We start from the raw sequence: 56,190 nt of genomic DNA on the forward strand, positions 1-56,190 counted from the left end.
CCTCGTGCCCGCACCATCGCCATCAGCGGCGCGACGCCCGACCCCCCGCCGATCAGCTGGACGGGGGCCGATGTCGGAGGGGCGGCCCCGTCGGGCTCGGGCAACACCGCGTGCACCGCCGAGTCGGGCTCGAACTCGGTCGGCGGCCACACGAACCACCCGCCGATCGGTCCGCGCACCTCGATCGGATCGCCGGGTTCGGCCGCGTCGACCAGGTAGGGCGAGACCTCTCCGTCGTCGAGTCGCTCGACCGTGACCTCGATCTGCGGCACCGGGCCCGCGCCTCCTGCAGCCGGGGCACCGGACGCACCCGAAGCCCGGACGTCACTGAGCGAGTACGACCGCACCGCCGTGTAACCGTCGTCGGCCGTCAGTCGCAGGTCGACGTGCTGGCCGGCCCGAGCCGGACGAAGGCCGGGCACGGCCAGCGTCAGCGAGCGGGCACGCGACGTCTGGGCGACCGACGAGACGATCGTGGCGGGCAACCAGGCGTAGGGGTCACCTGCGGGATGGGGCTCGACGACCCCGTCAGCACCGACGGCGGACTCGCTCACGCGTACCGTTCTTCTTTCCAGGGGTCGCCGTGCGGGTGGTAGCCCATGCTCTCCCAGAATCCGCGGCGGTCTGTCGCCATGGTCTGGATGCCCTGCAGCCACTTCGCGCTCTTCCAGAAATAGAGTCCCGGCACGAAGAGGCGGGCGGGCCCACCGTGCTCGGCGTCCAAGGGTCGCCCCTCGTAGGTGTCGACCACCCAGGCCTTGCCCCCGAGCAACTCGCTCAGCGGCAGGTTGGTCGTGTAACCCCCGTGGCTGGTCGCCATCGCGAACTCGTGGGCGGTGTCGAGACCGTCGAAGAGCGTGTCGAGCGAGACACCGCGCCAGTGCGTGCCGAGCTTCGACCAGCTCGTGACGCAGTGGATGTCGGTCTCGATCGCCTCGTGCGGCAGGGCCTGGAAGTCGGCCCAGCTGAGGGAGCGTTGCCCGGTCTCGGTCGCGACCTGGAGCTCCCACCGCTTGATGTTCGGCGTGGGACCGGCCGACAGGACCGGGAACCCGCTCTCGAGGTACTGCCCCGGGGGCAGTCGCGGGTCGGCCGCGCGCCTCCTGCCGAAGCCGGTAAATCCTGCCATGGTGCGCCTCCTCGGAGAGGATCGGGGGTGGTCCGTGCGTGCGTCAGCCTACGCAGGACAGGCGCTGACGCCGCCCATGAGGCTGCGTCCGCGCTGGGAGAACGTTGACCCCGGCATGGGTGGAGGTCGTACGGTGGATGCAGGTCAATTCGAAAGGACCCCACATGGCTGAGTACACCCTGCCCGATCTGCCCTACGACTACTCCGCTCTGGCGCCGCACATCAGCGCGAAGATCATGGAGCTGCACCACTCCAAGCACCACAACACCTACGTCACCGGCGCGAACACGGCCAACGCCGCCCTCGCCGAGGCCCGCTCGACCGGCGACCTGGCCAACGTCAACAAGCTCGAGAAAGACCTGGCCTTCAACCTCGGCGGCCACGTCAACCACTCGATCTTCTGGACCAACCTCACCCCCGAGACCAGCGAACCCACGGGTGAGCTGCTCGAGGCCATCGGCCGTGACTTCGGCGACCTCGAGAAGTTCAAGGCCCACTTCACCGCCACCGCGCTCGGTGTGCAGGGCTCGGGCTGGTCGGTGCTCGCCTACGACGTGCTCGGTCAGCGCCTCAGCGTCTTCCAGCTCTTCGACCAGCAGGGCAACGTGCCGTTCGGCCTCGTCCCCCTGCTGATGCTCGACGTCTGGGAGCACGCCTACTACCTCGACTACCAGAACGTGCGCGCCGACTACGTCAAGGCCTTCTGGAACATCGTGAACTGGAGCAACGTCGAGGCCCGCCTCGCCGCCGCGACGACCAAGACCGATGGTCTGATCACGCTCTAGTCCCAGCAACCGCACCACGCCGACGGCGCGTCCCCTTCGGGGGCGCGCCGTCGCCTCGTCCCCGGACGGGACGGCTCCTCCCCAGCCCGCCCGCGTTCGTCCTCAAGGATGAAAACCCCCGGGAGGCGCGCGCAGCCCGTCGAGGACGCCTTACGGTCGTCGACATGGACACCATCCCCGACGACCTGCGCACCTGGGTGCCACGCCTCGCGGCACCCGTCGCCGCGGCGGTCTTCGTGCTGTTGTGGACGATCGCCGAAGCCGGCCGAGGTGACCTCGTCGAGAACGTGGTCGTGTTCGCCCTGTTGGGCATCGCCATCGGCCTCTCCGTCTGGATGCCCTGGACGGCCCTCGGCGTGCTCACCGTCGTGCCCGCCCTGCAGCTCGCGGGCTGGGTCGAACCCCCCGCGTCGACGACGTGGCCCACGTACCTCGCCATCGCGTTCGTGTCGTTCTTCGCGGCCTTCGCCCGGTCGGTCGCCGTCCGCCTGGTCGCCCTGGCGGCCGCCGGCCTCGCGTCGGGGCTCGCCGCGATCGCCATGGCAGTCCCCACCCTCGCCCGTCCGTACGTCTGGTCGTCGTGGGTCGGCGGCGGGCAGGGCACGCGCACCGACGTGATCACTCTGGCGGCCTCCCTCTTCGGTGCCGCGGCCGCGGCCTGGGCCGTCGGCATCTTCCTCTCGAGCGTGTTGCGCGTGCGCCGCATCGGGCAGGTGCTCGAGCTCACCGAGACACGCTTCCACGAGACGGACTTCGAGCTGCGCCTCGCCCACGACCGGGCTCGCATCTCACGAGACGTGCACGACGCGCTCGCCCACTCGCTCGCGGTGGTCGTGTCACAGGCACAGGGTGCCCTGGCGCTGTCCGCGACCCGCCCCGAGGTCGTCGACCAGGCACTGCGCACCATCGCCGACGTGGGCCGCACCTCGCTCGTCGACGTCCGGCTCCTGGTCGAGCGCATCCAGCAGGACGCCGACGACACGACGCCGCGCGAGACCATCGCCGACCTCGACCGGTTGGCGACGACGATGCGCGACGTCGGCATGACGGTGACCCTGCGGCATCTCGGCGACCCCGCCGAGTTGTTGCCCTCGCACGAGCTGGCCGTCTTCCGGATCGTGCAAGAGAGCCTGACCAACGCGCTCAAGCACTCGGGATCGTCCAGCACGGTCGACGTCGCGCTGGACTGGCGCGGGCCCGGGCTCGCCCTGCTCGTGACGTCCTCGGGCGACGCCCCGCTCGTGGCCTCGCGCCGCGACACGGGCCGGGGCACCGGCGTCGCGAGCATGTCCGAACGAGCCCGGCTGGCCGGTGGCTGGCTGACGGCCGAACTCGGCGACGACGGAGTCTTCGTCGTCACCGCGTTCCTGCCCGCACCCGAGCCGATCCGTGTGCTGCAGTCCTGGACGGAGCAACCCGCATGACCGACGTCACGACCTCGACGACCCGCCCCGCGCCTCCTGCCCTGGTGAGGGTGATCGTCGTCGACGACCAGCCGCTGTTCGCGTCGGGGCTGCAGATGTTGATCGAGGCGCAGCCCGACCTGGTCTGCGTGGGCACGGCCGTCGACGGGGCCGCCGGTCTGGCGCTCGTCGAGCGCGAGCGGCCCGACGTCGTCCTGATGGACCTCCGCATGCCCGTGATGAACGGCCTCGAGGCGACGACGCGCATCGTCGCGGCGGCCGGCACCGACCCCGACTCGACCCCCCGCGTCGTCGCCCTGACCACCATCCAGCGCGACGAGGCCGTGTTCGGCGCGTTGAAAGCAGGGGCCTACGCGTTCCTGACGAAGGACGCCACGCCCGACGAGGTGTTGACGACCATCCGGGCGGCGGCGGCCGGCGAGCCCGTGCCGACCACGGCGGCCGCACTCGACGTGGTGCACGCGTTCGCCGTGGCGACCCCGTCCCCGACGCGGCGAACCGAACCGCTGGAGGTGCTGTCTCCCCGCGAACGCGAGATCTTCCTCCTCGTGGCGAGGGGCTTGAGCAACGCCGAGATCGCCGAGAGCGCGTGGCTGAGCGAGGCGACGGTGAAGAGTCACGTCCGGGCGGTGCTGCAGAAGCTGGGCATGCGCAACCGGGTGCAGATCGTGGTCTTCGCCTACGAGAACGACCTGATGGGCCCGGCGCCTGCAGACGAGAGGGGCGCACGATGACCGATCAGCGACACGCAGGGCACCACGCCGTCCCGGCCCGACACCGGCGGGCCCAGCGGTTGACGCTCGCGGCTGTCGTCGCGGTGGTCGCCGGTGTCGTCGCGTACGGCATCCCGGCCAACGCGGCCTACGCCCTTCCCGACCTGCCGGCGAAAGACGTGGACGCCTGGACGATGCCCCTCGACCGGTACGTGCCGGTCGGCGAGAGCTCGTCGAGCTACGCCCTGCTCCTCGCCACCCAGCCGTGCATGCTCGAGGCTGGCTACGACGAGTACGCGGTGCCGTGGCGCGACGTCGAGGCCGCCGACCGGGCGGGTGAGCTGTCGACGAACGGCTCGCTGCGCCTGCGGGCCTTCGACCTGGCGACCGCCGAGACCCGCGGCTACCACGCCGCCTCGGTGATCGACGCCGGGGCCGCGGCCTGGTCGACGTGGTCGACGCAGACGTGGACCGCCGAGAAGTCCGACCGCCAGACCACCTGCGTGCGTCGGGCCCGAGAGACCGTTCCGTCCTTGGACGACTACTCCAACCGAGCCCAATCGCTCGTGCGTCTGAACAACGCGGCGTTCGAGGGTGCTCGCCACGACCCCTCGGTGACCGCCACCTGGGCCGACTGGCGCTCCTGCATGCAGGCCGCCCGGGTCGGCGACGTGGCGGACGACCCCTCGGGGATGCCGACCGCCGAGATGGTCGACCGGTTCCAGACGCTCGATTCGAGCACGTCGCCGACCGACGACGAGATCGCCGTCGCGACGGCCGACGCCCGCTGCCGGGAGTCCTCCGGCTACCGCGACGTCCTCTACGAGGCCGAATGGCAGCGGCAGCTCACCGTGCCGCACGACGACGGCGAGATGCTCGCGCAGATCGACACCGAGGCCCTGGCAGCCGACAACGCGGCGATCCAACGCGTGCTGGCCGACCTCACGCCGCCTCGGCCGACGACGTGACGGCGCCGGGCCCTCGTTGAGGGGACTGGAAAACCGGTCGACCAGTATCTAACCTGGGTTCGCAGAGGAAACGTCGGGGGACGGGGGTACGTCCGACGGCCTGATCAGCGGGGGCAACGAGCTGATCAGGCCGTCGCGCCCGGGGGCCACCACGGTCGGCAGCACGAAGGCCCACATGTCACGCAGCCGGTCGAACAGGTCGGCCCGGCCGGTGAGGGCCTGCGACACGATGTGTACGCCGGCGTACGACCCGACGACGAACCGGGCGACGCTTTCGACGTCGGTGTCGACACGGAAGTCCCCGTCGGCCACGGCGCGATCGACGAGACCAGAGATCTGGGCCTGCCAGTCCCGATACGGGTGCTCGACCCGGAGGTCGCGGCTCGGCGACTGCGTGGTCAACCGGATGCCGGCCGTCACGAGCACCTCGGTGGTCAGCTGCGTGGCGAGCGAGGCACACGAGAGCATGAGCGCCTCGGCACCACTGCCCGCCGTCTCGGACACCTGATCGGCGTAGGCCCGAGAGAGCGCGTGTTGCTCGGCGATCACGGCATTGGCGAGGTCGGCCTTCGAGCGGAAGTGGAAGTACAGCGCACCCTTGGTCACCTTCGCGGTCTCGGCGACGAGATCGAGCGAAGCCTCACTGTAGCCGTGCTCGTCGAAGACGACGGCGGCGCCTCGGATGATGGCGGCACGGGTCGCCTGGGCGCGTTTCTGCTGGGGCATCGGGTGGGTTTCTCCTGCGGGTCGCCGCGGCGCCCTGAGAGGCACCGCGCGGCCGCCCCCCGCCGGCCGTTGCACACGTTACCGGGGCCACCTGCACCCCCCTGACAACCTTCGGGGTACGTGTGGCGAAGCGTTTCGGGGTACGACCGACCGGTCCGCCCGCCCCCCAGGTCCGGTCGAGATGTCACGACCTGCCGCTCAGGTTAGAACCCGAGCGGCACGTCGTGACATCTCGACCCGCAGCCGGGTGGGGAGGCGCGGGCGGGGCGACCAGCGCCTCCTCGGGGCCGCCGTCCCCGACGCCGGCCCTGGGCACGCGGCTGGCGTAGAGCACCCCGCCGACCACCGCGACCCCGGCGACGAGCTCGACCAGGTCGGGCACCTCGCCGAACGCCAGCCAGGAGGCCAGCACGCCGACCACGGGCACCAGCATCGAGAACGGGGCGACGGTCGCCGAGGGGTAGACCGAGAGCAGGCGCGTCCAGATGCCGTAGCCGACGACCGAGGCGATCAGCACGAGGTAGAGCAGGCAGAGCACCGACGGCAACGCCTCGAGCGTGAACACCGTGCCGAGGCTCTCGCCGATGCGCTCGGGGCCCTCGACGACGAACGACAGCGCGAGCATCGGCACCGGAGCGACGATCGACATCCACAACGTCAGGTGCATCGGGTTCGGCGGCGCGGCCCGTCGGACGGCCACGTTGCCGACCGCCCAGCCGAGCGCACCGCACAGGGTCAGCACGACGGGCAGCAGCGCGGCGACCTGCGACCGGTGACCCGCGATGACGACGAGACCCACGACGGCGATGCCGATGCCGATCGCCTGCCGACGGGTGATGCGCTCGCGCAGCCAGAACCCGGCGATGACGACGGTGAATGGAGCCGAGGCCTGCAGCACGAGCGAGGCGAGGCCCGAGGGCATGCCGGCCGCGATGCCGAGGTAGAGGAACGCGAATTGCAGCATGCCGAGGGTGGCCCCCACGAGCAGGAGGCGCGGCCACGGGATCGCCGGACGCGGCACCAGCAGCACGGTCGGCACCGCGAGCAACGTGAAGCGGAGGGCCACGAGCAAGAAGGGCGGGAAGTGCTCGAGGGCGATCGCCGTCACGGGGAAGTTGATGCCCCAACAGACGGCGACGACGAGGGCGAGGAGGCGGTCGCGGACGGTCACCGGTCCATCGTGGCGCGGGCGACCGTTCAGGACCAGCGCAGATCGCTGCCTGGTCATTGTAGGCTGCCTTCATGGACGTGACCCACCTCGACCTGCTGCGCGAACTGGCCGACCGAGGCAGCGTCACCGCGGTGGCCGACGCGACCCATCGATCGCCCAGTGCCGTCTCTCAGCAGCTCAAGACCCTGCAGCGTCAGCTCGGGGTGGAACTCGTGCGACGGGTCGGGCGGGGTGTCGAGCTGACCGAGGCCGGTCGGGCACTGGCGCGGGCCTCGATCGGCGTCGCGACGGCGGTGGCCGAGGCCGAGGCCGCGTTCGAGGCCGTCCGGGGCGGCACCGGCGGTGTCGTCCGCGTGTCGATGTTCGCCTCGGCGGCCGAGCTGCTGCTGCCCGGGTTGCTGCATCGGATGCGGTCGCACCCGGGCATCGAGCTCGACGTCGCCGACCGGGACGTCTCGGAAGACGAATTCGCCCCCCTCACGGCGGACTTCGACCTCGTGCTGGCCCACCGGTCGGACGGCGTGCTGCCACCGGGCCGGGGGGCGGTCGCGGTCGTGTCGCTGCTGCGCGAACCACTCGAGGTCGCGCTGTCGCTCGACCACCGCCTCGCCGACCGCCCGCGTGTGACGATCGACGACGTCATCGGCGAGCGCTGGATCGGCGTGCCCGAGGGCTACCCGATCGACCGCGTGCTGGTGTCGATGGCTCTGCAGTCGGGAGTGGCACCCGAGGTCGTCCACCGCACCGTGCACCTGCCCCTGATCGAGAACCTCGTGGCGGCCGGCCACGGGGTCGCCCTCGTCCCGCGCCACACCTCGGCCTCGCGCGCGCCCGGCAGGTTCCACCTGGCGACGCTCGAGAACGTGCGGGCCGGGCGGCACCTCGAGGCCTTGATGCGACCCGATCGAGCCGCTCGCCCGGCCGTCCGCACCGTGGTCGACGAGATCCGGGCCGAGGCCGCCTCGATCCAGGTGCACGACGACCCAGCAGGCCCGACGACGGGCGAGTTCAGCTGAGACGGGCCGGTGCGGACGCCCGGAACCGCCGAACACGCCCGCCTCACGGCCCCTGCCGCCCAGCAGCCGTCAGCGGACGCCCTTCGTCGCGAGGAAGACCACGGGGTCGGTCGCGACGCTGCCCTGCCGCACCTCGAGGTGCAGGTGGCAGCCGGTCGAGCCGCCCGAGGTGCCGACGCCTGCGACGTTCTGACCGGCCTGGACCTGCTGGCCGACCGAGACGTAGATGCCGTTGCGTTCCATGTGGGCGTAGGCGCTGCTGACCCCGCCGCCGTGGTCGACGACGATGAGGTTGCCGTAGCCGCTCGAGGGCCCGGCGTAGCTGACCCGGCCGGCCGAGACCGAGTAGATCGGCGTTCCGCAGGCTGCTCCGAAGTCGGCACCGGCGTGCAGCCGACGGTCGCCGCTGATGGGGTGGATGCGGTAGCCGTAGGCCTGGTACGAGCTGTATGAGCGGATGGCGGCGACCCAGCCGGTGCCGGGGTCGGGCACCGTGACGCCCGGGCCGGGCCCCCCGGTGCCGGGTGCCACGGGGCCCGTGCCCCCACCGACGGCCGGTGCGGGGCGCGCTGCGGCAGCGGCGGCGGCCGCAGCGGCCGCTTGCGCCTGGGCGTAGGCCTGCTCGAGCGTCATGCGGTCGTCCTCGAGCAGGGCGACCTGGGCGGCGAGCGTGGCTTTCTCGTCGTCGACGGCTGCGAGGTCGGCCTCGGCCGTCACACTGGCGGCGGCCGCCTCGTCGAGAGCGGTCTGCGCGTCGGCCGCCAGCCGGTCGCGCTCGGTGAGCGCGACGGCGGCCTGGTCGGCCAACGAGGTGGCGAGGTTGTCGGCAGACTGGGCTCGCTCGCGGAGACGGCCGACGTTCTCGCCGAGCTTGCTCGACAAGCTCAGCCCCTTGAGCACCTCTTGGGCTCCGTCGCCGGCCGCGAGCAGGTCGCCCACCATGCCGCCGCTGCCGGGGCGGGCCATCAGTGCGGCTGCCTGGCCCACGACCCGTCGTGCGGAGTCCGCCGTCTCGCGGGCCTCGGCCCGGCGCGTCTCGAGCTGCTCGTGTCGGGCGGTCGCCTCGTCGACGGCCGCCTGGGCCTCGCCCAGGACGCGTCCGGCCTCGTCGACCGAGGTGCGGGCGGCCTCGGCACGGGCCGACGCGGCGTCGAGCGCCGTCTGCAGGTCGGCGAGCGCCTTCTTCTTGGCGGACTCGTCACCTCGGGCGGAGAGGACGGCCTGCCAGGTGGGGGCGGCGGCGCTCGCGCGGTCGGGGACGAGGAGCGTGGCGAGCAGTGCGAGCGCCAGGACGACGGCGGCTGCCGACGTCCGACGGCGGAGTGGGCTCGAGGCGGGAACGGGGCGGACGGAGTGGTGCATGGCTCTCTGTCTGTCTGGTGCGCAGGACCTGTCTGGTGCGCAGGACGCGTGCTGACGTGCGGGGGCGTCCACGCTCGGGCCTCGGGGACGCCTCATTCTACCAAGCCGGGCCGGGACCGAGCGAGCGCGACCGGTCGGCACCGCACCTCCTCGGCGTGGCCCACGGCCTGGGGACGAGACGTCGACCGGGCGGCCACGGGGCCCTCGAGAGGGGCGTGCGTGGTACGGCCGTGTCCCCCTTTCGGCCCCTGTGCGCCGGGGGGCATCCGTGGTCGACTGTGCGTTCCACCATCGTCGGGGCAGCATCCCCGACTGCGCCGAGAGAGGCGCAGATGGCATCGTCCCGACCGGCCCGGACCACCCTCGGCCTGTTCGTCGCGGCCACCGTCGTCCTGCTGACCGCGTGCTCGACGGGCGACACGCCCCGTCCGACGCCGAGCGACGGGTCGGCCTCCCCCAGCCCGACACCGACGTCCCAGGCGACCCGAGTGACCCCCGAGACGATCCGCACCGCCCCGACCGACGCCGTCTTCCACGGCGGCATCGCCCTGGAGCCGAACTCGCTGGCGGCACGAGCCGAGGCGACGCTGAGCGCCGACGGTGAGACGGCCGCCGCCCGGGCCGCCGCCCTGATCGCGAAGCGTCCCGTCGCCATGTGGATCGGCGACGGCTACGACGACGCCCAGCTCGTCGACGTCGTCACCGACTACCTGGACGCGGCCGAGGAGCAGGGCGCGACGCCCGTGTTCGTGACCTACGCGATCCCCGACCGGGACTGCGGCAACTATTCGGCCGGTGGCCTGTCGGTCGAGCGCTACCCCGCCTGGAACGCGACCATCGCGGCCACCCTCGCCGGGCACCGGGCCGTCGTCATCGTCGAGCCCGACTCGCTGGGCATGCTGAGCCGGTGTCCCCAGCTGGCCGAGACGCGCCTCCCGCTGTTGCGGCAGGCGGTCGCCGACTTCTCGGCGGCGGGCGTGCCCGCCTACCTCGACGGCGGCAACTCGCACTGGGTGCCGCCCGAGGTGATGGCCGAGCGGCTCGAGGCGGCCGGGGTCGACCGGGCGCGCGGCTTCTTCACCAACGTCGCCGGTTTCCATCCCGTGGGAGACGAGCAGCCCTACGCCGAGGAGGTGGCCGCGATGACGGGCGGCAGCCGCTACGTGATCGACGTGTCGCGCAACGGGCGCGGCTGGAAGGGCACCTGGTGCAACCCCGAGGACGTCGGACTCGGCCAGGACCCTCGCGTGGTCTCGGACGACGGCCGCCTCGACGCCTTGCTCTGGGTCAAGACGCCGGGCATCAGCGACGGCACCTGCAACGACGGCCCGCCGGCCGGAGAGTGGTATCCGACCTACGCCGAGATGCTCGTCGACCGTCGCCCCGAGTGGGCCCGCCGCTGAGCCGCGGCCGGGCTCACCGCAGGCGGGCTCGCAGCAACTCGAGGAACTCGTCGGCCATCGCGAGCTGACGCTCGAGCTTGGCGCGGCGCTCGACGGTCTCGTCGATGAACGCGGCCAAGGAGGCGCGGGTGACCCGATCGCGTCCGTCACCCTCGTCGTCCGACCCGCCGTCGAGCGCGTCGACGACCCGCAGCAGCTCGGCCATCTCGTCGAGGCTGAACCCCAGCGGCTTCATCCGCCGGATCACCATGAGTCGCAGGTAGTCGTCGTGCGTGTAGAGCCGGAACCCGCCCTCGCTGCGGCCCGACGGCGTCAGCAGGCCGATCTCGTCGTAGTGGCGGATCGTGCGCAGCGACATCTCGGTGCGTTCGGCGAGTTCGCCGATCTGCATCGTGGCGGTCTCGTCGGGCATGGGGTCTCGTTTCATCTCTACCCTCACGTAAGGGTAGGGTTGCATCGTACGGCAGTGTCGCCGGTCCTCATTCTTCCGCACACCCCAGGAGTCCCCCGTGACCACTGCCCCCGACTCCGACCGCGCGCGCCCTGAACCCGCCGCGCGGTCGGTCCGCCCCGACCGCCCCGCCGACACGGTGTTGTCCGTGTTGCGCAACCCGCGCCTCCTGACCCGCGAAGCGCTGGCCGGCGTCGTCACGACGCTCGCACTCGTGCCCGAGGTCATCTCGTTCTCGGTCATCGCCGGGGTCGATCCGATGGTCAGCCTCGTCGCGTCGATCGTGCTGGCGCTCGTCATGTCGGTGCTCGGCGGGCGCCCGGCCATGGTCACCGCCGCCGCCGGCTCGGTCGCGCTCGTGATCGCGCCGCTGGTGCGCGAGCACGGCACCGACTACGTGCTGCCCACGGTGGTGCTGGCGGGGCTCGTGCAGCTGGCGTTCGGTCTCGCCGGCCTGGCCCGACTGATGCGGTTCATCCCCCGATCGGTGATGATCGGCTTCGTCAACGCGCTCGGCGTGCTGATCTTCGTGGCGCAGGTGCCGCACATCATCGACCAGCCGTGGGTCGTCTACCCGTTGTTCGCCCTGACCATCGCGATCGTCGTGCTGCTGCCGAAGGTGACGAAGGCCGTGCCGGCACCGCTGGTCGCCATCGTCGTCGTCACGGTCATCGCCGTGGCCGCCCGCCTCGACGTGCACACCGTCGGCGACGAGGGACCGATGGGCGGCGGCCTGCCGGGCCTGACGCCCTGGCTCGCCCCGTTCACACTCGAGACGCTGCAGATCATCTGGCCGACGGTGCTCAGCGTCGCCTTCGTCGGGTTGATGGAGACCCTGCTGACCGCGAAGCTCGTCGACGACCTCACCGAGACCCCGTCGCACAAGGGCAAGGAGTCCTGGGCGCTCGGAGTCGCGAACATCGCGGCCGGTTTCTACGGCGGCATCGCCGGCTGCGCCATGATCGGCCAGACGGTCGTCAACGTGAAGATCGGGCGGGCCCGCACCCGGGTGTCGACCATCGCCGCAGGGCTCTTCCTCTTGCTGCTGGTCACCGGGCTGAGCGCCGTGATGTCGGCGATCCCGATGGTCGCACTGGCGGCGGTCATGATGATCGTCGCGATCACGACCGTCGACTGGCACTCGCTCAAGCCGTCGACCCTGCGGCGCATGCCGGTGCCCGAGACACTGGTCATGGTGATCACGGTGGCCGTGGTCGTGGCGACGAACAACCTCGCCCTCGGCGTCGCGGTCGGAGTGCTGCTCGCGATGGTGCTCTTCGCCCGCCGTGTCGCGCACGTCATCACGGTAGAGCGGCACGTGACGCCCGGCACCGGAGCCGACGGGGGTGCCGAGAGCGTCGCCGAGACGGTGCGCTACGACGTCGTCGGCCCGTTGTTCTTCGGCAGCAGCAATGACCTCGTCGAGCACTTCTCCTACGGCGACGACCCGGCGACGGTCGTGGTCGACCTGTCCCGTGCGCAGGTGTGGGACGCGTCGAGCGTCGCCGCCCTCGACTCGGTCGACGAGAAGTTCCGGGCACACGGCGTGACGGCGACGTTCGTCGGGCTGGACGACCGCAGCGAGGCGTTCCACGGCCGCCTCACCGGTCGTCTCGGGTAGCGGGCCGCCCCGGGGACGCGACCCGCGCCTCCTGGTCCTGCCCGCCCGCCCGGCCGTCCGTCTCGATGTGCAAATCGCGACAACTGCGGCCGGGAAAGGGGCTTCCGGCGAAGATGAGCGGCGCGTCGTCGGCCGGTGGTCGGGTTTGGTCCGCGGGATCGACCCCCGTCGGTCGCGAATTGCACGGACGGCCCGATCTGGGCCTGACCGAGAGGCAGCGGGGCGACGTCGAAGCCCCGGAGGCGCAGCTCGGCAGACCAGGACGGCCGACACCCCGGAGGCGCAGCTCGGCAGACCAGGGCGGCCAGACCCCGAAGACGCACCGTGTCACCCAGCAGGGTCAATCCCTTGGAGGCCGCATCTCAGCAGACCAGGGCGGCCAGACCCCGACGCCGTATCGAGACGGGAGCCCCCGGCTCAGCCGTCGATGCGGACGAAGTGGTGCGCCTGGTTCCAGATGGGACGGACGTCGACGAATCCGCCGGGCTTGGGGGCGTCGAGGATCATGCCGTTGCCGGCGTAGATGCCGTCGTGGGCCAGGTTGTCGAAGACGACGAGATCGCCCGGCACCGCCTCGGACGCGGGGATCGTGCGACCCTCGGTGTTCTGCGTGGGCACGTAGTGGGTGAGCTCGATGCCGAACTGCGCGTAGACGAAGGTGATCAGACCCGAGCAGTCGAACTTCGAGGGGTCTTCGCCGCCATGCACGTAGGGGGTGCCGATGTACTGCAGCGCCACCGCCAGCACCTGGTCGCGGTCAAGCTCGGGGTAGAGCGGGTTCGCGAGGTAGTCGGCCGTGGTCGGCCCCTCGTAGGTCGTGTTCGCCGCGGCCTTGCGGTTCTGCAGGTTCTGCGTCACGACGTCGACCATCGAGGTGGCGGAGTAGGCGTCACGGGCCGTCTCGTCGGACTCGTCGGACAACGAGGCCGTGTCGACGGACAAGGTCTGCGATCCGAGCGAGGACCGTGCCGACGCACCCGCGGCGACCGCCTGGGCCTCGTCGCCGGTCGTCGCGAGCAGGGGCAGCACACCGCTGGCGGCGAACCCGACGATCGCCGTGACGATGGAGAGCTTCTTGACGACGGTGCCGACGCTACGGGCCGCACCGACGCGTTCGGCAGGCCCGGCTGAACGACGGCCCGGCGCGGCGGGGCGTGCAGCCGAGGTCGAGGCCCGGCGTGCGCGACGCGACGGTCGAGCAGCGGCCGGTCGAGCGGCGGCCGGTCGAGCGGCAGCCGAGGAGGCGCGGGCAGCGACCGCGGGACGATCGGCGTCGGTCGCGGCGGACTGCTCGAGACCGAGGAGGGGACTGGTGCGGGCCGGGGCGTCGGTGCGACGCGGCCGGACCCGCGGAGCGACCGCGGCCTCGGCGGCATCGACGAGCGCGGGGCACTCGACGAACGACTCGCGGTGCGAGGTCGGCAGGACGTCGCGGCGCGCACGGCGTTCACGACGCTCGAGGGCGAGGCGGGCCGAGCGCTCACCGAGCGGACGGGAGCTGGTCTGGCCTGCGCCTTCTCGACCGGAACCGTCGACGGGACCAGCCGTCGCGCCACCCTGATCTCGAGAGGTCGAGGCGGCGGGCTTCGTCACGCGTGCGGTCCTCTCGTCTGGGCTGATGCGAACACTCGACCCTAGCGCGCATCATCCTCGAGGTGTAGTTGTCGCCGGAAAAAGGTCACGAATCGGTCACGAGATCATGCGGGTGATCGCTCGTCGGGTGACCCGTGACCACCCGGTGTCGACGGGCCCGGCACCCCACGGCGACGCTTGAGCTCACGGCGCAATGCCCGCCGTTCGCGCCACGTCGGCGGAGGGGGCGGGACGGCGGCGGCTTCGGCGGACCGCCTCGCCTGACGCCTCTCGTGCCAGTGCAGCACCTCGGCGTCGACGTCGCGCGTGGGCGTCACCACCGGGGGACCGCCAGAGAGCTGGCGCCTCGCCTCGACGATGCGGGCGTTGAAGTCGTCGAGGTGCGACCGGACGGCGGCCTCGGACCGCAGCCGGTCGAGCTCGGCGTGCAACCCGGTGCTCTCGGCCCGCAGGGAGAGGGCCGGCGGGGCGAGGCCGGTCAGGCCCTCCCTCTCGATCAGGCCACGGAGCCACCAATCGGGATCGACCGTGCCACCCGTCGGCCCGGGCAGGGGTTTGCCGGCCAGCGGCAAGTCGTCGAACTCGCCCCGCGCGATCGCGAGGTCGATCGCCGTCCGGGCCCAGGCCCGCATCTCGGCGGCCGTGCGGGTGTCGCGGGGCGCGTCGTCACCCGGCACGTCGCCGTCGACCCGGTAGCGCGCCGCGTCGACGCGGTGGTCGCGACCCTGCGGTCGTCGTTCGGGTTCTCGGTCCATGCGCCGCGCCTCCTGCGCTCGTGTCGGACGGCGGGCGACGCCCTGCCGTCGCCGTGTGCCGGTTCGTCGCGTCGAGGTTACGCCGCGCCACCGACAGCGGCCGGGCCTAGCCTGGGACCCCCGCCCGTCGACCGAGGAGGCCACATGCGCGATGCCGCCCCACCCGCCCCCGGGACGATCTCGGCGGCGTACGTCCTGTGGATCGTCGTCGTCGCCCTGGGCGTCGTCGGCGCCGTCGTGCTGATGCTGTTCGGCGGACCGGCCCGGGTGTCGACCTCCGGCGGGGCCCTCGCGGACCCTCGCGGCGCCGACATCGCCGGCGGGGTGTTCGCGATCGTGGTCGGCCTGGTCCAACTGGCGGTCGTGCGGTCGATGCGCGACGGGCGGCGCTGGGCACGCACCGTGTTGCTCGTGCTGACCATCCTGCAGGTGCTGGGCGGCGTGAGCGGGGCGAGCGGAGGCGGGGTGCTCGAGTGGGCGTCGGTGATCTGCGCGCTGATCGCCTGCCTGCTGATGCTCCTGCCGACGTCGACGGCCTTCTTCGAGCGGCAGGCCCGCTAGACCCCGCCGGGCCGGACCCGCTGGTTCAGACCTGGCGGCCTCGAGCACGGGCGCGCAGCACGTCGACGACGATCGCGCCGACCACGGCCCCCGCGCCGAGCAGGGCGAGCACGGTGCTCGACCGGACGAACTCCGAACGACGGCCGCGGGGCAGGCGGCCGGCGGCGAGGTCGTGCAGCAGTTGGCCGGAGGCCGCGAGGCAGGCCGACTCGGCCTCGGCGTCGTGCAGCGACCAGTCGGGCACGGACACGTCGCCGATCACGCTGACGTCACCGTCGTCGGCGTCGAACCAGACGTCGATCGGCGCCCGCCTCGGGCCCGTGATCGTCAGCACGCGTGACTGCCAGCCGGCACGACGGATGGCGCCACCCGGAACCTCGTCACCGACCCAGGAGTGGACGACCCGCAGCCGTCCGCTCTCCTCCGCAGCGGCCAGGTCGAGGGCACGCCGCAGCCGGTCGACGAACGGCGGACGCTCGGGTTCGGGCAACGAGATGGTCGGCAGGCCTCGGTACATGCCGACAGTGTGCCCCGCCCGCCTGGACGCCGCCGCACCCGCCGGCGCGCCGGGCATCTCCTCGCACGGCGCCAGGATGTGGTCACAGCGCCACGACTAGTCCTGGCGCTGTGTCCACGTCCTGGCGGCGAGCGCAGGAGGCGCGGGTCGGCCGACTCCCGCCCCTTGCGGTCCGGCGTGGGTACGACCTACCGTGGCCGGGTACCCCGTCGCGAGAGCAGGCACCGGCGCGGCCGACACACCGGCCGGTCGACCGCCCTCGCGGGCACGGGGGCCCACCGCACAGAAGGCAGAGCGTTGCGTCTCATCACCGGTACTGCGCCCCTCGCGCAGCAGTCGCCCTCGCACTGACGCCACTCCCGCCCGCCCCGTGAACCGGGCGCCGCCTCGATCGAGGCGCCGCGCCTCCTGACGGGTCGTTCCCCCGCCGCAGCCGACCTCCGTCGCCGGCGAGGGACGGGTGGTCGTCGTGCTCCGACACCATCCACCGGGAGCCCTCGTGCCCACCACCACACCCTCCATCGTCCTGTCCGACCTCTCGTTCTCCTGGCCCGACGGCTCGGGGGTTATCGACCACCTGTCGACCGCGTTCGGTCGTGGCCGCACCGGCCTCGTCGGCGCGAACGGCGCGGGCAAGTCCACGCTCGTCCGGCTCGTCACGGGCGACCTCGTCCCCACCGGAGGACGTCTCACGACCACCGGCGAGGTCGACCTGCTGCCACAACGGCTGCGGTCCCGCGCCGACGACACCGTGGCCGACCTGCTGGGGGTCGGCCCGCGCCTCCTCGCCTTGCGGGCGATCCTCGCCGGCGACGCGACCGAACGGCAGTTCGAGCTGCTCGCCGACGACTGGGACGTCGAGTCGCGCGCCGCCGCGGCCCTCGCCGACGTCGGGCTGGGCCACCTCGACGGCGGCACCAGCACCGGCACCGGCACCGTCCTCGACCGCCCGGTGTCGACGCTGTCCGGAGGGCAGGCCGTGCTCGTCGCGATCGCCGGGGTCCGGTTGCGGGGTCGGCCGATCGCCGTGTTCGACGAGCCCTCGAACGACCTCGACCGACGATCGCGCGGCCTGCTGCTCGACGTGGTCGACCGCTGGCGGGGGACGCTCGTCGTCATCAGCCACGACCGCGAGCTGCTCGAGCACGTCGACGAGATCGCCGAGCTGCGCGACGGCTCGATGACCGTGTTCGGGGGCACCTGGTCGGCCTACGAGCAGCAGCTCGCGGTGCTGCAGGCCGCGGCCGAGCGCGACGTCCGGGCCGCCGAGCAGGTGTTCAAGGCCGAGCGGAGGCAGCGCATCGAGGCCGAGACGACCATCGCTCGGCGGGCCAAGGCGGGAGCACAGGCCGGTGAGTCGATGCCGAAGATCATGGCGAACCAGCTGCGCGGCCAGGCCGAGGCGACGGCGGGCTCGCTGCGCAAGGCGCACGCGTCGTCCGAGCAGGAGGCGCGGGTCGCGGTCGACACCGCCGAACGACGCCTGCGTCGTGACGACACGATCGTGGTCGACCTGCCGGACCCGGCGGTCCCGGCGTCCCGGCGCCTCGCCGAGCTGACCGTGCGAGGACGCACCGTGGTCGTCCAGGGGGCGGAGCGCCTGGCCGTCGTCGGCGACAACGGGTCGGGCAAGACGACGCTGCTCGAGCAGCTCGTCGGTGCGCCGGACGCGCGGCCGCATCCGCTTCCCGACACGCACGCCGTCGCCCTCACCGGTCGGGTCGCCCACCTCGGGCAAAAGAAGGACTCACTCGACGACGGACTCACGGTGCTCGAGAACGTCCGGCGGGCTGCACGGGACGTTCCTCCGCGCGAGGTGCGTAACCGCCTTGCACGGTTTCTCATCCGGGGAGACGTCGTGGACCGGCTCGCCGGGACGCTCTCGGGCGGCGAACGGTTCCGGGTGGCGCTGGCCGGACTGCTGCTCGGCGACCCGCCGCCCGAACTGCTGGTGCTCGACGAGCCGACGAACGACCTCGACATGGCGAGCACCGACCACCTGCTCCAGGCGCTGCGGGGCTACCGCGGGGCGCTCGTGATCGTCAGCCACGACGAGGCCTTCCTCGAGCGGCTCGGGCTCGACGCCCGGGTCGTGGTCGGCTGAAGCCCGGGCACCAGCCCGCCGCACGGCGCGCCCCGTCACACGCTTGGCACGGCGGCCCGGAGGCAGTTGACTGTGTCCACCCGCCCGGCCCGCACCGCCGGCAGTCCGCAGCACACACGCCCTCGGAGGTTCCGCCTCATGCTCGCCCGTCCCGCCGCACCCGCACCTCTCACCGACCCCGCCCGCCCGGGTGACCGAGGGTCGTCCCGCCTGCGTCACCCGCGCCTCCTCGGTGTCGCCGGCGGCCTCGCCGGTCTCGCCCTGCTCGCCGGTTGTGCCAGCGCTCCCGCCGAGGGAGGCGGCAGCACCGCCGGGGCGTCCGAGAACTGTGCGCGCATGGTGACGAACTCCGGCGGACTCGACGACCGCTCGTTCAACCAGTCGAGCTGGGCCGGGCTGCAGAAGGCCGAGAAGGACGACGGCATCCAGGCCCGTGTGCTCGTGTCGACGACCGAGAACGACCTGGCGCCGAACGTCGCGCAGGCCGTCGACTCGGGCTGCGGCTTCGTGCTGACGGTCGGCTACGAGCTCGCCCCCGCCACCGAGGAGCAGGCGAAGGCCCACCCCGACATCGACTTCGCCATCGTCGACGAGACCGTCGAGGCGCCGAACGTCAAGCCGATCCTGTTCGACACGGCCCAGGCCTCGTACCTCGCCGGATACCTCGCGGCAGGCGTCAGCAAATCGGGCAAGGTCGCCACCTTCGGCGGCGGCAACCAGCCCCCGGTCACCCTGTTCATGGACGGCTTCTCCGACGGCGTCGACGCCTACAACGCCGCGCACGACACGAGCGTGCAGCTGCTCGGTTGGTCGAAGGAGGCGCAGGACGGCTCGTTCACCGGTGACTTCGAGGACGTCAACAAGGGCAAGCAGCTCGCCCAGGCGCTGATCGACCAGGGCGCCGACGTCATCATGCCGGTGGCCGGCCAGGTCGGCGAGGGGGCCGCGTCGGCCGCACTCGCCACGGGCGGCGTCGACGTGATCTGGGTCGACAACGACGGCTACGACACCCTGCCCGCCGAGTACCGGCCGATCGTGTTGACCAGCGTCATCAAGGACACCGAGAAGGCCGTCCAGCAGATCGCCGTGTCGTCGACCGACGGCTCGTTCAGCAACGACCCCTACGTCGGCACGCTCGACAACGGCGGGGTCGACCTCGCACCGTTCCACGACCTGGCGTCGTCGGTCAGCCCCGAGCTGTCCGACGAGCTCGACGCCTTGCGCGGTCAGATCGCCAGTGGAGCCGTCACGGTCACCTCCCCCAGCCAGCCGTAGCCCTGGCCCCGGCCCCGCCACCCCGTCGACCGGGCAGAAGATGCTCCTCCGCGTGAGCCGAGCAACACCTTCTGCCCGCTCGCGGGCCCGGACGGGGAGGCGCGGGTCAGGACGCGACGGAGGTCGCGGCCCGGCCGGCCGCCGTCCGCACCGCGGCGACGACGCGGTCGGTCGTCATGCCGCGCTCGCGCAGGGCGTCCGCCGCGGGGGCGGACAGGCCGAACTCGTCGATGCCGACGATGACTCCGTCGGGGCCGGCGACGCCCTCCCAGCCGAAGCTCGCGGCGGCCTCGACGACGACCCGGGCCGAGACGGCGCGGGGCAGCACCTGCTCGCGGTACTGCTCGGACTCGGCGTCGAACCATTCGCGGCACGGCATCGACACAACGCGCACGGCCAGGTCGTCGATCTGCGCGACGGCCTCGAGCACGAGGGCGACCTCGCTGCCCGTGGCGACGACGACCACGTCGGGCGTGCCCGCGTCGGGCGTGCCGGCGGCGGCCGAGCCGTCAGCCGCGCCGCCGGTCCGTGCCGGTGCGTCCTGCACCACGTAGGCCCCGCGACGCACGCCCGCGCGCACCACGTCGACCGGCGTCGAGGCGACCGGCAGCGGCTGGCGGGCGAGCACGAGACCGGCGGGCCCGTCCTTCTCGAGGATCGCGAGCCAGGCCGCGGCCGTCTCGGCACCGTCGGCGGGACGCACCACCGAGAACCCGGGCATGGCGCGCAGGCTCGCCAGGTGCTCGATCGGCTGGTGCGTCGGCCCGTCGGCGCCGAGGGCGACCGAGTCGTGCGACCAGAGGTACGTGACCGGCAGCTGCATGAGCGCCGCCAGACGGATCGCCGGGCGCTGGTAGTCGCTGAACACCAGGAACGTTCCGGCGAAGAACCGTGAGCCCTCGATCAGCGAGATGCCGTTCATGGCCGAGGCCATCGCCCCTTCGCGCACTCCCCAGTGGACGTTGCGGCCGGCGCGGCCGGTGCCGGGACCCTCGTCGGGGAGGTACGACGCGCCTCCTGCGATCGCCGTGCGGTTGGGCTCGGCGAGGTCGGCGGACCCGCCCCACAACTCGGGCAGCGCCTCGGCGAGCGCCTGGATGACCTTGCCGGACGCGTCGCGGGTGGCGAGCGTGTCGCCCGGCGAGAAGACGGGGAGGCGCGACTCGAGGTCCGCGGGCAGGGCGCGCGACCGTGAGCGCTGCAGCTCGGCGGCGGCCACGGGGTGGGCGGCCTCCCAGGCGTCGGCGGCGACCTGCCAGGCCTCACGGGCGGCCCGGCCCCGCTCGAGCACGGAGCGGGTGTGGGCGAGCACGTCGGCGTCGACCGTGAAGGGCTCGGACTGGACGCCGAGCTCGACCCGGGTGGCCGCCACCTCGTCGGCTCCGAGCGGGGCGCCGTGCGCCGCCGAGGTGTTGCGTGCGTTCGGGGCGGGCCAGGCGATCTGCGACTTGAGCACGACGAGGTGCGGGCGGTCGCCGCGGCGGTCGGTGGCCGAGAGCACCTCGTCGAGGGCCTCGACGTCGACGTCACCGTCCGAGGCGAGGCCGACGTGGTCCACGCGCCAGCCCTGCGCGGCGAAGCGGGCACCGACGTTCTCGCTCGAGGTCAGGCTCGTGTCGCCCTCGATCTGGATGTCGTTGTCGTCGTAGATCACGGTGAGGCCGCCGAGGCGGTGCCGTCCGGCGAGCGCGCCGGCCTCGTACGAGAGCCCCTCCTGCAGGTCGCCGTCCGAGGCGAGCACGAAGACGCGGCGGTCGAAGACGGACTCGCCGGGTGCGGCGTCGGGGTCGTTGACGGCACGCTCGTGCGCGATGGCCATCGCCATGCCGACGGCCGTGGCGAGGCCCTGGCCGAGCGGCCCGGTCGTGGTCTCGACGCCGGGGGTGTGGCCGAGTTCGGGGTGGCCGGGCGTGCGCGACCCGAAGGAGCGGAACGCCTTGAGGTCGTCGAGCGACACGTCGTAGCCGGTGAGGAAGAGCTGCGTGTACAGCAGGACGCTCGCGTGCCCGCAGCTCAGCACGAAGCGGTCGCGGCCGGCCCAGTCGGGCGCCTGCGGGTCGTGCCGCAGGTGCTTCTGGAAGAGGAGGTGCGCGACGGGGGCCAGTGCCGCGGCCGTCCCCGGGTGCCCCGACCCCGCGCGCTCGACGGCATCCAGGGCGAGAAGGCGGGCGGTGGTGACGGCGGCGTGGTCGAGAGACGTCTGGTCGAGAGCATGGGTCACGTGTGGGGGCTCCGGTTCGGGGTGGGGCGGGCGCGGACTCCGACGACCGTAACGGAAGGCATCATGACGTCATGACGAATCAAGACGACTTCGGAGTTGCATGCGTGACCCGAGGGACGTACTCTCGTGAAAGTCATCATGACGACTTGACGACCTGACGACTCGGGTCCGAGCCGGCCCCGGTCGGCGACACCATCTTCAGCAACGGCGCGGAGGCACCAGATGAGCACCACGAGCGGCACGAGCAAGTACGTGGCCGTGCGCGAGCACCTGCTGTCCCGCATCCAGAAGCTCGAGCCCGGGTCGCAGCTGCCCGCCGAGCCCGTGCTCTGCGACGAGTACGGCGTCAGCCGGATCACGCTGCGGCACGCGGTCGACGGCCTCATCGCCGACGGTCACCTGGTCCGCGAGCACGGTCGCGGCACCTTCGTCACCGAGCCGCAGTACCGACTGCACTACCGCGAGCGGTTCGCCGACGAGGTCAAGGGCTTCCACGCGCAGCAGACGGGCGAGGGCTTCGCGGTCAGCACCCGCGTGCTCGACCAGAAGGTCGTCCGGGCCGGCGAGACCGTGGCGAGTCATCTCGACATCAGCTCGGCCGACGAGGTCGTCGAACTCACGCGCCTGCGTTTCGTCAACGGCTCGTTGCACCACCTCGTCGTGACCTGGCTGCCGTACGCGCTGTTCCCCGAGACCTCGAGCGTCGACTTCACCGACGGCTCGCTCTACGGGCACCTCGACCGCGAGCACGGCGTGACGCTCGCCCGACAGGACCTGCTCGTCTCGCTCGACAACGCGAACACCCTCCACGCCGACGAGCTCGACGTGCCGCTCGGCACGACGCTGCTCAAGATCGCGTCCACCGTCTACGACGGGGACGAACGGGCCGTCGCCTACGGCACCAGCCACTTCACCCCGCAGAACAGCGAGATCTTCTTCGGCCTGCACGGCTGACCGACCGGGCGCTCCCCGGCTGCCGGGCCGCGCCTCCTGACCCCACCGATATCCACCACCGACGCCCGTCCCGACGCCGACGTCACCGACCCCCACCAGGAACGACAGTGCTGACCGACCTCCTCACCCCCGAGACCATCCTCTTCGCCGACCGCGTCGACGGCTGGCGCGACGCCGTCGAACGCGTGGCGCAGCCCTTGCTCGACAGCGGCGCGATCAGCGTCCACTACGTCGCGGCCATGACCGACTCGATCGCCGCGGGCGGCACCTACATCGACCTCGGCTTCGGCATCGCGCTCGCGCACAGCCGGCCCGAGAACGGCGTCGAGCGCACCGGGCTGTCGAGCCTGCGCGTCGGCGAGACCGTCCTGTTGAACGACGAGCCGGCCCACCCGATCGACCTCTTCTTCTGCCTCGCCGCGACCGACCCGCAGAGCCATCTCGACACGATGATGGCCCTCGCCACCCTGCTCTCCGACGAGACGCTCCGCGCCGAGCTGCTCGCCTCCTCCACCCCCGCCGACACCCTGGCGGTCCTCACCAAGATCGGACAGAACGCATGAAATTCCTCGCCGTCTGCAGCTCGGGCCTCGGCTCGAGCTTCATGGTCCACATGAACATCGAGAAGGTCCTCAAAGAGCAGGGCATCACCGGGGTCGACGTCGACCACGCCGACCTCGGCTCGGTGGGCCCGGGTGCCGCCGACGTGATCTTCGTCGGTGCCGACCTGGCCGACTCGGTCGGCGGCCTCGGCGACGTCGTGGTGCTCGACAGCATCATCGACCTGGCCGAACTGCGCACCAAGGTGCGCGAGACCGCCGTGCGCAAGGGCGTGACCGTGCCCGACGCCGGGGCCAACTGATGGAGGGCGTGCTCTCCGTCCTGCTGGACGTCTTCCGTCAGCCCGCGATCATCGTCGCGCTGATCTCGCTCGTCGGCCTGCTGCTGCAGCGCAAGGCGTTCAGCGACGTGCTCAAGGGCACCGTGCGCACGCTCGTGGGCTTCCTGGTGCTGGCCGCCGGCGCGGGCGTCGTCGTGGCCTCGCTCGACCCGTTCGGCGCCATGTTCCAGCAGGCGTTCAACGTGCAGGGCGTGGTGCCGAACAACGAGGCGATCGTCGGCCAGGTGCTGCTCGACTACGGCTCGGCCGCCGCACTGATCTTCTTCTTCGGGTTCATCGTCAACGTGCTGCTGGCCGCGACGACGCACTTCAAGTACATCTACCTCTCGGGTCACGTCGCCTTCTACATGGCCGCGATGATCGCCGTGATCCTCGGCGTCGCCGGGTTCCCGGTGTGGGGCGTCGTGCTCTGGGGTGCCCTGCTGCAGGGTCTCGTCACCACGCTGTCGCCGGCCATCGTGCAGCCCTTCATGCGCAAGGTCACCGGCTCGAACGACGTCGCCCTGGGCCACACCGGTGGCGCCGGCGTCGCGCTGAGCGGCCTGGTCGCCACCCTGACCCGCGGCAAGGGCGGGCAGTCGAAGTCGACGGAGGACATCACCTTCCCGAAGGGCCTCGGCTTCTTGCGCGACACCACGGTGATCGTGGCGCTCTCGATGGCCGTGATCTACGTGATCGTCGCCCTGTTCGCCGGGGCCTCGTTCGTCGAGACCGAGCTGAGCGGCGGCCAGAACTACATCGTCTACGTCATCATGCAGGCCGCGACCTTCTCGGCCGGTGTCTTCGTGATCCTCGCCGGCGTGCGCGTCGTCCTGGCCGAGATCGTGCCCGCGTTCAAGGGCATCAGCGAGCGCCTCGTGAAGAACGCGATCCCCGCGCTCGACGTGCCGATCACCTTCACCTTCGCCCCGAACGCCGTGCTGATCGGGTTCCTCGCGAGCTTCGTCGGCGGCATCGTCGGCATGTCGGTGATGATCTTCGCCGGCACCGCCATCGTGATCCCGGGTGTCGTGGCGCACTTCATGACCGGAGCCGCCTCGGGCGTCATCGGCAACGCCGCGGGCGGTCGACGCGGAGCCGTCCTCGGTGCCTTCGCCAACGGTCTCGCGATCACGTTCCTGCCGCTGTTCCTGCTGCCGGTGCTCGGCGACATCGGGCTGTCGAACTCGACCTTCTCCGACTCGGACTACGGCGTGGTCGGCATCCTGTTCGGCCAGATCAGCCTGGCCGGTGGTCAGATCGCCGTGATCGTCGCGATCCTCGCGTCGCTCGTGCTGGTCTACGCGTCGAGCCTGTTCGTGCGGGCGCGCGCCCGTCGTGGCAACGGCGACGGTCGTGACGGTGGCGACGGGTCGGACGACTCCGCCACCGACGCCGGTACGCCTCGCGTCGGCGAGACCGCCTCGGCCCGCTAGGTCGGTCGACCTCCCGGCGACGACGGGCGGGTGCGGCGGGAACGGGCGTCTTCGGACGCCCGCCTCCCCCGGGCCCGCCCGTTCTGCGTGTTCGGGACCGCCCGATGGACGGCCGCGGGCTCAGTGCCTCGCGCCTCCTGACACCTCGAGGTCGAGCAGCCACTCGCGGGCCGCGGCGACGAGTGCGTCCACGCCGTTCGACAGGGTGGGGTCGACGACCGGCGCGTAGAGCGGGGAGTGGTTCGAGGGCAGTCCTCCGACGATGCGGACGAGGTCCGCCGGAGACTGCGCCTCGGCGAACGACGCCGGGTCGGCACCCCCGAGCAGCCAGAAGCTGCACGGCGCACCGGCCGCGGTCGCGAGGATGCCGACGTCTTCGCTGCCCGTCACCGGCCCGGGAGAGATGACCCGCTGCTCGCCGAAACGACGCACCAAGGAGGCGCGGGTGCGGTCCGCCGCGAACGGGTCGTTCACGACGGCCGGGAAGCTCTCGTAGTGCTCGACCGTCGGCGGCTGCGGTGCGCCGGCCGCCGCGGCCTCGCCCTCGACGATGCGCGTGACGGCGGCGATCGCCCGGTCGCGGACGTGCTCGTCGAACGACCGCATGCTGATCAGGATCTCGGCGGTGTCGGGGATCACGTTGTTCTTGGTGCCCGCGTGGATCGAGCCGACGGTGATGACCAGCCGGTCGGCCGCGGACGTCTCGCGGGAGACGACGGACTGCAACCTCAGGACGGTCGCGGCCGCCAGCACGATGGGGTCGACGGTCGTCTCGGGGCGCGACCCGTGGCCCCCGCGCCCGTGGAAGATGATGCGGATGCCGTCCTGCGCGGCGAACGCCGGGCCGGACTGCAGGGCGACGAAACCGGCCGGGAACGGAGCGACGTGCTGACCGAGGACGACATCGGGGGTGGGGACGCGCTCGAACAACCCGTCGGCGACGAGCGCGCGGGCGCCGGCACCGAGTTCTTCGGCGGGCTGGAAGAGTACCTCGAGGGCGCCCGACCAGGCGCCGTCGGCCGCCAGCCGGCGAGCGGCACCGACGAGGCAGGTCACGTGGACGTCGTGGCCGCAGGCGTGCATCACCGGCACGTCGCGACCGTCGGGATCGGTGCCTCGGGCGGTGCTCGCGTAGTCCAGGCCGGTGGCCTCGGCGACGGGCAGACCGTCCATGTCGGCGCGGAGCAGCACGGTCGGACCGTCCCGACGACGGAGGACGCCGACCACCCCCGTGCCCCCGATGCCGGTCTGCACCTCGAAGCCCAGGGCGGTCAGTTCGGCCGCGACGATCGCTGCCGTCGCGTCCTCGTGGAACGACAACTCGGGGTGTCGGTGGAGGTGTCGGTACAACTCGTCGAGCGGGGCCCCCACGGCCGGCGGCCGGGCGTCGCCGAGAGGGGGGCGCGGCTGGTCGGTGCCGGTCGAGGTCATGAGGTGCTCCTCTGGTGGTGCGTGGGTGGTCCGTCGTCCCGACGTTACCCACCACCCCCGACGCCCGCCAGGCCCCCGCCTCGTCGATGAGACGACCACGGTATCGGCCCGCGCCACGCCAGGAGGTGGGCACGACGCCAGGACCAGTGATGGCGCTGTGTCCACTTCCTGGCGTCGTGCCCGCCCGGCGAGGCACCCCCGCCACGCCCGCACGCCGTGTTCTGCTGGACGCATGCCGTTCGACCAGAGCCTCGTCCCGTGGATCATCGCCGCCCTGCTGCTCGTCGCCCTGATCGTCGTCGCCGTCGTGCTGCGCGCCCGGGCGACGCGCGCCCTCGCCGCGGCGAAGGCTGCCGCCGACGAGCAGGCCCGGGCTGCCCGCCAGCAGCACGAGGCCCTCGCCGCCGCCCACGACGACGCCCTCGCGCAGGCCACCGACGACCACGCCCGTGAGCGCGACGCCCTGGCCGAGCAGCGCGAGGCCGCGCTCACCGAGGCGAAGCAGGCCCGGGACCTCGTGGCGGCCGGCCTCAAGTGGGAGGCCACCTCGCGCGACGACCTCGCCGAGGCCTGCCGTCAGCTGGGGGTCGACGCCGTGCTGCTGACCAACGTGGTCTTCGTGCCCGTGGCGACCAGCGCCTCCTCGCGGTTCGTCGCCCAGGTCGACCACGTCCTGCTCAGCGAGACCGGCGTGATGGTGATCGAGAACAAGGGCTGGAACGGCATCGTCTTCGACGGGCTCACGCCGAGCAGCGTCTTCCCGGCGTTCGCGGGCCTGTTCGACGAGACCACGATGACGCCGCCGTTCGCGCTGCAGGTCGTCAAGGACTCCCCCACGGTCCTCACCGTCCGGACTCATCTCGGCCGGGACGCCCCCGCCTCGCAGGTGCGGAGGCAGGCGCAACGGCTCTCCGACCGGGTGCAGGCCGAGACCGGCGTCCGGCTCTGGTTCGACACCTGCGTGTTCTACTCGCACCGCGACGCGACGGTCTTCGCGACCGAGCGCGACGCCACCGACGGAGGCGCGGCGACCGCGATCGTGTCGCACCGGTCCCAGCTCGCGGGCGTCGTCCGCGAACTGACCTCGCGGCCGACGAAGAAGCTGTCCCGCGCCCGGGTCGACGACCTGGCCCGGCTGTTCGCGTCGTACGGGGCCGACGTGCTGCGCTTCGGCGCCCACGCCCAGGAGCCCCGGGAGGCGCCGGTCGCGTCGACCCCGCAGGTCTCCGTCGCGTCGGCGTCCGAGGCCGCGGACGTCCAACTCCCCGACCCGACCGAGTGAGTCCGTCGAGGTCGACGGCGCGGTGCCGGTTCCGCGCACACCGCGCCTCCTGGGTCCTCGGCTTGTGGGGTCGCACCCTGTAGCGTCGTCCTGAAGGCGAAACAAGACGACACCTGTGGTCGAAGGGCGAGGGGATGCGCGTGGGACGTGTGACGGAGGCTGCCGACTCGGTCGGACGAGCCCTCAACACGGCCCTGCGGCGTGTGCCGATCGAGAAGGTGCCGCTGTTCCGGCAGTCGTTCATCGCCCTGTTGATCGCGCTGGCCGCCGTGCTGAGTTCGACGTCGCCGTGGCTCGTCGTCACCGACGCGATCACGATGTGGCTCGGGGTCGCCGTCGCCCTCGCCGCGCTGGTCTTCGCCGCTCTGATGGCCCGTCACGCCGAGCTCCGCCGGTGGGAGATGCTGGTGCCCGCCGCCGACTTCGTCGCCGTGGGGCTGCTGCGCTACGGAACAGGCGACCAGCGGTCGGTCTTCCTGCCCATCGTGCTGCTGGCGGTCATCTGGGTCGCGTCGTGGCCCGGCCGTCGCAACGTGGTGCTGCCCCTGATCGGCACGTGCGTCACCTTGCTCATGCCGTACCTCTTCAGCCCCGACGGGCGCGGGCCGAGCGAGCTGATCCGACTGGCCTTCGCCCTGGTCGTCTACGCGACGGTCGCCGCGTCGGTCAACGAGCTGGCCCGGCAGGCCAAGGCTCGACTCGAGCGGGCTCGGGCCCAGCAGCACGCCGTGGAGCGTGAACTCAACCGTGCGGCCGTGGTGCAGCAATCGCTGCTGCCGCCCGACGCCTCGACGCTGCCCGACGCGTTCTCGGTGTTCGGGGCCTGCGTCCCGGCCCGCGAGGTGGGCGGCGACTTCTTCGACTGGTACCCGACCTCGACCGGCATCGCCGTGACCGTCGGCGACGTGATGGGCAAGGGCGTCGGCGCGGGCATGATTGCGGCCGCGGTGCGCTCGGTGATCCGCAGCAGCGTCGACGACGGCGACCCGGCCGAGGCCTTCCACCGCGCCTCCGTGGGGTTGACGACGAGCGCCTACGACACCGAGACGCAGTTCACGACGTCGTTCCACGCCCGCATCGACACCGGCGGCGGGGTGCTCTGGGCCGATGCCGGGCACGGCCTCGCGTTCATCCGTCGGGCGGCGGGCGGCGTCGAGCGGCTCGACTCGACCGACCTGCCGATCGGCGTGGGCACCGGCTGGCACGGGCATCGATCGCAGCTCGACGAGGGTGACGTGTTCGTCTGCGTGAGCGACGGTGTGCTCGACCTGTTCCCCGTCGAGCTCGAGGCCCTGCACGATCTCGAGCGGCTGCTCGCCGCCACCCCCGAGCCCGCCCGCATCGTCGACGTCGTCGAGGGGCTGGCCCGCGAGCGCGACCGCAGCGACGACGTCACCGTGGTGGCGACGACCCTGGTGCCGGCGTCCGTGCCGGTACGGACCTGACCCGGTCGGCCGTCCGATCCGCGCCCGGGGTTCCCGCCACGAAGTGAACATCGGGGTGTTGACTTCGAGCCACCCGGAGCCGGCCCCGGAAACGCCGGGCCCCGCATCCCCTCCGCACCGAAGGTCGACACGATGACTGCTCCCCTGAACGTCACGACGGCCGACGTCGTGATCCCTACCGAGATCCCGACGGCGACCCCTGGGCTGAAGGGCCTCCTGGCCGTCCCCGAGGGAACAGGGCCGTGGCCCGCCGTCGTCATGGTGCACGAGGCGTTCGGACTGACCGACGAGATGCGGACGCAGGTCGTCCGGCTGGCGTCGGCGGGGTACGTCGTGCTGATGCCCGACCTCTTCACGGCGGGTGGCGCCAGGAGGTGTCTCGTGGCGACGTTCCGGGCGCTGATGTCGGGGTCGGGTCGGGCGTTCGACGACATCGAGTCCGCCCGTCGCCTCGTCGCGGGTCGGGCCGACGTGACGGGTGGCACGGGTGTGATCGGATTCTGCATGGGTGGTGGCTTCGCGCTGATGACGGCGTCCCGGGGCTTCGCCGCGTCCTCCGTGAACTACGGCCAGCTGCCGAAAGAGCTCGACGCCGTGCTGGTCGACGCGTGCCCGATCGTCGCGAGCTTCGGCGGACGGGACAAGTCGTTGAAGGGCGCCGCGGCACGGCTCGAGCAGGCGTTGGTGCGAGCGGACGTGCCGCACGACGTGAAGGAGTACCCGGATGCCGGCCACTCGTTCTTGGACGAGACCCTTCCGGGCCCGGCACCGCTTCGGCCGCTGCTGCGAGTCATGGGCGCCGGGCCGAGCCCGGCCGACGCGGCCGACGCGTGGGGGCGCATCGAGGCGTTCTTCGCCGAGCACCTGACACCGGCCGAGACGCAGTCGCCCGGATCGCGCTGAGCCCGGGAGGCGCGGTGTCGTCCGGACGCGCCCCGCGCCTCCTGCGCTCCCCCGGCTCGCCAGCCCTGCTACCCCCGTGCGCCCACCCCGCGCGCCGGGCCGCTCGACCCCGCGACGTGCAGCACGCACGGCAGCAGCACCTGGGTCAGCTCGGCCTCGGCTGCCGCACCCGCGCCGGCGTCCAGTCGGGCGACGAGCGACTCGACGGCGAGCCGACCCATCTCGACCCCCGGGGCGTCGAGGGTGGTCAGGGTGGGCTCGGTCGCGGCCCCGTTCGCCGTCGACGAGGCCAACGAGACGACCGACACGTCCCCCGGCACGCGGCGACCCGTGGCGGCCAGACCGCTGAGCAGGCCGCCGGTGGCGTCGTCCTTCATGATCAGGACGCCGGTCACGTCGGGCAGTGCCGCCACCAGGTCGTGTGCCGCTCGACGACCACCCGCGGCCGACGGCCCGCACGTGACCAACGCCGTGCGCAGGCCCCGACGCGCCACCGACCGCCGGAACGCCTCCTCGGTGCGGGCCGCCGGGCCGTACCCGACGATCGGGCTGGCCGAGAAGTCCTCGAGCACGAGGCCGATGCTCTGGTGCCCCAGGGACTCGAGGTGGTCGAGCGCCTGTTCCACCGCCTCCTCGAAGTCCATGTCGACGAACGGGACGCGGTCGTTCTGCGAGGTGCGCCCCATCGACACGAAGGGCAGGCCGAGCTCGAGCAGGGCGTCGACGCGGCTGTCGTGCAATTGCACCTCCATCACGAGCACGCCGTCGACGAGGCGACCCGACACGAGGTCGCGGACGTCCTGGTCGGTCTCGCCGCTCGGCCAGAGCACGAGGTGGTAGCCCAGTTCGGAGGCACGGGTGGCGGCGCTCATGAACATGCGCAGCGCGATGCCGCCGAGGCGCTCCTCGAGAGCCGGGAAGAGCAGCGCGACGATGCGGGTGCGCTTGCTGGCGAGCGCGCGGGCGACGACGTTGTTCGTGTAGCCGAGCTCGGTCATCGCGTCGGTGACCCGCTGGTGTGTGGTGGGCGAGACGCTCCTCGAGCCGTTGACGACGAACGACACCGTCGCGATCGACACCCCGGCCCGCGCCGCCACCTCTCGCATGGTCGCCACGGCGCCCTCCCTTCCTGCCGCTCAGGTTAGTGCGGCGCGACCACCCCACCCGACCGCCCGGTCGAGGAGGCGCGACCAGGGCCCCTGCGTGCCCCCGGTCACGGCAAATGTGGTTAACCGCTTTACAAGCTAAGCGGTTAACTGTTACTTTCTCGGCATCGGAGCCGCGACGTCGCGCTCCGCCTCTCGGGCCCGGCCCGGGTGGCCGACGTCGCGGGCCGCCCACCAGTCGCCAAGAGAGAGCTGAGCAATGAAGCCTGCATCGATCCGCACACGGTCCCTGACCGCGACCGCCCTGGTCGCCGTCGTCCCCCTCGTCCTCGCCGGGTGCACCGGTGGCGGTGGTGGAGGCGGGAACACCGGCGGCGAGGTCACCAAGCTGACCGTCGTCGACTACTACGGCGAGAACGACGAGAAGGTCATCACGTCCTTCCTCGACACCTGCGGTACCGAGAACGGCGTCGAGATCGAGCGCACGATGGTGCCCGGCGGCTCGCTCATCTCGCGCGTCCTGCAGCAGGCGTCGTCGCGCACCCTGCCCGACGTGCTCATGCTCGACAACCCCGACCTGGCCCAGATCGCCGAGACCGGGGCCCTCGCCCCCCTGTCCGACTTCGGCCTCGACGCCGACGGGTACGCCGAGGGCGTCGTCCAGTCGGGCACCTACGACGGCAAGCTCTACGGGCTGGCCCCGACGGTCAACACGATCGCGCTGTTCTACGACAAAAGCGTGCTCGCCGACGCGGGCATCGAGCCGCCCACGACGTGGGACGAGCTCGAGAGCGCCGCGAAGGCGCTCACCTCGGGCGACCGCTACGGCATGGCGGTCGACGCGAACGCCACCTACGAGGCGTCCTGGCAGTTCTTGCCGTTCATGTGGTCGAACGGCGGCGACGAGAAGGACATCGCGACCCCCGAGAGCGCCGAGGCCCTGCAGCTCTGGACCGACATGGTCGCCGACGGCTCGATGTCGAAGAGCGTCCTCAACTGGACCCAGGCCGACGTCAACGACCAGTTCATCGCCGGCAAGACCGCGATGATGGTCAACGGTCCGTGGCAGCTCCCCGCCCTCGATGCCGCGGGTGCCGACTACGGCGTCGTGACCATCCCCGTGAAGGACGCCTCCGACACCGCCGTCACCCCGCTCGGCGGCGAGGTGTGGACCGTGCCGCAGACCGGCGACGCGGCCCGCCAGGCCGTCGCCGCGAAGGTCGTCGCCTGCATGAACTCCGACGAGAACCAGCTCGCGATGGCCGAGCAACGCAACACCATCCCGTCGAAGACCTCGGTCGCCGACACGTACGCCGAGCAGCAGCCCGACCAGCAGGCCTTCGTCACGCTCGTCGCCAGCGCCCGCTCGCGCACGGCCGAGCTCGGTGCCGAGTGGCCGACCGCAGCGACCGCGATCTACACGGCCATCCAGGCGGCCCTCACCGGTCAGGCCTCGCCGGAGAAGGCACTCGACGACGCCCAGGCGAGCAACTGACGTGACCACCGCCACCCCCCTCGCCCCCCGGCGGGCCGCCGACGACGACACCGCGGTGTCGCGTCGGCGGCCCGGCCGGGCCGGGCCCGGCTCGCCCCGGCGTCGCACCCTGACCTGGGAGCGGATCTCGCAGCTGCTCTTCGTGGTGCCGGCCGCCGTCTTCCTGCTGTTGTTCTTCGGCTACCCCGTCGTCAAGAACCTCGTCATGAGCTTCCAGGCGTACACGACCACCACGTTCTACACGGGCGAGGCCCCCTGGGTCGGGTTCGCGAACTACGCGAAGGTGCTCGGATCGCAGCTGTTCGGCACCGCGCTGCTCAACACGGCACTGTTCACCATCGGCTCGATCGTCGGCCAGTTCGTCATCGGCCTGCTGTTCGCGTTGTTCTTCCGCCGGGCGTTCCCGCTGAACGGCGTGCTGCGCTCGTTGCTGCTGCTGCCCTGGCTGTTGCCGCTGATCGTCTCGAGCGCGGTCTGGAAGTGGATCCTCGACCAGGACTCCGGCGTGCTCAACCAGTTCCTCGGATCGTTCGGCGTCCCGGCCGTGCCCTGGCTGACCAGCCCGAGCGTCGCCCTGCTGACCGTGGTGCTCGTGAACGTCTGGATCGGCATCCCCTTCAACACGACGATCCTCTACGGCGGGCTGCAGGACATCCCGACCGAGCTCTACGAGGCCGCGTCACTCGACGGTGCCACCGGGTTCAAGGGGTTCCGCCACGTCACCTGGCCCCTGCTGCGGCCGGTGGTCAGCGTCGTGCTCGTGCTCGGCGTCGTCTACACGATCAAGGTGCTCGACATCATCCTCGGCTTGACCAACGGCGGGCCCGCGAACGCGACGCAGACCATCGCGACGCAGTCGTACGCCCTGTCGTTCCAGCAGTTCGACTTCGGCTCGGGTGCCGCGCTCAGCAACGTGCTGATCGTCATCTCGGCCGTGTTCGCCGTCGTGTACCTGCGACTCAACCGGAAGGCCGTCGATGAGTGAGACCGCCCTGCGCGTGCCGAGCACGCGGGCCGTTGCCCGCGGCACCCGGCCGCGTCGCCCCCGGGCCGAGGGCCCGAAGAAGTACGCCCTGACCGCCGTGGGCGTGCTGCTGCTCGCCGTCATGCTGTTTCCCGTCTACTGGATGGTCAACATCTCGCTGCAGCCCGCGGGCTCGGCGATCGAGGCCGAGTGGTTCCCGTTCCAGGCGCAGTTCGGCGGCTACGCCCAGGCCCTCGCCGATCAGGGCCGCAACCTGGTCACGAGCCTCGTGATCGCGCTCGGCAGTGTCGTCCTCAGCCTCGTCATCGCGACCCCCGCCTCCTACGCCCTGGCGCAGTTCAAGGTGAGGGGCGTGAACGCCGTGCTGTTCGCCATCTTGATCTCGCAGATGATCCCGGGCATCGTCGTCGCGAACGCGCTGTACGCGGCGTACAACGACCTCGGTCTGCTGAACTCGATCCCCGGGTTGATCCTCGCCGACTCGACCGCCGGGGTCCCGTTCGCCATCTTGATCATGCGGGCGTTCATGCTGAACATCCCCACCTCGATCATCGAGGCGGCGAAGGTCGACGGCGCCGGCAACTTCCGGGCGTTCCGCAGCATCGTGCTGCCGATCAGCCGCAACGCCATGATCACGGCCGGGCTCTTCACGTTCCTGTTCACCTGGAGCGACTTCCTGATGGCCCTGACCCTGACCACCACGACCGACATCCGGCCGATCACGCTGGGCATCTACCAGTACATCGGCACCTACACCGCCGACTGGTCGACCGTGATGGCCGCCGCCGTGCTCGCCTCGCTGCCGGCCATCGTGCTGCTGCTCGCGGCACAGAAGTTCATCGCCGCCGGTGCCACCGGCGGAGCGGTCAAATGACACACGAGAGGACCACCATGACCACCACACCGTTGCGCGTCACCGTCTGGGGCGAGAACGTCCACGAGAAGGTCGAGCAGCACGTCGCCGACCGGTACCCCGACGGCATGCACGGCGCGATCGCGGCCGGCATCGCCGAGAACCTGCCCGACGCCGTCGTCCGCACCGCCACCATGGACCAGCCCGAGCACGGCCTCACCGAGAGCGTGCTCGAGCAGACCGACGTGCTGACCTGGTGGGGCCACGCCGCCCACGCCGACGTCGACGACGAGATCGTCGAGCGCGTTCACCGTCACGTGCTCGCCGGCATGGGGCTGGTCGTGCTGCACTCGGGCCACTGGTCGAAGATCTTCACCAAGCTGATGGGCACGACGTGCACCCTGCGCTGGCGCAGCGAGCACGATCGCGAACTCGTGTGGACGGTCAACCCGCAGCACCCGATCACCCGGGGCGTGCCCAACCCGATCGTCATCCCCGAACAAGAGATGTACGGCGAGTACTTCGACGTGCCGACGCCCGACGAGCTGATCTTCATCTCGGGCTTCACCGGCGGCGAGGTGTTCCGCAGCGGCATGACCTACCGTCGCGGCTTCGGCAAGATCTTCTTCTTCTCGCCCGGCGACCAGGACTTCCCGGTCTACTTCCACCCGGACGTGCGCCGCGTCGTCTCGAACGGTGCCGAGTGGGCCCGCCCCGAGCGCGAACGCGCGACGCCCACCCTGCTGCGCTACGACCTCGGCGAGTACTTCGACGGCAAGGACTACTCGGGCCCGATCGACGAACCGGTCGAGGCGTGACCGCCGACGTCGGTGCCGCGGGTGCCGCGACCCCCGGCGGCTTCCGCCGACTCGAGAACGCAGGAGGCGCGGTGCGCGTGATCCAGGTCGGCGCCGGTGAGATGGGCCGGGCCTGGCTGCGCACCGTGGCCGAGTCCTCGGACGTCGACCTGGTCGGCATCGTCGACCTCGACCTCGACGCCGCCCGCGCCGGAGCCGCTGCGGCGGGCCTGCCCGACCTGCCCGTCGACCGCGACCTGGCGCAGCTGATCGAGCGCACCTCCCCGGACGCCGTGCTCGACGTGACCGTGCCGGTCGCGCACCACCCCGTCACGATGCAGGCGCTGCGGCTCGGCCTGCCCGTGCTGGGCGAGAAGCCGGCCGCCCAGACGGTCGCCGAGGCCCTGTCGCTGACGGCGGCGGCCGAGGTGACGGGCGAGCTGTTCATGGTGTCGCAGTCGCGCCGGTACAACGACCAGCTCGTCGCGCTGCGCGCTCACGCAGGCCTTCTCGGCGACGTCGGCATGGTCTCGACGTCGTTCGCCCGGGCACCGCACTTCGGCGGGTTCCGCGAGCAGATGGACGACGTGCTGCTGCTCGACATGGCGATCCATGCCTTCGACTCGGCGCGGTACCTGATCGGCCGCGATCCCGTCTCGGTGTGGTGCGACTCGTGGAACCCGTCGTGGTCGTGGTACCGCGGCGACGCGGCCGCGAGCGTCGTGGTCGAGTTCGAGGGCGGCATCCGGTACCGCTACGACGGGTCGTGGTGCAGCCCCGGCGCCGAGACGTCGTGGAACGGCGCCTGGCGCGTCTCGGGCTCGAACGGCACGGCCCTGTGGTCGGGCGACGACGAACCCACCAGCGACCTCGACGGCACCGCCGGCACCCCCGCCGCGCAGGCGAGCGTCGGCGTCGAGATCGCCGGTTCGCTGGCGGCCTTCACGCGGGCGCTGCGGTCCGGCGACCGGCCCGACGGCGAGGTCCACGGCAACGTGATGAGTCTGGTGATGGTCGAGGCGGCGATCGCGTCGACGCGCAGCGGGCAGCGGGTGCTGGTCGACGAGGTGCTCGAGAGGGCGCACCGTGAGGCCGTCGCGGCCGAGCGCGACCCCGAGGTGCGTGCCCGCCTCGAGTCGTGGCGGTCCGTGCGGGGTGCCCTGCAGGAGGCGCGGTGAGCCACCGGGGCGAGCTGCGGTTCGCCCTCGTCGGACACGGGTTCATGGGCGCGGCGCACTCGCAGGCCCTGCGGGTCGCCCCGGCCTTCGTCGACCTGCCGCTGGCTCCGGTGATGGCGACGCTGGTCGGCCGCGACGTGGCCGCCACCCGCGCCGCCGCCGACCGGTGGGGCTGGCGCTCGACCGCGTCGGACTGGCGCGAGGTGCTCGACGACCCCGAGATCGACGTCGTCGACATCTGCTCACCCGGGTCGACCCACGTCGAGATCGCGGTGGCGGCGCTCGAGGCCGGTAAGCACGTGCTCTGCGAGAAGCCGCTGGCCAACACGGTGGCCGAGGCCGAACGCATGGCCGAGGCCGCGGCGAGCGCCGCCGAGCGCGGCGTCTTCGCGATGGTGGGCTTCTCGTACCGCCGGGTGCCCGCGGTGACGCTGGCCCGCGACGTCGTGCGGTCGGGGCGCGTCGGCGAGGTGCGCCAGATCAGGGCGCAGTACCTGCAGGACTGGCTCGTCGACGCCGACGACCCGATGACCTGGCGGCTCGACAAGGCGGTCGCCGGCTCGGGCGCACTCGGCGACATCGGGGCGCACGCGGTCGACGCGGCGCAGTTCGTGACCGGCCTGGGCATGGCCGAGGTCTCGGGCACGCTGCACACATTCGTGACCGAGCGGCCACTGGTCGACGAGTCGGTCGCGACCTCGGGCCTCGGCGGCGTCGCGGGCTCGGAGCGCGGCGCGGTGACCGTCGACGACGCCGCCTGGTTCACGGCCCGGATGGACGGAGGCGCGATCGCGTCCGTCGAGGCGTCGCGGTTCGCGACCGGCCGGAAGAACGCCTTCCGGCTCGAGGTCTCGGGGTCGCGGGGGGCCGTGGCGTTCGATCTCGAGCGTCCCAACGAGCTCGAGCTGCTCGAGGTCGACGGCCCCGAGTCGGGCTTCCGCCGCGTGCTGGTGACCGAGCCGGAGCACCCCTACCTCGGCGCATGGTGGCCCGCGGGTCACGGCCTCGGCTGGGAGCACGCGTTCACCCACCAGCTGAGCGACCTCGTGGTGGCCCTGGCCGCGGGCCGGCAGCCGACGCCGTCGTTCGCCGACGGGCTGCAGGTGCAGCGGGTGCTGGACGCGGTCGAACGGTCGTCGGGGGCCGGGTCGATCTGGACGCCCGTCGGCTGAGCCCGGTGCCGGTGCCGGTGCCGGTGCCGGTGCCGGTGCCGGACCGCACACCGCCACGATGTGAACACGCCGCCACGGTTGAACATGGCGGCGTGTTCATTACGTGGCGGGGTGACGCGAGCAGGTCGGCGCCGCCACCGGCTACCCGCGGCGGCGGCTCGCCACGAGAGCGACGACGAGCCCCGAGATGACGGCGGCACCCACGGCGTTGGTGACGCGGGTGCGGTGTCGGTAGCGGCGGTGCGCGTCGTCGGTGGCCTCGCGGGCGGCGGTGGCCACGGTCTCGGCGACGTCGCGCACGGTCTTCTCGGCCCGGTCGGCGATCACTTCGGCACGGTCGACCAGGTCGTGGGCCGACGACCCGGCCCTGTCCGTGACGTCGCGCACCACGGTCTCGGCGCGGCCCGCGAGGTCGTGCAGGGCGCCGCGGGCGACGGGCGGCACGACGTCGGAGCCGTCGATGAGCTCACGGGCCCGGCGGGCGGCGCGGGTGACGAAGTCGTCGGGGTCGGTGGTGCTGCTCATGGCGGGCTCTCCGTTCGCCCGGGCGCGGGTGCGCGGGGTCCCCGCCATCGTGCTCCCCTCCGAACGGTGCGGGTATGCCCGTCCTGGCATCGTGCGACCCGACCCGACCCGCACCGCCCACGCCGCCGAACGCGCAGACTGGCCTCCGACCCTCTGACGGAACGAGCCCCTCCCATGACCACCACCGTCCTCCTCGCCGGTGCGACCGGCGACCTCGGGCAGCGCATCGCCCACGAACTGCTGGGACACGACTCCGGCGACGTGCGCCTGCGCGTCCTGACCCGCCCCGGCAGCACCGGCGCGACCACGCTGTTCGGTGACGACGACCGGGTCGAGGTGATCCGCGCCTCCTACACGGACGTGCCCGCCCTGACCGAGGCCGCCCGCGGTGCCGACGTCGTCGTGTCGGCCGTGAGCGGCGTCCGCCCGGTGATCGTCGACGCGCAACGCGCGCTGCTGAAGGCAGCCGTCGCGGCGGGCGTGCCGCGGTTCGTGCCGTCGGACTACTCGGCCGACTACCGCAGCATCCCGCCGGGCAGCAACCGCAACTTCGAGCTGCGGCGAGAGTTCGCAGCCGACGTCGACGCGGCTCCGATCCGGGCGACGTCGGTGCTGAACGGCATGTTCACCGACCTGCTGACCGGCGACGCGCCGATGGTCCTGTTCGACCGCAAGCGGGTGCTCTTCTGGTCATCGGCCGACCAGGTGCTCGACTTCACGACGAAGGACGACGTCGCCCACGTCGTCGCCCGGGTCGCGCTCGACCCCGAGGCACCGCGCGTCGTCGAGGTCGCCGGGGACCGGGTCACCGCCCGCCAGGTCGCCCGCACGATGAGCGAGCTGACGGGCCAGGTCTTCAGGCCGCAGTGGGCCGGCACGACCGGCACCCTCTCGGCGATGGCGGCCGTCATGCGTCTGACCTCGAAGGGCGACGACACCTTCCCCGCCTGGCAGGGCATGCAGTACTTCGTCAACATGTTCAGCGGCGACGCGCAGCTGCGGCACGTCGACAACGACCGCTACGGCCCCGAGCGCTGGACGACCGTGCGCGACGTCCTCGCGACGCGCGTCGGTACCGTGGGCCGATGAGCACCGCAGACTGGGAGGACCGTGTCGCCGCCCTCTGGGCCGACCAGACCGTCGACGACGAGGAACGCATCGAGCGCATGACCTCGTTGGCCGCCGATGCGCCGCATCCCGCGGTGGGGTCGTTCGAGGTGGGCGGAGCCTACGACTCCGGCGGCCGTGAGACCGAGGCCCACGTCCACTACGCGGCGGCGACCGAGGCCGGGCTCGACACCGTCGATCCTGCCCGGGCCGCGCAGATGGTCGTGCAACATGCCTCGACCCTGCGCAACCTCGGCCGGGTCGACGAGGCCATCGCCATGCTGCGGGCCGCCCCGACGCACCCGGCCACCGGGGCCGCCCCACGAGTCTTCCTCGCGCTCGCCCTGCACAGCGCCGGTCGCTCCGACGAGGCCCTGCGGGTCGCGATCGAGGCCGTCGAACCGACCCTCCCCCGCTATCACCGCTCGGTCCGGGCCTATGCGGCCGCGTTGACCGAGGCCTGACCCTGCCGAGGCCCGTCCGAGGCACCGACCTGACCGCGAGATGGCCCCGCGCACGCGTCGGCCGTAAGGTTGTCACGACATGCATCCGGGTGAGGGGATCACATGACCGACGCGAAGCTACCGGCGGACCTCTTCGCCGACCTCGACCGTGGCAGCCCCGTCCCGCTGTGGTACCAGATCTCGACGAGGCTCGAGGCGGCGATCCTGGGTGGCCGGCTACCGGCAGGTGCTCGGCTCGAGAACGAGGTCGGCCTGGGTGAACGGCTCGGCCTGTCGCGGCCCACGGTCCGCCGGGCGATCCAGGAACTCGTCGACAAGGGCCTCGTCGTCCGACGGCGTGGCATCGGCACCCAGGTCGTGCACGGGCCCGTGACCCGCAACGTCGAGTTGACCAGCCTGTTCGAAGACCTGGCCGACAGTGGCAAGGCCCCGACGACGAGCGTGCTCGCGCACCAGGTCGTGGCGGCCGACGAGCGGACGGCCCTGGCTCTCGGCATCGACGTCGGCGACGAGGTCAGCCGTGTCCGGCGACTGCGCCTGGCGGACGGGGTCCCCGTCGCGGTGCTCGAGAACTACTTGCCTCTCGACCTCGCCCCGTTCTCGGACGCCGACCTCGCCGGCCAGGGGCTGTACCAGCTGCTGCGCGCCCACGGCGTCACGATCCGAGTGGCGAAGCAGCGCATCGGGGCCCGGGCCGCGCACGCCGACGAGGCGCACCTGCTCGAGATCGAGCCGCGCGGAGCCGTGCTGACGATGACCCGCACGGCCTACGACGCATCCGGACGGGCGGTCGAGGTCGGGCACCACTGCTACCGACCCGATCTCTACTCGTTCTCGATCACCCTCGTCGACAAGTAGGCGCGGGCCGGCGCCGAGTCGTCAACCCACCGTCCCGGCGGCAGACGGGACCCTCAGGTCACCTGTCATGTACTGGGCCACGCCGAAACCGAACGACCAGTCCTGCGGACCGTTCTCGACGTAGCCGATGAAGACGTCTTCTCCGCCCACACCGACGCTCTCGAGACCCGTTGCGATGCGGGCGTAGAGGGCCTGCTTCGCCTCGTCGGTGCGCCCTCTCTGGGTGAAGACCTGGATCATGACGACTCCACCGGTCCGCTCGAAGCCGAGCCCGGCGTCTTGAGCGACGATGCGCCCTGCCGGCAGCTCGCTGATCACCTGGAAGCGGTCGCGAGGTGGGATGCCGTAGACCTCGACGATGGCGTCGTGGACGGCGTCGGCGATGCCGGTGATCTGGTCGGGGGTGCGACCGGGCATGAGGTCGATGCGGACGAGGGGCATGGTGTCCTTCTTTCTGCGGATGTCGTCACGTGGGGTCGGGGTGGATGCCGACGGGTGGTCAGGCGCGCGACGCGGACTCGATCCGTGCGCGGATCTGCTCTCGTTGGTAGCGGCTCACCGCGTCGACCGATTCGTCCTCGGCGAACACGCTCGACACGGCGACGGTGTCGTCGCGGTCGAAGAAGCCGAGCCGGTGCAGGCCACCGAAGAAGCCGTCCCAGTCGACGTCACCGTCCCCGATCTTCAGGTGCTGGTGGACGCGGGCCACGTTGCCGGGCGGGTTGCTGATGTACCTCAGCCCGTGCGAGCGGCGGTGGTCGAACGTGTCGGCGATGTGGACGAGGCCGAGTGATCGCCCGGCGGCGGCCATGATCCCGGCCATGTCGCCGCCGTAGTGGAAGGTGTGGCACGCGACGTAGGCGAGACCGACCTGCTTCGTGTTGAGGCCGCGGATGACCCGGAGGGCTTCGAGACCGTCCTCGACGAAGTCGTCCGGGTGCGGGTCGATGAACACACGGATGCCCTCGCGTTCGAGGACGGGCAGCAACTCTTCCATCGACCAGTAGAACTGGCGCTCGGATTCTTCCGACAACTCGGGTCGACCGCTGAACTCGGTGTTGATCACCCCGACACCGAGGCGTGCGGTGATCTCGATCACGCGCTTCCAGTGCTTGACGGCGGCCCGGCGGGACTCCTCGTCGGGACCGGACCAGCGCAGGACGGGCAGGACGGACGCGATCTCGACCCGCGCCTCTTTACAGGCCGCCGCGAAGGCGTCGACGAGGTCGTCGTCGGCCTTCGGGTGTCGGAAGAACGGGATGAAATCGCGGTGCGGCGTCAGCTGCAGGTGGTCGTAACCCAATTCGGCGACCTTGGCCGGCAACTCGAGCAAGGAGTGGCCGTGGTGCAGCGGGGTCGGGTCGAGGGCGATCTTCACCACCGGTCACTCCCCCGTCACGGCGGTGCCGGGCAGGTCGTAGAAGGACGGCTTGGCCATGGCGTAGTCGACCTCGACTCGGCGGCCGGTCTTCTGCGCCTCGACGCCGGCGGTGGCGACGACGCTCGCCAGGTAGCCGTCCCAGGCGCTCGGACCGTCGATGGTGCCTCGTCGGGCGGCATCGACCCAGCGCTGCACCTGCGTGTCGTAGGCGGCGCCGAAGCGCTCTTTGAACGTGGGGGGCACCGGCACACCGGACCGAGCGGCCGTCGTGAGCTGGAGGCCGGTCTCGCGACCGATCGAGGCGACACCGCTCTCGAAGACGGCGTCGGTGGTGACCTGGTAGCCGAACTGGATGTTGACGTTGATCTCGACGATCGCCATCGTGCCCGACTCGGTCTCGAGGATCACGAACTGCGGTTCGCGGAGGCCCTCGGGGGCGAGGGAGTTGCGGCGGGGTTTCTTGACCTCGACCGCCACGATCGGCTCGCCCGTGACGAAGGGCACGACGTCGATCTCGTGGATGACCGAGTCGAGGATCAGCATCTCTTCGGAGTAGCTCGGCGGGGTCGTGGCGTTGCGGTGAGCGCAGTGCAGGGCGAGCAGGGCGCCGTGGTCACCGGACGCGACGAGCGCGCGCAGGTCTTGGTACCCCTGGTCGAAGCGACGCATGAAACCGACCTGGATGTGCGGCCGGTCCAGTTTCTGCTCGGCCTCGAGCACGCGGAGCGAAGCGGCCTCGTCCGTCGTGAGGGGCTTCTCGCAGAGGATGGCCAGGCCGCGGTCGAGGGCGGGCATGAGCACGGCCTCGTGGAGGAACCCGGGGGTGGCGATGATCACGGCGTCGATCTCGGTGGCGGCGAGCGCCTGGTCGAAGTCGGACGCGGTGATCGCGCCGGGGGCGGTCGCCGCCGCGGCGTCGGCACGAGCGGTGTCGGGGTCGACCACGGCGACGACCGTGGCTCCGCTGATGGTGGACGTGATGCGGGCGACGTGGTCGGCGCCCATCATGCCGGCGCCGACGACGGCGACACGGAGGTCGGGGGTGGTGGTCACGGGGTTTCTCCTTCTGGGCGGGGTCGTCGGGACGTCGACGGTGTTCGTCAGACGAGGCGGGAGCGCGGTGAGCAGCTCATGATGTGCTCGCGCGTGCGGGTGGCGATGCCGAGCGGCAGGTCGATCGACTCGACGGGGAACATGTCCTGCTCGACGATCGCGAAGATCTCGGGGTCGATGCGGCTCACGGCCTCGAGCACGGGTGCCAGTTCGGGCACGCCCTTCGGGGGTTCGACCATGACACCCTGGGCCACCGCGTCGCCGAACGGCACGTCGTTCTTCAGCACGGTGAAGCGGAGGTCGGAGTCGACCTGCTTGAGGTGCAGGTAGCCGATGCGGTCGGGGTGCTGCTCGACGAGGCGCACGGAGTCGCCGCCGTAGTACGCGAAGTGTCCGGTGTCGAGGCACAGGTTCGTGTAGCGGGCATCGGTCTCGGCCAGGAACCGCTCGGTCTCTTGGTGGGTGCCGACGTGGCTGTCGGCATGGGTGTGGAACTGTTGCTTCACGCCGAACTCCTCGAGGAGCGCCTTGCCGAGCTTGTCGTGGCCGGCGCCGAGCTTCGCCCACTGGTCGTCGGTGAGGGTGCGGGCCTCGAGCACCTCGCTCGTGGCGTCGCTGCGCCAGAGGTCGGGGATGACGACGAGGTGCTCGGCACCGAGCGTGGAAGCGAGCCCGGCGACGGCGAGGGCCTGGTCCCAGGCGCGCTGCCACTGGTCGTCGCCCTTGTGGAACCCGGTGAAGACCGTGCCGGCCGAGAGCTTCAGCTCGCGGCGGGCGAGTTCGTCCTCGAGCTGGTGGGGGTCGGTCGGGAGGTAGCCGTAGGGGCCGAGTTCGATCCAGTGGTAGCCGGCCTGTTGCACCTCGTCGAGGAACCGAGGCCACGGGACCTGGCTGGGGTGCTCGGGGAACCAGACGCCCCACGAGTCGGGCGCGGTGCCGACGCGGAGTCCGTGCCCGTCCGGGGCGGTGGGTGTGGCGTCGGGGTCGGTGACGGTGTCGGTCATGGCGGCGGTGCCTTTCGAGAGGGTGGGGTCGGGCGGGGTCAACCGAGCAGGGGACGCTGAGCGGCCTGCTGCCGTCGGTAGTCGGCCAGGGCGGCCGTGGTGCTGTCGAGCGTCGAGACCTGGGCGACCGGGACGTCCCACCACCCCTCGCCGTCCGGGGCGTAGACCAGCGGATCGCTGTTGACGTGGATGAGCGTGCTCGTGGTCGACGCCTTGGCCGTCGCGAGGGCCGCGGAGAGGTCGACCACGGCGTTCGGGGTCGGTTGCACCTCGATGACGTCCAGCCCGTAGCTGCGGGCGTTCATGGCCAGGTCGACGGGGAGCACGTCGGTGCCCTGGAAGTCGAGCGACTCGGGATCGAGCCTGCGGTAGAGGGTGCCGAAGCGCTCGGCGCCGACGGTCTCGGAGAGGTGGCCGATCGAGGCGTAACCGTGGTTCTGGATGAGCACCACGATGATCTTGATGCCCTCGGCGACGGCGGTGACCAGCTCGGTGTGGAGCATCAGGTACGAGCCGTCGCCGACCATGACGATGACGTCGCGGTCGGGGGCACCCCGCTTGACGCCGAGGCCGCCCGCGATCTCGTAGCCCATGCACGAGAAGGCGTACTCGACGTGGTAGCCGAGCGGGTCGCGGACCCGCCACAGCTTGTGCAGGTCACCGGGCAGCGACCCGGCCGCCTGGACGACGACGTCGGTGGGATCGCTGGCGGCCTGGACGGCCCCGATGATCTCGGGCTGCCCGGGGAGGGCGAGCCCCGAGGGCAGGAAGGCCTCGTCGACGAGGGCATCCCACGCCGCCTTCTCGGCGGCGACCCGGGTCGAGTGCCTGGTGGGCACGGTGTGCCCGGCCAGGGCCGTGGTCAGGGCGTCGAGGGTCTCGCGGGCATCGGCGACGACGGGCAGCTGAGACCCGTGCTTGTAGGCGTCGAAAGACGTGACGTTGACGTTGACGAAGCGCACGTCGCCGTCCCGGAAGGCCGTGCGGGAGGCGGTGGTGAAGTCGCTGTACCGGGTGCCGATGCCGATGACGAGGTCCGCCTCGGCGGCGATGCGGTTCGCGGCGGTGGTGCCGGTCGCACCGATGCCGCCCAGGTACTGCGGGTGGTCCCAACCGAGGGAGCCACCCCCGGCCTGAGTGGTCCCGACGGGGATTCCGGTCGCCCGGGCGAAGGCGTCGAGCTGCTGCTCCGCCCCCGAGTACAGGACTCCGCCACCGGCCACGACGACCGGTCGCTTCGCGGCGCGGATGGCGGCGACCGCCCGCTCGAGTGGTCCACGCTCGGGGACGGGACGTCTGACGTGCCACTCGCGGGGCTGCAGGAACTCGTCGGGCACGTCGAGCCATTCGGCCTGGACGTCCTCTGGCAGGGCGATCGTGACGGCGCCGGTCTCGGCCGGATCGGTCAGCACGCGCATCGCGGCGAGCGCGATCGAGAAGAGTTGCTCGGGGCGATCGACCCGGTCGAAGAACCGCGACAACGGCCGGAACGCGTCGGTCACCTGCAGGGACGTGTCGTGAGGCAGTTCGATCTGCTGCAGCACCGGGTCGCTGACCCGGGTCGCGAAGGTGTCGCTCGGCAGCAGCAGGGCCGGCAGGCGGTTGGTCGTCGCCAGCGCGGCGGCGGTGAGCATGTTGGCGGCCCCGGGGCCGACGGAGGCGGTGCTCGCGTAGGTCGCGCGCCTCCGGTGCATGCGGGCGTAGCCCACGGCCTGGTGCACCATGGCCTGCTCGTTCCGGGCCTGGAGGTACGGCATGAGGCCCGGACGGTCGACGTGGTACTGCTTGAGCGCCTGGCCGACACCGGCGACGTTGCCGTGGCCGAAGATGCCGAACATGCCCGGGATCGTGCGCTCTCGCACGTCGCCGTCGACGGTCCACTGGTTCGCGAGGAACTCGACGAGCGCCTGGCCGACGGTGAGTCTCTTCGTCGTCATCGACGCGGTCCTTTCGAGGGGGCGGTGGGGAGGTACGGCAGCCGGGGGTCGGGAGCCTGGGACTCCCAGCCGGCGCGGACCCACCCGTGGGCGGGGTCGTCGGTGATCAGCCAGGCGCGCTCGGCGTCGGGCCCCGCCATGACGTTGAGGTAATAGAGGTCGTAGCCGGGGGCGGCGACCGCCGGCCCGTGGTACCCGAACGGCACGAGGGCGACGTCGCCGGTGCGGACGAGCCGGTTCACGTCGATCTGCCCAGCGGGTGAGCTGTAGGCGGCGAACATGCCGAACGGGTCGGCCTGCTCGGGCGCGTCGACGCCGCGACTGACGGCGGATTCGAAGTAGTAGACCTCTTCGAGGCGGGACTCGATGCCGGGCAACCCCTCGTCGTGCTTGTGCGGGGGGTACGACGACCAGTTCTCGGCGGGCGTCACGACCTCGCAGACGATGAGCTTCTGGGCGTGCAGCCCGGCCGGGGTGCCGAAGTTGTGCACCTGGCGTGTGGATCGACCGGCGCCGCGGATCTCGACGGGGATGTCGTCGCGACGGAGCACCTGCACGTCGAGGACCTGGTCGGCGGGTGCCTCGGCGACCGCGACCCGACCGAGCCCGGTGACCACCGCCTCCGTCCGGACGCCAAGGTAGGCGACGTCGGCCGGCCCCTCGAAGACGGACGCCCGCCCGGCGAGCTCGAGGGTTCCCGACCCCCCTCGGGCGTCGTTCCACTCGACCACGACGTCACCCGCCAGAGGCACCACCATGCGCTCGACCGCACCGGCGGCGAGGGTCAACGAGACACCGTCGCCGAGCTCGCCGATGCGCAGGCCGGTGTGCTGCCAACCGTCGAGGTCGCCGTCGACGACGGTCTGCCAGCCGTCGCGGGTCAGGTCGCCGCGGGGGAAGAACCAGCGGGGGTCGTCGTTCATGTCGTCCACCTCATCATCGAGCGGAGCGGCCCGGGGCCGCGGGGGTAGTGCCTGGGGACAGATCGGGCGGGCGTCAGTTCTGGGGGAAGCCCAGGTCGACGCCGCCGTGGCTGGGGTCGAGCCAGCGTGACGTGATCGCCTTCTCGCGGGTGTAGAACTCGAAGCCTTGCAGGCCGTAGGCCTTGTCCGAACCGAAGATGCTGTCTTTGAAACCGCCGAACGAGTAGTACGCGACGGGTACCGGGATGGGCACGTTGATGCCGATCATGCCGACCTCGATCTCGGCTTGGAAGCGCCGCGCCGCGCCTCCGTCGTTGGTGAAGATCGCCGTGCCGTTGCCGTACGCGCCGGCGTTGATGAGCGCCACACCCTCGTCATACGACGCGACGCGGACGATCGAGAGCACGGGGCCGAAGATCTCTTCGGTGTAGACGCGGCTGGTGAGCGGCACTTTGTCGATCAGGGTGGGCCCGAGCCAGAAGCCGTCGGCCTCGCCGTCGACCTCGACGCCCCGACCGTCGACGACCACGTCGGCTCCGTCTTCGAGGGCGATGTCGATGTAGCTGGCGACCTTGTCGCGGTGCTGCTCGGTGACGAGGGGGCCCATGTCGCAGCTGCGTCGACCGTCGCCGACGGTGAGGCCGGCCATTCGCGCCGTGATCTTCTCGATCAGCTCGTCGGCCACGGGTTCGACCGCGACGACCACGCTGATGGCCATGCAGCGCTCGCCCGCCGAGCCGAATCCGGCGTTGATCGCGCTGTCGGCCACCAGGTCGAGGTCGGCGTCGGGCAGCACGAGCATGTGGTTCTTGGCTCCGCCGAGCGCCTGGACGCGCTTGCCGTGCTTGGCGGCGGTCTCGTAGATGTACTGGGCGATGGGCGTCGAACCGACGAACGAGATGGCCTTGACGTCGGGGTGCTCGAGCAGGCCGTCCACGGCGACCTTGTCGCCGTGGAGGACGGTGAAGACGCCCTCGGGCAGGCCGGCCTCGGCGAAGAGGCGGGCGAGGAACATCGCGCTCGACGGGTCTTTCTCGGAGGGCTTCAACACGACGGTGTTGCCGACCGCGATCGCGATCGGGAAGAACCACATCGGCACCATGGCCGGGAAGTTGAAGGGGCTGATGACGCCGACGACGCCGAGCGGTGCCTTGGTCGAGTACACGTCGACCCCGGTCGAGACCTGCTGTGAGAACTCACCCTTGATCAGGTGGGGGAACCCGGTGGCGAGTTCGACGACCTCGAGGCCGCGGGTGATCTCGCCGAGGGCGTCGCTCAGCACCTTGCCGTGCTCGCTGGTGAGGATCTCGGCCAGTTCACCCTTGCGCTCGTTGAGCAGCTCACGGAAGCGGAACATGATCTGCTGACGCTTCGTGATCGAGAGGTCGCGCCACGCGGGGAACGCCCGCCGCGCCGAGGCGACGGCGGCCTCGATCTCGGAGGCGCCGGCGAGCGAGACGTCCTTCGTCGCGACCCCGAGAGCCGGGTCGTAGACGGGGGCGGTGCGGCCGCTCGTGCCGGGCACCTCGGCGTTGTCGATCCAGTGCGGGACGAGGGGCCGGCCCGTGTCGGTGCTGGTGCTGGTTGCGCTGGTCATCGTCGTGCCGATCCGTTCGTGGTCGAGGGGGTGTGGACGAGGCCGGCGGCGTGGTCCACGGCTGCGGCGACGTCGTCGTCGCCCGGGTAGAGCAGGGTGCGCCCGACGACGAGTCCGCGGACGCCGGGCAGGGCGAGGGCCGCGGCCCAGCGGGCGTAGGTGTCGGCCGGGTCGACGGCGGGATCGCCCCCCAGCAGCAGCGTGGGCAGGGTCGTCGCCGCCATGACGCGTTCCATGTCGTCGACGACGGGCAGTTTGAGCCAGCTGTAGGCGGAGGACTCACCGAGGCCGGACGCGATGGCCACCGACTTGATGACGGCGTCGGCCGTGAGGTCGTTCGTCACGCGCCCGTCGACCCACGAGCTCATGAAGGGCTCGAGCATGATCGGGAGGCGCAGCCTGGCCGACTCCGTCACCGCGCGTGCCGTGGCGGCGAGTGTCGAGGCCGTGCCGGGGTCGTCGAGGGCGACGCGCACGAGCAGTTTCGCGAAGTCGAACCGGGAGTCGGCGATCGATGCGGCCGAGTACGCGGTGAACCGGTCGTCCAGCTCGAACGTGGCGCCCTGCAGTCCGCCGCGGTTCATGCTCCCGACGACGACCTTGCCGTCGAGGGCACCGAGCAGGGCGAGGTCCTCGAGGATGTCGGGGGTTCCGAGCACCCCGTCGACGCCCGGTCGATCGAGGGCGACGACGAGTCGACGGAGGAGGTCGTACCGGTCGGCCATGGCGGTCGGGTCTCGGCGGACACCGAGGGCCCCGCGGGCCGGGTGGTCCGCCGCGATGATGAAGAGGCGCCCGTCGGCACCCAGGGGTGCGGGCCGCGTGCGGGCGGCGAGGATCTCGGCCACCCGGTGCGGTTCGGCGGCCCTGACGGTGCGGAGGCGCTCGAAGTCGAGAACCGGGGCGGGGTGGTCAGACATGGTGTGCCTCCTCGAGGACGGCCTCGACCTCGTCGGTGGTGGGCATGGCGGTGGAGCACTCGAACCGGGTGGCGACGATGCCGCCGGCCGCGTTGGCGAAGCGCAGGGTGCGGTCGAGGGACCATCCCTCGATCAGTCCGTGGCACAGGGCGCCGCCGAACCCGTCGCCCGACCCGAGGCCGTTGATCACCTGGACGAGGTGCGCGGGCACCTCGATCCGTTCGTCTCGCGTCTTGGCGAGGACGCCCTTGGGGCCCTGCTTGACGACGGCCAGCTCGATGCCTCGTTCGAGGAGGGCGTCGGCCGCCCGCTCGGGCTCGGTCTCGCCGATGGCGATCTCGCACTCTTCGCGGTTGCCGACGGCGACGGTGACGTGCTCGAGGGCGCGCCCGACCTCTCGGGTGGCGACCTCGGGGTTCTTCCAGAACATGGGGCGGTAGTCGAGGTCGAGGATCGTCAGGGGCCGACGACCCCGGGCCTGCCAGGCGACGTGATGCGCCTGCCTGCTCGGTTCTTCGCTGAGGCCCGTGACCGTCGCCCAGAAGACCGTGGCCTTCTCGATGGCGGCGAGGTCGAGCGAGCCCGCGGTGATCATCAGGTCGGGTGCCTTCGGCTGCCGGTAGAAGTAGAGCGGGAAGTCGTCGGGCGGGAAGATCTCGCAGAACGTGACGGGGGTGTTGAGCCCGTCGACGGTCGAGACGAGCCGTGTCGAGACGCCGAGCCGGTCGAGCTCTCGGACGATGTAGCGACCGAAGGGGTCGTCACCGGTCCGGGTGACCACCGCGGATCGGCGACCGTGACGGGCGGCGGCGATGGCGACGTTGGTCGCGCTGCCACCGACGGATTTGCTGAAGGTCTCGACCTCTTCGAGCGGGACCCCGGACTGCTGGGGGTAGATGTCGACGCCGACGCGGCCCATGGTGAGGACCTCGTAGGGAGCGGTGTCGTTGTCGTCGGTCATGACGTGGTCGTCCTTTCGGGAGCCTGGCGTCGGGTCGCGGTCACTTCTTGCCGTTCTTGACCACGTAGATGGCACCGGTGCTGAAGTCCTCTTCGAGTTGCTCGAGCGACCGCCCGTTCGTCTCGGGCACCTTCTTCACGGCGAAGAGGAACGATCCGGCGTTGAGCACGGCGAAGATGAAGAAGGTCGTCGAGATGCCGATGCCGGCGACGAGGATGGGGAAGAGCAGGCTGACGGCGAAGTTGGTCAACCAGAGGATGAGCACCGTGAGCCCCATGCCCACGCCCCGCAGCTTGAGGGGGAAGATCTCGCTGAGCATCAGCCAGACGAGGGGCCCGATGGTGCCCTGCATGGTGCCGACGAAGCCGATGACGAAGATCAGGACGACGATCGCTCGGCCGAGCCCTTCGGGGATCAGCAGCGACGACAGGCCGATCAGCAGGTGGAAGATCGTCACGCCGGCGAAGCCGACCATGAGCATGGTGCGCCGTCCGACCTTGTTGATGATGCGGAGGGCGACGAGCATGGCGACGACGGCGATGACGCCCGCCCCGACGTTGGCGATCAGGGCCCCGCTCTGCGAGAAGCCGGACTGCTGCAGCACCTGGGTGCCGTAGTACATGATCGAGTTGATGCCGGTCAGTTGCTGGGCGACGGCCAGACCGATGCCGATGAAGAGGATCTTGCGGAGCCACGGCGCGGCGACGAGGTCGGCCAGACGGACGCTCTTGGCCTCTTTCTCCTCTTCGGCGAGTTCGCGCACCTCGGCCATCTCGGCGACGGCTCGGTCGTCGGCACGGATCTGCTTGAGGACGGCGAGGGCGTCGTCGTCACGCCCCTGCGCGATGAGCCACCGGGGACTCTCGGGGACGCGGAACATGCCGATGAACAAGGCGATCGCGGGCAGCACAGCGACGGAGAGCATGTAGCGCCAGACGTTGTCGTGCTCACCCCACACGCTGCCGATGACGGCGTTGATCGTGAAGGCGGCGAGCTGCCCCGAGACGATCATGAGCTCGTTGCGACTGACGAGCCCGCCGCGTTGCTCGGTGGGCGCGAGTTCGGCGAGGAACACCGGAACGGTGACCGAGGCGCCGCCGACCGCGATGCCGAGGAAGAACCGTGCCCCGGTGAGGAACTCCCACGTGGGAGCGAGCACGCAGGCGAGGGCGGCGAAGAAGAACAGGATCGCCAGGGTGTTGATGGTGGGTTTGCGACCGAAGGCGTCCGAGATGCGGCCGATGAAGAACGCCCCGACCGCGGCGCCGATCAGGATGGCCGAGACCATGATGCCTTCGCTGGCGGGTGTGAGCCCGAGGCTCTCCTCCATCGAGTCGAGCGCGCCGTTGATCACGCCCGTGTCGTAGCCGAAGAGCAGGCCACCGAAGGTGGCGATGACCGCGACGGTGCCCAGGCGCTTGGTGTGAGGGCCCGAGACGAGGGCGGGAAGTGCTACTCGGGGCGAACTGCCCGATGTGTCGGTGACCACGATTCCTCCATTGGTTGTCGTGACAGCTTCCCGCGTCGGTGCGGGTCGTCGCCCAGCCATCGGCGACAGGTCGAGGTTAGCCATGTCTGCATGTCCTGTCAATCAGTCATAACTCAGAAGCAGGCGAGCGATGGAAGAGGCGCGCGTCCCTAGACTCGGAGCATGCCCTTCGACCAGTGGTACGACGACGCCACCCGCGAGGCCGCGACGGCACGGGTCCTCCAGCGCAAGATGACGAACCCCACCGACCGCAACGTCCTGACGGTCGTCGCGGAAGAGTTCAACGTTCCGCGTCGGACCCTCAGCGACTGGGTCGACGAGGCCTCGCCCGAGTCGGCCAAGCCGCAGCGGAAGCCCCGCCCCAAGTTCTCGCAGGTCGTCAAGACCACCAAGGAGGCGCGGGTCGAGTCCCCCGCGGACGAGGACGCGGATGAGGAACCGACTTCCGCCGCGCCTCCCGAGCCCGCCGGCGAAGCCGAGACGGTGCTCGAACGCGAGCCCGACCCCTGGTCGACGGCCGATCCCACCCCTGACCCCGAGCCGACGCCCGAGCCCGAGCCGGAACCGGAACCGGAACCGGAACCCGGACCCGAGCCCGAGCCCGAGCCCGAGCTGCACCCTGCACCCACCCCCGCACGGGCCCGCGCCGACGACCGTGTCGCCGCCCTCGAGGCCGAGGTGGCGGCCCTCCGCGCCGACAACCGGGCGCTCGTCGAGGCGCTGCGCGTCCTGACCGACGACTGACGGGGCGGCCGACCTGCTGTCGGTCGAGATCGATGCCGCGCTGACCCTCGCCGGGGTGCTGCCGCCGCTGCTTTCCCCCGCCTGGCCGAAAGGCGAGTGTCCGGCGACCCGAGCCTGGAAGCTCGCTGGAGGTCGATGACGCGGGTGCTTTGGCACGCGTCCGAATGGTGTGTCCGCACCGCGGCACAGCGATTCCCGGCCACCGACCCGAGTGGCCCTGCCGAGAGAAGGACCACCATGAGCGCAGACGACGAGAAGCAGGCCGACGCCGGATTCGCCGGCAGGTTCCGTGACCAGCTCGGAACCCGGGCGATCGAGCCCTTCGTCAAGGCCGTCCGAACCGAGCTGAGATCGGCCCGCGACGAGATCGCCGGTCGGGCCCGTGACGCGCGATCCGGCGTCGTGATGCTCGCCGTCGGGGCCGTCCTCGCGATCGTGACGCTGATCCTCCTGGCCGGCACCGCCGTCGCCCTGCTGGCGCTGGCCCTCCCGGTGTGGGCCGCCGCGCTGATCACCTTCGCCGTCTTCGCCGTCGTGACCGCGGTACTCGTCGCCGTGGGCCTGAAGGGCGTCACACGTGGCATCCCACCGGTACCCGCCGACACGGTGAGGAACCTCACCTCGTCCACCGACTGACGGTCCACTCCCCCCGCGCCCGCCGCGACCCGACACCTCCCCGATCTCCACACCCCATCGAACCCGACCCCAGAAAGCCCCCATGCCTCGCAACGCTTCTGCCAGCCGCACCACCAGAGAACAACGCACACAGCACGCGGAGACCTACGGCCCGCTCGCGCGCTACGCCTCCGAGGCGTTCGGTGCGTTCCTCCTCGTCGTCGGAGGCGTGGGCACGGCCGTCTTCGCCTCGACGTTCCCGGACGACGGCAACACGCTCGGTGTCGGGTTCCTCGGAGTGGCCCTGGCGTTCGGGTTGAGCGTGATGGCCGGGATCTACGCCGTCGGTCACATCTCGGGCGGCCACTTCAACCCGGCCGTGATGGTCGGCTTCGCCCTCGCCGGTCGGACCCCGTGGGCGAGCGTGCCCGGCTACGTCGTCGCGCAGCTCGTCGGTGCCGCCGCCGGCGCGAGCGTCCTGGCGATCGTCGCCGCGGACGGCCCCGCCGGTTACTTCGCCGCGGCTCGTGACTCGGGCTTCGCGTCGAACGGTTTGGGTGCGTCGTCGCCCGGCGGTTTCGGCCTCGGAGCCGTGCTCGTCACCGAAATCGTGCTGACGGCCGTGTTCGTCGGGGTCATCCTGTCGGTAACCGCCAAGAACGAGTACAAGGCCCTGGCGCCCCTGGCCATCGGGCTGACCCTGACGCTGATCCACCTGATCAGCATCACGGTGAGCAACACGTCGGTGAACCCTGCCCGCTCGTTGGCGGCCGCCCTCTTCGGCGGCCCCGAGGCCCTGGCGCAGGTCTGGGTCTTCTTCGTGGCACCCCTCGTCGGCGCCGCCCTCGCGGGCCTCGCCCACCGCGTCCTGCGTCGTCGCGCCTGAGCCGCCGGGCACGGTGTGAGCATCGTTTTCGACACGACTCCGGACGAGCCGGGGTGCCGACACCGAGATCTTCGACGTGATGCGGACGAGCGCCGACACCGTCCCGGCTCCCTCCGGGTCGACCGTTCGACAGAGGGCTTCGATGCATCGACGGCTAACCCCGGCGGAGGCGGGCCGTCGTCGCCCGCAGGAGGCGCGGGACAGGTCCCCAGCATCGCATCGCGTCATCGACGCTCACCCGTCGTCCGCGACGACATGTCGCTCGACGCTCGGTTGGCGAGATCGCTGTTTCCAGCCCGAGAAGAGATAGGCCAGGCCGAGGCCGGCGTAGACCACGCCAGCAACCATCGATGTGGCCGTCTCGACATGGACCGCGGCGGGTATGAGCAGGCTCAGCCCACTGAGCCCGAAGAACACGGCCAACACGACGCTAGACGCAGGGCCCCCGGTCAGCTGCCACGCAGGTCGTGCCGAACCCACGGGTTCGTCCGGCCCCCTGAACACCCGCGCGCAGAAGAGGCTGGTGCCGACCGACAGCGCCAGGGTGACGACGAGCGTCGCCGTCTCACCGAAAACGAGGGCCACGCTAAGGCCGAGCCCGAATCCGACGATGACGACCGCCAAGACGAGGCCGACCTTGGTCGTCGCCGAGGTGATGCGAAGGGTCATGAGGACTGTCCTGACTACGCGATGACAAAGAACTTGTAGTAATTGCAGTAGTTCGCTGCGCAGTTGTAGAACACTGCCTTGATACGTTTTCTTTGGTAGTGGGCCTGGGTGATCGCCTGGTCTAACGCTGGAGTGATGCCGCAGCCGACGCCCACGAGATAGCTCGTCGGAACGACCCTGCAAAATTGACCGACATTGCCCTTCCTTGCAAACATGTTTTCGACCGTCGCCCTGGACCAGTAGAACGTGGTGGTCTTATACGACGGGTCTGCGATCACCGGGTAAGCCATGCCGGCGTCGTGGCGGACGACCTGCGTCAGTGTCGTCCCAGAAATCTCGAATGAGGTATCGACGGCAGTTCCATCGGCTTGGTAAGCCCACGGCGCGTCGAACCGGCCGAGCTGGGTTCCATCGGCCAGGACGATGATGGCTCCGCCATCGTCCCCCAGAGCAAGACTGCCGCCGGCTGGAAGCACCAACGGATACTCGTAACGAGAAGGGGCGGTTGGGGAATCAATTACAGTGGCGATACGGACAGTTCCATCCTCGCGGACACTCGGCACCGACGACGACCCGTTCTTGTTGTCGATGACCAGCGTGCTCGAGTCGACGACAACGGGGTCGCCCGCTTGTTCATCGAAGGGCAGCCCGATTCTGAGGTCGAGGCCGCTGTCAACACCGATACCTTTAGTCGGATCGGCGGGTAGGTCGACATCGACTGGCCCAGCTGTTCCAGCGAGCCCAGACCCTTGTGCTTCTGTCGAGAGTTGGGCAGGCGAGGCGACCGGTGGGGCAACGGTGGCGACAGCAGAAACTGCCGCTGCCGCTGTGTCGTGGGGGCTTGTCGAGAGGGCGTGCGCAGGCGCAGCCAATAGGCAGGCCCCCAGAGCGATCGTGGCCACGGGCGCCACAAAGCGAATGGACTCGCGTGATGTCATCAGGCTCCAATGTTCATCCAGTTGATATTTCAGGATTCCAATGTAGGCAATGGTTGCCTGATGGGCAAGAGATTTAATGAGAAACATGAGTACGAAGACCTGAGGGCTCCCCGCACGCGCAGTCCGCCGTCGAGGAAAAGTTCGCAGACTCAGGCCATGCCGATAGGACCGAGAACGACGGCGACCCCGGTGCAGACGCCCAGCGCGACGACGAACGTGACCACCAGCGTGCGAGGGTCGTTACCTGCCGGCCGTCTTCACCGGTCCAGTAGGCGAGATCGGCACGACTCACCCGCCTCAGTCGAGCCTGTGGCCTGTGGCCTGTGACACGAATTACGCGACCGTCGCGCTCCGGACCCGGTCGGCGGCGGTGGCCATGTGGTCGCGCATCGCAGCGAGCGCGGCGT

The 56,190-nt window shown here is 71.3% G+C and carries 55 protein-coding genes (2 of these 55 only partly in view); 29 read left to right on the forward strand and 26 right to left on the reverse strand.

The window, feature by feature from the left end:
* Both HRF36_RS06570 and HRF36_RS06575 read right to left on the reverse strand, forming a co-directional pair.
* A protein-coding gene (locus HRF36_RS06570; RefSeq protein WP_371740054.1) for an FAD-binding oxidoreductase crosses the window boundary here: on the reverse strand, positions 1-554 show its 5' portion. It extends 373 nt beyond the left edge of the window; only the first 554 of its 927 coding nucleotides appear in the window; the start codon lies at positions 552-554; its stop codon lies beyond the left edge, outside the window.
* On the reverse strand, positions 551-1,129 hold the full coding sequence (locus HRF36_RS06575; protein WP_173208185.1) for a molybdopterin-dependent oxidoreductase: 579 nt from the start codon (positions 1,127-1,129) through the stop codon (positions 551-553). Before HRF36_RS06575 ends, HRF36_RS06570 begins: the two co-directional genes overlap by 4 nt.
* 164 nt (positions 1,130-1,293) lie before the next feature.
* On the opposite strand from HRF36_RS06575, the gene HRF36_RS06580 reads away from it, so the two are divergent.
* From HRF36_RS06580 to HRF36_RS06595, 4 genes are all read left to right on the forward strand, one after another.
* Complete coding sequence (locus HRF36_RS06580; protein WP_173208187.1) at positions 1,294-1,914, forward strand: superoxide dismutase; 621 nt, start codon at positions 1,294-1,296, stop codon at positions 1,912-1,914.
* 164 nt (positions 1,915-2,078) lie between these two features.
* A complete protein-coding gene (locus tag HRF36_RS06585) occupies positions 2,079-3,338 on the forward strand; it encodes a sensor histidine kinase (protein ID WP_173208189.1) in 1,260 nt (419 codons plus the stop codon).
* Positions 3,335-4,072 carry a response regulator transcription factor gene (locus HRF36_RS06590; protein ID WP_254281155.1) on the forward strand — a complete coding sequence of 246 codons (738 nt, stop codon included), beginning with the start codon at positions 3,335-3,337 and terminating at the stop codon, positions 4,070-4,072. The genes HRF36_RS06585 and HRF36_RS06590 overlap by 4 nt, the downstream gene beginning before the upstream one ends.
* Entirely contained in the window at positions 4,069-5,019 is a 951-nt protein-coding gene (locus tag HRF36_RS06595) for a hypothetical protein (protein ID WP_173208191.1), read from the forward strand. The genes HRF36_RS06590 and HRF36_RS06595 overlap by 4 nt, the downstream gene beginning before the upstream one ends.
* Before the next feature lie 48 nt (positions 5,020-5,067).
* Here HRF36_RS06595 and HRF36_RS06600 read toward each other — a convergent pair whose 3' ends face one another.
* Together HRF36_RS06600 and HRF36_RS06605 are read right to left on the reverse strand one after the other, a co-directional pair.
* On the reverse strand, positions 5,068-5,745 hold the full coding sequence (locus HRF36_RS06600) for a ScbR family autoregulator-binding transcription factor (RefSeq protein ID WP_173208193.1): 678 nt from the start codon (positions 5,743-5,745) through the stop codon (positions 5,068-5,070).
* Positions 5,746-5,929: 184 nt separating this feature from the next.
* On the reverse strand, positions 5,930-6,916 hold the full coding sequence (locus HRF36_RS06605) for an EamA family transporter (protein WP_173208195.1): 987 nt from the start codon (positions 6,914-6,916) through the stop codon (positions 5,930-5,932).
* 71 nt (positions 6,917-6,987) lie between these two features.
* On the opposite strand from HRF36_RS06605, the gene HRF36_RS06610 reads away from it, so the two are divergent.
* On the forward strand, positions 6,988-7,932 hold the full coding sequence (locus HRF36_RS06610; RefSeq protein ID WP_173208198.1) for a LysR family transcriptional regulator: 945 nt from the start codon (positions 6,988-6,990) through the stop codon (positions 7,930-7,932).
* A gap of 69 nt (positions 7,933-8,001) precedes the next feature.
* Here the strand turns inward: HRF36_RS06610 and HRF36_RS06615 are convergent, their stop codons facing one another.
* Complete coding sequence (locus HRF36_RS06615) at positions 8,002-9,294, reverse strand: M23 family metallopeptidase (RefSeq protein WP_173208200.1); 1,293 nt, start codon at positions 9,292-9,294, stop codon at positions 8,002-8,004.
* A 332-nt stretch (positions 9,295-9,626) separates the two neighbouring features.
* On the opposite strand from HRF36_RS06615, the gene HRF36_RS06620 reads away from it, so the two are divergent.
* Positions 9,627-10,697 carry a glycoside hydrolase family 6 protein gene (locus tag HRF36_RS06620; protein ID WP_173208203.1) on the forward strand — a complete coding sequence of 357 codons (1,071 nt, stop codon included), beginning with the start codon at positions 9,627-9,629 and terminating at the stop codon, positions 10,695-10,697.
* A gap of 13 nt (positions 10,698-10,710) precedes the next feature.
* Here HRF36_RS06620 and HRF36_RS06625 read toward each other — a convergent pair whose 3' ends face one another.
* Positions 10,711-11,109, reverse strand: coding sequence for a MerR family transcriptional regulator (locus HRF36_RS06625; protein WP_173208206.1), 399 nt, complete (start codon positions 11,107-11,109; stop codon positions 10,711-10,713).
* A gap of 97 nt (positions 11,110-11,206) precedes the next feature.
* Between HRF36_RS06625 and HRF36_RS06630 the strand changes: the two genes are divergently transcribed.
* A complete protein-coding gene (locus HRF36_RS06630) occupies positions 11,207-12,769 on the forward strand; it encodes a SulP family inorganic anion transporter (protein WP_173208209.1) in 1,563 nt (520 codons plus the stop codon).
* A gap of 417 nt (positions 12,770-13,186) precedes the next feature.
* Here the strand turns inward: HRF36_RS06630 and HRF36_RS16250 are convergent, their stop codons facing one another.
* Positions 13,187-14,362, reverse strand: coding sequence for a C40 family peptidase (locus tag HRF36_RS16250; RefSeq protein WP_173208212.1), 1,176 nt, complete (start codon positions 14,360-14,362; stop codon positions 13,187-13,189).
* A gap of 104 nt (positions 14,363-14,466) precedes the next feature.
* Complete coding sequence (locus HRF36_RS06640) at positions 14,467-15,117, reverse strand: DUF1992 domain-containing protein (protein ID WP_173208215.1); 651 nt, start codon at positions 15,115-15,117, stop codon at positions 14,467-14,469.
* Between the two features lie 144 nt (positions 15,118-15,261).
* On the opposite strand from HRF36_RS06640, the gene HRF36_RS06645 reads away from it, so the two are divergent.
* Positions 15,262-15,678, forward strand: a complete 417-nt coding sequence (locus HRF36_RS06645) for a hypothetical protein (protein WP_173208218.1) — start codon at positions 15,262-15,264, stop codon at positions 15,676-15,678.
* Positions 15,679-15,703: 25 nt separating this feature from the next.
* Here HRF36_RS06645 and HRF36_RS06650 read toward each other — a convergent pair whose 3' ends face one another.
* A complete protein-coding gene (locus HRF36_RS06650; RefSeq protein ID WP_173208221.1) occupies positions 15,704-16,195 on the reverse strand; it encodes a hypothetical protein in 492 nt (163 codons plus the stop codon).
* Between the two features lie 499 nt (positions 16,196-16,694).
* Between HRF36_RS06650 and HRF36_RS06655 the strand changes: the two genes are divergently transcribed.
* Positions 16,695-18,299, forward strand: coding sequence for an ATP-binding cassette domain-containing protein (locus tag HRF36_RS06655; protein ID WP_173208224.1), 1,605 nt, complete (start codon positions 16,695-16,697; stop codon positions 18,297-18,299).
* A gap of 138 nt (positions 18,300-18,437) precedes the next feature.
* Positions 18,438-19,574 carry a BMP family protein gene (locus tag HRF36_RS06660; RefSeq protein WP_173208227.1) on the forward strand — a complete coding sequence of 379 codons (1,137 nt, stop codon included), beginning with the start codon at positions 18,438-18,440 and terminating at the stop codon, positions 19,572-19,574.
* Positions 19,575-19,680: 106 nt separating this feature from the next.
* Here the strand turns inward: HRF36_RS06660 and HRF36_RS16255 are convergent, their stop codons facing one another.
* The gene (locus tag HRF36_RS16255; protein ID WP_173208230.1) at positions 19,681-21,795 is read right to left on the reverse strand and encodes a transketolase; all 2,115 of its coding nucleotides are present in this window, start codon (positions 21,793-21,795) and stop codon (positions 19,681-19,683) included.
* Positions 21,796-22,017: 222 nt separating this feature from the next.
* On the opposite strand from HRF36_RS16255, the gene HRF36_RS06670 reads away from it, so the two are divergent.
* From HRF36_RS06670 to HRF36_RS06685, 4 genes are all read left to right on the forward strand, one after another.
* Entirely contained in the window at positions 22,018-22,749 is a 732-nt protein-coding gene (locus tag HRF36_RS06670) for a GntR family transcriptional regulator (RefSeq protein ID WP_173208233.1), read from the forward strand.
* 107 nt (positions 22,750-22,856) lie between these two features.
* Complete coding sequence (locus HRF36_RS06675) at positions 22,857-23,312, forward strand: PTS sugar transporter subunit IIA (RefSeq protein WP_173208236.1); 456 nt, start codon at positions 22,857-22,859, stop codon at positions 23,310-23,312.
* Complete coding sequence (locus tag HRF36_RS06680) at positions 23,309-23,611, forward strand: PTS sugar transporter subunit IIB (protein ID WP_056044337.1); 303 nt, start codon at positions 23,309-23,311, stop codon at positions 23,609-23,611. Before HRF36_RS06675 ends, HRF36_RS06680 begins: the two co-directional genes overlap by 4 nt.
* 8 nt (positions 23,612-23,619) lie before the next feature.
* Positions 23,620-25,065, forward strand: a complete 1,446-nt coding sequence (locus HRF36_RS06685; RefSeq protein ID WP_371740056.1) for a PTS ascorbate transporter subunit IIC — start codon at positions 23,620-23,622, stop codon at positions 25,063-25,065.
* A 120-nt stretch (positions 25,066-25,185) separates the two neighbouring features.
* On the opposite strand, the gene HRF36_RS06690 is transcribed toward HRF36_RS06685, so the two are convergent.
* Positions 25,186-26,496, reverse strand: a complete 1,311-nt coding sequence (locus HRF36_RS06690; RefSeq protein WP_173208242.1) for an amidohydrolase — start codon at positions 26,494-26,496, stop codon at positions 25,186-25,188.
* Between the two features lie 232 nt (positions 26,497-26,728).
* Here HRF36_RS06690 and HRF36_RS06695 point away from each other — a divergent pair, with 232 nt between their 5' ends.
* The 3 genes from HRF36_RS06695 to HRF36_RS06705 all read left to right on the forward strand — a co-directional run bounded on the left by HRF36_RS06695 (position 26,729) and on the right by HRF36_RS06705 (position 30,126).
* Positions 26,729-27,778, forward strand: a complete 1,050-nt coding sequence (locus HRF36_RS06695) for a nuclease-related domain-containing protein (RefSeq protein ID WP_173208245.1) — start codon at positions 26,729-26,731, stop codon at positions 27,776-27,778.
* Between the two features lie 140 nt (positions 27,779-27,918).
* The gene (locus tag HRF36_RS16060) at positions 27,919-29,223 is read left to right on the forward strand and encodes a SpoIIE family protein phosphatase (RefSeq protein ID WP_173208248.1); all 1,305 of its coding nucleotides are present in this window, start codon (positions 27,919-27,921) and stop codon (positions 29,221-29,223) included.
* Positions 29,224-29,355: 132 nt separating this feature from the next.
* A complete protein-coding gene (locus HRF36_RS06705) occupies positions 29,356-30,126 on the forward strand; it encodes a dienelactone hydrolase family protein (RefSeq protein ID WP_173208250.1) in 771 nt (256 codons plus the stop codon).
* 68 nt (positions 30,127-30,194) lie between these two features.
* On the opposite strand, the gene HRF36_RS06710 is transcribed toward HRF36_RS06705, so the two are convergent.
* Entirely contained in the window at positions 30,195-31,232 is a 1,038-nt protein-coding gene (locus tag HRF36_RS06710; RefSeq protein ID WP_173209908.1) for a LacI family DNA-binding transcriptional regulator, read from the reverse strand.
* Between the two features lie 259 nt (positions 31,233-31,491).
* Here HRF36_RS06710 and HRF36_RS06715 point away from each other — a divergent pair, with 259 nt between their 5' ends.
* The 6 genes from HRF36_RS06715 to HRF36_RS06740 all read left to right on the forward strand — a co-directional run bounded on the left by HRF36_RS06715 (position 31,492) and on the right by HRF36_RS06740 (position 37,712).
* Entirely contained in the window at positions 31,492-32,727 is a 1,236-nt protein-coding gene (locus HRF36_RS06715) for an ABC transporter substrate-binding protein (protein WP_173208253.1), read from the forward strand.
* Between the two features lie 55 nt (positions 32,728-32,782).
* A complete protein-coding gene (locus HRF36_RS06720; RefSeq protein ID WP_173209910.1) occupies positions 32,783-33,712 on the forward strand; it encodes a carbohydrate ABC transporter permease in 930 nt (309 codons plus the stop codon).
* The gene (locus tag HRF36_RS06725) at positions 33,705-34,586 is read left to right on the forward strand and encodes a carbohydrate ABC transporter permease (protein ID WP_173208256.1); all 882 of its coding nucleotides are present in this window, start codon (positions 33,705-33,707) and stop codon (positions 34,584-34,586) included. Before HRF36_RS06720 ends, HRF36_RS06725 begins: the two co-directional genes overlap by 8 nt.
* 17 nt (positions 34,587-34,603) lie before the next feature.
* The gene (locus tag HRF36_RS06730) at positions 34,604-35,383 is read left to right on the forward strand and encodes a ThuA domain-containing protein (protein WP_173208259.1); all 780 of its coding nucleotides are present in this window, start codon (positions 34,604-34,606) and stop codon (positions 35,381-35,383) included.
* Positions 35,384-35,454: 71 nt separating this feature from the next.
* Positions 35,455-36,540: a Gfo/Idh/MocA family protein gene (locus tag HRF36_RS06735; RefSeq protein WP_173209912.1), complete on the forward strand. Its 1,086-nt coding sequence runs from the start codon at positions 35,455-35,457 to the stop codon at positions 36,538-36,540.
* The gene (locus tag HRF36_RS06740) at positions 36,537-37,712 is read left to right on the forward strand and encodes a Gfo/Idh/MocA family protein (protein ID WP_371740058.1); all 1,176 of its coding nucleotides are present in this window, start codon (positions 36,537-36,539) and stop codon (positions 37,710-37,712) included. The genes HRF36_RS06735 and HRF36_RS06740 overlap by 4 nt, the downstream gene beginning before the upstream one ends.
* 141 nt (positions 37,713-37,853) lie before the next feature.
* On the opposite strand, the gene HRF36_RS06745 is transcribed toward HRF36_RS06740, so the two are convergent.
* Positions 37,854-38,237 carry a hypothetical protein gene (locus HRF36_RS06745; RefSeq protein WP_173208262.1) on the reverse strand — a complete coding sequence of 128 codons (384 nt, stop codon included), beginning with the start codon at positions 38,235-38,237 and terminating at the stop codon, positions 37,854-37,856.
* A 174-nt stretch (positions 38,238-38,411) separates the two neighbouring features.
* Here HRF36_RS06745 and HRF36_RS06750 point away from each other — a divergent pair, with 174 nt between their 5' ends.
* The 3 genes from HRF36_RS06750 (at position 38,412) to HRF36_RS06760 (ending at position 40,666) form a co-directional block, all read left to right on the forward strand.
* Positions 38,412-39,326, forward strand: coding sequence for an NmrA family NAD(P)-binding protein (locus HRF36_RS06750; RefSeq protein ID WP_173208265.1), 915 nt, complete (start codon positions 38,412-38,414; stop codon positions 39,324-39,326).
* Positions 39,323-39,808, forward strand: coding sequence for a tetratricopeptide repeat protein (locus HRF36_RS06755; protein ID WP_173208268.1), 486 nt, complete (start codon positions 39,323-39,325; stop codon positions 39,806-39,808). Before HRF36_RS06750 ends, HRF36_RS06755 begins: the two co-directional genes overlap by 4 nt.
* A gap of 102 nt (positions 39,809-39,910) precedes the next feature.
* Positions 39,911-40,666, forward strand: a complete 756-nt coding sequence (locus tag HRF36_RS06760) for a GntR family transcriptional regulator (protein ID WP_173208271.1) — start codon at positions 39,911-39,913, stop codon at positions 40,664-40,666.
* A gap of 21 nt (positions 40,667-40,687) precedes the next feature.
* Here the strand turns inward: HRF36_RS06760 and HRF36_RS06765 are convergent, their stop codons facing one another.
* From HRF36_RS06765 to HRF36_RS06810, 10 genes are all read right to left on the reverse strand, one after another.
* Positions 40,688-41,107 (reverse strand): tautomerase family protein, encoded by a 420-nt coding sequence (locus HRF36_RS06765; protein WP_173208274.1) that lies wholly within the window; start codon positions 41,105-41,107, stop codon positions 40,688-40,690.
* Between the two features lie 58 nt (positions 41,108-41,165).
* Positions 41,166-42,044 (reverse strand): sugar phosphate isomerase/epimerase family protein, encoded by an 879-nt coding sequence (locus HRF36_RS06770; RefSeq protein WP_173209916.1) that lies wholly within the window; start codon positions 42,042-42,044, stop codon positions 41,166-41,168.
* A 6-nt stretch (positions 42,045-42,050) separates the two neighbouring features.
* Positions 42,051-43,100 (reverse strand): Gfo/Idh/MocA family protein, encoded by a 1,050-nt coding sequence (locus HRF36_RS06775; protein WP_173208277.1) that lies wholly within the window; start codon positions 43,098-43,100, stop codon positions 42,051-42,053.
* 47 nt (positions 43,101-43,147) lie between these two features.
* Entirely contained in the window at positions 43,148-44,104 is a 957-nt protein-coding gene (locus HRF36_RS06780) for a sugar phosphate isomerase/epimerase (RefSeq protein ID WP_173208280.1), read from the reverse strand.
* Between the two features lie 38 nt (positions 44,105-44,142).
* Positions 44,143-46,041: a 3D-(3,5/4)-trihydroxycyclohexane-1,2-dione acylhydrolase (decyclizing) gene (iolD, locus tag HRF36_RS06785; RefSeq protein ID WP_173208283.1), complete on the reverse strand. Its 1,899-nt coding sequence runs from the start codon at positions 46,039-46,041 to the stop codon at positions 44,143-44,145.
* Entirely contained in the window at positions 46,038-46,964 is a 927-nt protein-coding gene (iolB, locus tag HRF36_RS06790) for a 5-deoxy-glucuronate isomerase (protein WP_173208286.1), read from the reverse strand. Before iolB ends, iolD begins: the two co-directional genes overlap by 4 nt.
* A 73-nt stretch (positions 46,965-47,037) precedes the next feature.
* A complete protein-coding gene (locus tag HRF36_RS06795) occupies positions 47,038-48,561 on the reverse strand; it encodes a CoA-acylating methylmalonate-semialdehyde dehydrogenase (protein WP_173208289.1) in 1,524 nt (507 codons plus the stop codon).
* On the reverse strand, positions 48,558-49,481 hold the full coding sequence (locus tag HRF36_RS06800; protein ID WP_173208291.1) for a class I fructose-bisphosphate aldolase: 924 nt from the start codon (positions 49,479-49,481) through the stop codon (positions 48,558-48,560). The genes HRF36_RS06795 and HRF36_RS06800 overlap by 4 nt, the downstream gene beginning before the upstream one ends.
* Complete coding sequence (iolC, locus tag HRF36_RS06805; protein WP_173208294.1) at positions 49,474-50,442, reverse strand: 5-dehydro-2-deoxygluconokinase; 969 nt, start codon at positions 50,440-50,442, stop codon at positions 49,474-49,476. The genes HRF36_RS06800 and iolC overlap by 8 nt, the downstream gene beginning before the upstream one ends.
* 40 nt (positions 50,443-50,482) lie before the next feature.
* Positions 50,483-51,931: a sugar porter family MFS transporter gene (locus tag HRF36_RS06810; protein ID WP_371740060.1), complete on the reverse strand. Its 1,449-nt coding sequence runs from the start codon at positions 51,929-51,931 to the stop codon at positions 50,483-50,485.
* 162 nt (positions 51,932-52,093) lie between these two features.
* On the opposite strand from HRF36_RS06810, the gene HRF36_RS15500 reads away from it, so the two are divergent.
* From HRF36_RS15500 to aqpZ, 3 genes are all read left to right on the forward strand, one after another.
* Positions 52,094-52,675 carry a hypothetical protein gene (locus tag HRF36_RS15500; RefSeq protein WP_217271080.1) on the forward strand — a complete coding sequence of 194 codons (582 nt, stop codon included), beginning with the start codon at positions 52,094-52,096 and terminating at the stop codon, positions 52,673-52,675.
* 237 nt (positions 52,676-52,912) lie between these two features.
* Positions 52,913-53,311 (forward strand): phage holin family protein, encoded by a 399-nt coding sequence (locus HRF36_RS06820; RefSeq protein WP_173208297.1) that lies wholly within the window; start codon positions 52,913-52,915, stop codon positions 53,309-53,311.
* A gap of 82 nt (positions 53,312-53,393) precedes the next feature.
* Complete coding sequence (aqpZ, locus tag HRF36_RS06825) at positions 53,394-54,176, forward strand: aquaporin Z (protein WP_173208299.1); 783 nt, start codon at positions 53,394-53,396, stop codon at positions 54,174-54,176.
* A gap of 234 nt (positions 54,177-54,410) precedes the next feature.
* Here aqpZ and HRF36_RS06830 read toward each other — a convergent pair whose 3' ends face one another.
* The 3 genes from HRF36_RS06830 to HRF36_RS06840 form a co-directional block, all read right to left on the reverse strand.
* Entirely contained in the window at positions 54,411-54,845 is a 435-nt protein-coding gene (locus HRF36_RS06830) for a hypothetical protein (protein ID WP_173208301.1), read from the reverse strand.
* A 14-nt stretch (positions 54,846-54,859) separates the two neighbouring features.
* A complete protein-coding gene (locus HRF36_RS06835) occupies positions 54,860-55,870 on the reverse strand; it encodes a hypothetical protein (protein WP_173208305.1) in 1,011 nt (336 codons plus the stop codon).
* A 246-nt stretch (positions 55,871-56,116) separates the two neighbouring features.
* A protein-coding gene (locus HRF36_RS06840) for a FadR/GntR family transcriptional regulator (protein ID WP_371740061.1) crosses the window boundary here: on the reverse strand, positions 56,117-56,190 show its final stretch. 664 nt of this gene lie beyond the right edge of the window; 74 of the gene's 738 nt are visible here — the last part of the coding sequence; its start codon lies beyond the right edge, outside the window — the gene reads right to left on this strand; the stop codon is at positions 56,117-56,119.

Source organism: Frigoribacterium sp. VKM Ac-2836 (assembly GCF_013248995.1).
In the GTDB taxonomy this organism is placed as follows: Bacteria; Actinomycetota; Actinomycetes; order Actinomycetales; family Microbacteriaceae; genus Frigoribacterium.

Coding starts and splice junctions, on each gene's coding strand:
- HRF36_RS06575 (WP_173208185.1), bottom strand. CDS start 1,129: ATGGCAGGATTTACCGGCTTCGGCAGGAGGCGCGCGGCCGACCCGCGA.
- HRF36_RS06580 (WP_173208187.1), top strand. CDS start 1,294: ATGGCTGAGTACACCCTGCCCGATCTGCCCTACGACTACTCCGCTCTG.
- HRF36_RS06585 (WP_173208189.1), top strand. CDS start 2,079: ATGGACACCATCCCCGACGACCTGCGCACCTGGGTGCCACGCCTCGCG.
- HRF36_RS06590 (WP_254281155.1), top strand. CDS start 3,335: ATGACCGACGTCACGACCTCGACGACCCGCCCCGCGCCTCCTGCCCTG.
- HRF36_RS06595 (WP_173208191.1), top strand. CDS start 4,069: ATGACCGATCAGCGACACGCAGGGCACCACGCCGTCCCGGCCCGACAC.
- HRF36_RS06600 (WP_173208193.1), bottom strand. CDS start 5,745: ATGCCCCAGCAGAAACGCGCCCAGGCGACCCGTGCCGCCATCATCCGA.
- HRF36_RS06610 (WP_173208198.1), top strand. CDS start 6,988: ATGGACGTGACCCACCTCGACCTGCTGCGCGAACTGGCCGACCGAGGC.
- HRF36_RS06615 (WP_173208200.1), bottom strand. CDS start 9,294: ATGCACCACTCCGTCCGCCCCGTTCCCGCCTCGAGCCCACTCCGCCGT.
- HRF36_RS06620 (WP_173208203.1), top strand. CDS start 9,627: ATGGCATCGTCCCGACCGGCCCGGACCACCCTCGGCCTGTTCGTCGCG.
- HRF36_RS06625 (WP_173208206.1), bottom strand. CDS start 11,109: ATGCCCGACGAGACCGCCACGATGCAGATCGGCGAACTCGCCGAACGC.
- HRF36_RS06640 (WP_173208215.1), bottom strand. CDS start 15,117: ATGGACCGAGAACCCGAACGACGACCGCAGGGTCGCGACCACCGCGTC.
- HRF36_RS06645 (WP_173208218.1), top strand. CDS start 15,262: ATGCGCGATGCCGCCCCACCCGCCCCCGGGACGATCTCGGCGGCGTAC.
- HRF36_RS06650 (WP_173208221.1), bottom strand. CDS start 16,195: ATGTACCGAGGCCTGCCGACCATCTCGTTGCCCGAACCCGAGCGTCCG.
- HRF36_RS06660 (WP_173208227.1), top strand. CDS start 18,438: ATGCTCGCCCGTCCCGCCGCACCCGCACCTCTCACCGACCCCGCCCGC.
- HRF36_RS06670 (WP_173208233.1), top strand. CDS start 22,018: ATGAGCACCACGAGCGGCACGAGCAAGTACGTGGCCGTGCGCGAGCAC.
- HRF36_RS06680 (WP_056044337.1), top strand. CDS start 23,309: ATGAAATTCCTCGCCGTCTGCAGCTCGGGCCTCGGCTCGAGCTTCATG.
- HRF36_RS06690 (WP_173208242.1), bottom strand. CDS start 26,496: ATGACCTCGACCGGCACCGACCAGCCGCGCCCCCCTCTCGGCGACGCC.
- HRF36_RS06695 (WP_173208245.1), top strand. CDS start 26,729: ATGCCGTTCGACCAGAGCCTCGTCCCGTGGATCATCGCCGCCCTGCTG.
- HRF36_RS06705 (WP_173208250.1), top strand. CDS start 29,356: ATGACTGCTCCCCTGAACGTCACGACGGCCGACGTCGTGATCCCTACC.
- HRF36_RS06710 (WP_173209908.1), bottom strand. CDS start 31,232: ATGCGAGAGGTGGCGGCGCGGGCCGGGGTGTCGATCGCGACGGTGTCG.
- HRF36_RS06715 (WP_173208253.1), top strand. CDS start 31,492: ATGAAGCCTGCATCGATCCGCACACGGTCCCTGACCGCGACCGCCCTG.
- HRF36_RS06725 (WP_173208256.1), top strand. CDS start 33,705: ATGAGTGAGACCGCCCTGCGCGTGCCGAGCACGCGGGCCGTTGCCCGC.
- HRF36_RS06730 (WP_173208259.1), top strand. CDS start 34,604: ATGACCACCACACCGTTGCGCGTCACCGTCTGGGGCGAGAACGTCCAC.
- HRF36_RS06745 (WP_173208262.1), bottom strand. CDS start 38,237: ATGAGCAGCACCACCGACCCCGACGACTTCGTCACCCGCGCCGCCCGC.
- HRF36_RS06750 (WP_173208265.1), top strand. CDS start 38,412: ATGACCACCACCGTCCTCCTCGCCGGTGCGACCGGCGACCTCGGGCAG.
- HRF36_RS06755 (WP_173208268.1), top strand. CDS start 39,323: ATGAGCACCGCAGACTGGGAGGACCGTGTCGCCGCCCTCTGGGCCGAC.
- HRF36_RS06760 (WP_173208271.1), top strand. CDS start 39,911: ATGACCGACGCGAAGCTACCGGCGGACCTCTTCGCCGACCTCGACCGT.
- HRF36_RS06765 (WP_173208274.1), bottom strand. CDS start 41,107: ATGCCCCTCGTCCGCATCGACCTCATGCCCGGTCGCACCCCCGACCAG.
- HRF36_RS06780 (WP_173208280.1), bottom strand. CDS start 44,104: ATGACCGACACCGTCACCGACCCCGACGCCACACCCACCGCCCCGGAC.
- iolD (WP_173208283.1), bottom strand. CDS start 46,041: ATGACGACGAAGAGACTCACCGTCGGCCAGGCGCTCGTCGAGTTCCTC.
- iolB (WP_173208286.1), bottom strand. CDS start 46,964: ATGAACGACGACCCCCGCTGGTTCTTCCCCCGCGGCGACCTGACCCGC.
- HRF36_RS06795 (WP_173208289.1), bottom strand. CDS start 48,561: ATGACCAGCGCAACCAGCACCAGCACCGACACGGGCCGGCCCCTCGTC.
- HRF36_RS06800 (WP_173208291.1), bottom strand. CDS start 49,481: ATGTCTGACCACCCCGCCCCGGTTCTCGACTTCGAGCGCCTCCGCACC.
- iolC (WP_173208294.1), bottom strand. CDS start 50,442: ATGACCGACGACAACGACACCGCTCCCTACGAGGTCCTCACCATGGGC.
- HRF36_RS15500 (WP_217271080.1), top strand. CDS start 52,094: ATGCCCTTCGACCAGTGGTACGACGACGCCACCCGCGAGGCCGCGACG.
- HRF36_RS06820 (WP_173208297.1), top strand. CDS start 52,913: ATGAGCGCAGACGACGAGAAGCAGGCCGACGCCGGATTCGCCGGCAGG.
- aqpZ (WP_173208299.1), top strand. CDS start 53,394: ATGCCTCGCAACGCTTCTGCCAGCCGCACCACCAGAGAACAACGCACA.
- HRF36_RS06830 (WP_173208301.1), bottom strand. CDS start 54,845: ATGACCCTTCGCATCACCTCGGCGACGACCAAGGTCGGCCTCGTCTTG.
- HRF36_RS06835 (WP_173208305.1), bottom strand. CDS start 55,870: ATGTTTCTCATTAAATCTCTTGCCCATCAGGCAACCATTGCCTACATT.